Here is a 57,046-nt window from a genome sequence, read left to right as displayed (position 1 = left end):
GGACAAGCTGGACGAGGCGCTTGCCCCGCAGCTCTATCCTCCGCGTGAGGATGGGTCTGATCCGCGCATCTGCCCGAAATGCGGCACTGGGCAGCTGCATCTGAAAACCTCGCGCACCGGCGGGTTTGTCGGTTGCGGCAACTATCCCGAGTGCACATATACCCGCCCCATCGCCGGTGAAGGCGCTGAGGGGGATGAACGTCTGCTGGGTGAGGATGCAGGCGATGAGATCTGGCTGAAATCCGGCCGCTTTGGGCCTTACGTGCAGCGAGGCGAGCCCACGCCCGAAAACAAGAAACCTCCGCGTGCCTCCCTGCCCCGAGGTTGGAGCAAGGACGATATGGATCTGGACAAGGCGCTGACCCTGCTGTCCCTGCCCCGCCAGATCGGCGAACACCCCGAAGGTGGCATGATCAGCTCAAACTTCGGGCGGTTCGGGCCGTATATCATGCACCAGCGGCCGGAAGAGGCGAAACCCGTCTACGTCAATGTCAAAGACCCCAATGACGTGTTCGAAATCGGCATGAACCGGGCCGTCGAGATGCTGGCCGAAAAGCGCGCCAATCCGGGGCGCGGGCGGAGCGCCGCCGCGAAACCGTTGAAAGAGCTTGGCGAACACCCCAATGGCGGAGCGATGCAGGTTCTGGACGGACGGTACGGGCCGTATGTGAAATGGGAAAAGGTCAACGCCACCATTCCCAAGGACATCAAGCCCGAGGACGTGACCCAGGAAATGGCCATCGAACTGGTGAACGAGCGGGCGGCCAAGAAAGGCACCAAGAAAAAGGCCGCACCGAAGAAAAAGGCTGCCGCCAAGAAGGCGGCGACCTAGGTAGAAATACCACCACCCCTTTGGATTCGTTGACTTCCCAGTGACGTGGCGGCACAACCTGCCCATCACCATGTCATTGGGGGAGTTTTCCATGAAGAAAATCTATGCCAATGCCACCGAAGCACTCGACGGGGTGTTGACGGATGGCATGATGATCGCAGCGGGCGGTTTCGGCCTGTGCGGCATCCCTGAATTGCTGCTGGAGGCAATCAAAGAATCCGGTACACAGGACCTGACCTTTGCCTCGAACAACGCGGGCGTTGATGATTTCGGCATCGGTATCCTGCTGCAGACCAAGCAGGTCAAGAAAATGATCAGCTCTTATGTCGGTGAAAACGCCGAGTTCATGCGCCAGTACCTGGCCGGAGAGCTTGAGCTGGAATTCAACCCGCAAGGCACTCTGGCCGAGCGTATGCGCGCTGGTGGTGCCGGTATCCCCGGTTTTTACACCAAGACCGGCGTGGGCACCGTGATCGCCGAAGGCAAAGAGCACAAGGACTTCAACGGCGAAACATACATCATGGAAGAAGGCATCTTTGCCGATCTCGCGATCGTGAAGGCGTGGAAAGCCGATGACACCGGCAACCTGATCTTCCGCAAGACCGCCCGCAACTTCAACGTGCCTGCCGCAACCTGCGGCAAGATCTGCATTGCCGAGGTTGAAGAGATCGTACCCCGTGGCTCGCTGGACCCTGACGCGATCCACCTGCCCGGCATTTATGTGCATCGCATCATTCAAGGCGATCACGAAAAGCGCATCGAACAGCGCACCACCCGCAAGAAGGAGGACGCATAATGCCCTGGGACCGCAATCAGATGGCCGCCCGTGCGGCGCAAGAGCTGGAAGACGGCATGTATGTGAACCTCGGCATCGGTATCCCGACGCTGGTGGCGAACTATGTGGGTGACAAGGACATCACCCTGCAATCCGAGAACGGAATGCTGGGCATGGGCCCCTTCCCGTTCGAGGGCGAGGAAGACCCCGACCTGATCAACGCCGGCAAGCAGACGATCACCGAACTGTCGCGCACCTCGTATTTCGACAGCGCCACGTCCTTTGCCATGATCCGGGGTGGCAAGATCGCCGCTGCCGTTCTGGGCGCGATGGAAGTGGACGAGGAAGGCGATCTGGCCAACTGGATGATTCCCGGCGTACTGGTCAAAGGCATGGGCGGCGCGATGGACCTTGTGGCCGGTGTGGGCCGCGTGATCGTCGTGATGGATCACACCAACAAACACGGCAAATCCAAGCTGCTGCAGAAATGCACCCTGCCGCTGACCGGTAAAAAGGTGGTGGATCGCATCATCACCAACTTGGGCGTTTTGGATGTGGTCGAAGGCGGCCTGAAAATCGTTGAAATTGCCGAAGGCGTGACCGAGGACGAAATCCGCGCGGCCACCGAGGCCAAGATCGTCAACTGATCCCTTCACCGAAAAGGCCCGCCGATTTTGGCGGGCCTTTTTCAGTTCAGGGTTTGAAACACACACCCGTCCGAAATCAGTTCGGGTGGTGTGGAGCACAGAGCCTTGGCAATCTGAAAGGCCGCAAGCACCTTGGGCACATAGTCCCGCGTCTCGGCATAGGGCGGCACGCCGCCATGTTTGCGGACGGCCCCTTCACCCGCGTTATATCCGGCCAGCACCAGAATCGGATCATTGCCGAATTCTTCCATCAGCCAGTTCAGGTATTTCACACCGCCCGAGATGTTCTGAGAAGGCTGGAAACTGTCCTGCACACCGAATCGCCTGGCGGTAGCAGGCATCAGTTGCATCAACCCCTGCGCACCGGCCGAGCTGACCGCATCCGCACGGCCCGCCGATTCTACCGAGATCACCGCCAGCACCAGAGCGGGCGAAACTTCCGTCCCAACCGTCGACCGCAAAATCTCGATCCCCTGCTTTTGCGCGATGTTCTGAAGCGTCTGCAGGCGTGGTGATGCAACATTGGTTGCGGCCAGCGCGTTTATGGCATCGTTCAGCCGTCCCGCACCCGAAGCTGAGAGTGCGGGCGAGATTTTGTCCCAAAAGGCCTTGTAAGAACCGACTGGCTTGTCCTGTGAACCCGAGCCCGGAGCGCTCGGGGGAACAGCTGTTGTACGCGTCACAACTTCGGGTATGGAAATCTCAACCCCGGTGCTGGGCGCATACGGAGCCGCCGCATGTTCTTCGGGCGATATCTGAACAGTCACCTTGGGCCGCGTACCGGGCTTTGGTGCCTTCACTCTTTTGTATACGCCCCTGGGTTCAACCTCGGTTGCGACGGCTGGCATTGGCGCTGACACAATCAACGCCAAGATGCCGGCGCAGGTCATTGCGTCCCGGAGTTTCATTTTGCCTGCCTCGTGCTTTTTGTTTTCAACAGTTTGAACCGCGAATCCCTTTGAAAAGCCAGAAAAACACGTCGAATTGGGGCAATTTCGCCTCATTTGCCGCAATTTTGCATCGGCGACGACAACGAGTGTCTTCCATTGCAAATTTTATTTCCTTTATTTTCAATAGGTTACCGAAAAAACTACCAAAAAGTTAAGCCCGAAAGAAAAAAAACGGTGTTTGGCCCAATTCCTGCCACGCCTAACAGGCAAACATAATGCCATACCGAGACGGTCGGGAGCGAACTGAGAGAGAAAGCTCTGTTAGACACCGAGGTTTAAGTGACTTTTTTGATCCTTTAGGAGGGACGTAACATGATCAAGTTCATCAAGAACTTCCGCAAAGACGAAGACGGCGCCGTAACTGTTGACTGGGTTGTTCTGACCGCTGCTGTCGTTGGCCTGGCCGCCGTTGCCTACACCCAGGTTGGTGAAGGCACCAAAGCGATCGCAGACGCCGTTGGCTCGACCCTGGATGCCGCAGCAAGCAGCGTCGCAAGCGACATCCCGGTCAACCCCAAGTAATAAGACCGGCAGCTTAGTCTGAGAAATTCTATTGTGGGGCCTTGCCTGTTCAGGCGTGGCCCCATTTTTTTTGCAACATCTCCAAACCCGGCGCTTTCATGATGAACAGAATCCGAAAATTCATAGAGCACGAAGACGGGGCAGTAACCGTTGATTGGGTCGTGTTGACTGCCGCCATCGTAGGCATCGGTGCTGGCGTATACGCTTACTTTGGCGAGCCCGTTAAAGAACTGGATGCCAAAGCTGGCGCGGCCCTGAGCAATGTCGATGTCGCCGAAGAGATCAGCGTCAAATTCGATGCGCCCGATTCCTGATCAACGCGGTTTTTGATTGTCCCGAAAACAACGGAGGCAAAATAATTCAAATATTGTCCCCTTTTTCGACACAATCTACCTTTATCCAAAACTGATCTTTGTCGTAGTTTCTGCGGCGACTAAAACAGAAAAGAAAAAAACGAGGGGACGCGAATGCGTTTGGTATTTGGACTTGTTCTGATTGCCGGTGTGGCTTTGGCCGGGGGTGCGGTCTATATGGCCCGCGACTACATCGCTCAGTATCAGGACCAGCTCGCCCGTGAGCGTCAAGCCACGAAGGACGCGCTGGCAAACGTCAAATCGGTGCCAACCGTCGAAGTCATCGTTTCCAAACGGGCCATGAAATACGGCGAGCCGCTGGCCAAGGACGATGTTCGGATTGTGAATTGGCCCGAGGATGCAATTCCCGAAGGCAGCTTTGTGGACATGGCAGTTTTGTTCCCGGAAGACGCCAAAGGGGATCGGTTTGTCCTGAGAGCAATGGAAAAGGACGAGGCGCTTATGAAGGCCAAGGTCACCAAACCTGGCCAGCCGGCAGGCCTCATTTCCCGCATTGAAAAAGGTAAGCGCGCGTTTGCCATTAGCGTCGATGTTGCAACGGGCGTTTCCGGCTTTCTTCGACCAGGCGACAACGTGGATGTGTATTGGACCGGTGCGGTCAGCCGAGAATTCGAGGGCGGCGGCGGCGAAATTACCCGCTTGATTCAACCCAGCATCGAACTGATTGCAGTGGACCAGATCGCCGGGTCCGATCTGGCGGGCGCAACGATTGCTCGTACCGTGACCGTTGCAGCGACACCGGAACAGGTCGCAGCATTGGCGCAGGCGCAAACGACTGGCCGGTTATCTCTGGCTCTGGTTGGTGTTCAGGATGACGACACAGTCGCAACCGCAGTTGAAGTGGACCAGAGAAAATTGCTGGACCTCAAGGAGGCGGCCCCTGCTCCGGTCGCAGCCGAGGAGCGCAAGTGCTACACCAACATCCGGCGCGGCGCAGAAACTGTCCAGAGCGAGATTCCCTGTACAAACTGATGTTAAATCAGAGATTTACGACCTCAAGCCGCGCCACGTGCGCGGCTTGTTTCGTTTGAGATGTTGCGCATTGTCCACATAAGGAAAATTCCGGAAACCATTGATTATTGCAATAAATTCTCAATTCGCGCAGTGTTAACTCGCATAGGGCATTAGACCCAAAAAACGAGGCGTGATCGGAGAGGCAGGTCACATGAAAATACGTTCTTGGATCAGCGCGACCCTTTTTGGGTTGGCGCTAATAGTTGGTCCGGCCGACCAAACGGCCTGGGCTGAAACTTTGCGCGTGGTGAAGAATGGCACAGCGGAAACGCTGAACGTTCCGATGAACCGCGCTATTGTCGTGGAAAGCGAAGAACCGTTCACTGAGCTCAGCATCGCCAATGCCGGCATCGCTGATATCTCGTCGCTTTCGGATCGCACGATTTATGTGTTGGGCAAGACACCGGGCTTGACCACGCTGACCCTGTTTGACGGCGCGGGCAACCTGTTGGCGAATGTTCGGGTCCGTGTATCTCCGGATGTGTCCGAGTTTAAAGAGCGGCTGCGGCAGATTCTGCCGGCTGAACCGATCGAAGTGCGAACCGCCAATGACGGCATCGTGCTTTCGGGCGTGGTATCAAGCAGCGCGAAACTGGAGCGCGCATTGGAACTGGCCGAACGGTACGCGCCTGATCGCGTTTCGAATCTGATGTCGGTCGGCGGCGTACAGCAAGTGATGCTGAAAGTACGCTTTGCCGAAATGAACCGCTCGGTGGCCAAAAGCCTGACCGCTTCGCTTGGTTTCGGCGGCGGCGACGTGACTGGCGGTATCAACAGCTTGAACACATCACCAGCTCTGGCCAACGCCCTGAACAACAACATCCCTCCCCTTCAGACCAACACGGGTGCCATCCTGTTCGGGTTTGGAGCCGGGTCGACGCAAGTACGTCTGTTGCTTGAGGCTCTGGAAAACAAGGGCCTTGCCCGCAGCCTTGCAGAACCCAATCTGTCCGCTTTGTCGGGTCAGGAAGCAACCTTCCTCGCCGGTGGTGAAGTTCCCATTCCGGTGCCTCAGGAATTTGGCGTGATCGCTATTGAATACAAGACGTTCGGTGTCGAAATCGACTTTATCCCACGTGTTGTTGACGGCGACTTGATTAATCTTGAATTGGCCACCTCGGTTTCGAGCATCGACAACAACTCGAACTTCACAATTCAGGGCGACACAGTTCCCAGCTTTGTCACTCGTCAAACCAGCACAACGATCGAGCTGCGCGACGGTGAGAGCTTTGCGATTGCCGGCCTGATTCAGGATGACTTTACAGACCTGAGCAGCCAGCTTCCGTGGATCGGCGACGTTCCGGTTCTGGGTGCATTGTTCCGCAGCGCGGAGTACCAACGGCAGCAAAGTGAACTGGTCATCATCATCACCGCTCATCTGGTGTCGCCGACTCGTGGCGAAGCACTGGCTTTGCCGACTGACCGGGTCAAGCCACCCAGCGAATTTGATCTGTTCGTGAACGGTAGAACCGGTCGTACAACGCGCCCTGGTGCCGGCGCAGCCTCGGAAGTGGCCAAGCAGGACTTTGGCAGCTCCTACGGCTACGTTCTGGATTGATAGGAGGATAGGACCAATGCAGAAGTGGATCATCACACTGGGTCTTTCGGTCGCTGTCACCGCATGTACGCGTGAGGCCGGGTACGAAGTCGACCAAGGCGCGTTTGGGAATGCGACCCTGAACAACATCCAGGTCATGAACGGCGAACTGACCTACGCTCAGATTCTGGGTCAGCGATTCGCGGCCGAGGTTCCGACGCAGATCAACTTTGCCTTCGACAGTGCGCAATTGGATGCAACGGCTCAGCGGGTTCTGCTGCGCCAGGCCTCGTGGATCAAACAGTTCCCCGAAGCTCGGTTCCGCGTGTACGGCCATACCGATGCGGTTGGTTCGACGGCGTACAACAAAGCGCTGGGTCAGCGGCGTGCCGATGCAGCTGTTGCGTTCCTGACGCGACAGGGCATCTCGCGTTCCCGCCTAGAGGCCGTCGTGTCCTTTGGCAAATCGCGGCCTCTCATCGACACACCGGACAGGGATCGCCGCAACCGTCGCACCGTGACCGAAGTGTCCGGCTTTGTGGATCGCAATCCGCTCATCCTGGATGGGAAATACGCGGAAGTGATCTATCGCGAGTACATTGAAGGCGCGAGCTACGTAGGCCAACTGAGCAAAACCACCGCTGTGGGCGAGACCAACGAGTAACAATAAACCGGAACTGGGCGGCATCGTCGCCCATTTCCCTACAATTGGTTCTTTTGCGCCCAAATCTTGCCTAAGTTCCAAGCCAAATTTTCAACAATTAGGTGACTTGCGGCCGATCTTGGCCGCACTGGGGCAAGAGCGAACCAGGCGGGTATTCAAGCCCACTGTGTTTGCCTGCTCCCACGACGAGGATTGTGTTAATGACGAGCGCATCGCCACAAGACGATAAAAATGGCATTCTGGCCTGTACAATCAGCCGTGACGTCCAGAACTTCGATCTTTTGATCGAAGACATGGAGGCAGCACTAGGGGAACGCTGGGGCGACCTGGGCTTTGCCGAAGCTCTGGCCTTTTTCAGTCAGCCCGATGCTGATTCTCTGGAATTTGTCGCTTTGGCAATTGATGGCGAAGATGAAGACAACCTGTCACTGATGGGCGAAATCATCACCCGCGCCAAAGAAAAGAAGATCAAGGTTGTTCTGATCGCCGAAGATGTCACACCGGCGTCCCTGCATCAGCTGCTGCGCAAGGGCGCGGATGAATTCGTCCCCTACCCCTTGCCCGAGGGCGAGCTGCAGGAAGCGATCAGCCGGATGAATCAGCCCGACCCGGTTGTCGTTCACGAGACCGCCTCGCCGCTGACCCAGGGCGAGTCAAAGGAAGGTGCTCTGTTCGTCGTGCACGGCCTCGCAGGAGGCGTAGGGTCCACCACAATGGCTGTTAATCTGGCGTGGGAACTGGCCACCGTATCCGACAAAGAGGAACCGTCGGTCTGTCTGCTTGATCTGGATCTGCAGTTCGGCACAGTATCCACCTATCTGGACCTGCCCCGCCGCGAAACCGTCTTTGAAATGCTGTCCGACACAGACTCGATGGACGAGGAAGTGTTCGCGCAGGCGCTGCAAACCTACGAGGAAAAGCTTCAGGTCCTCACCGCGCCGTCAGACATGGTGCCGCTGGACCTGATCACCCCGGAAGATATCCAGCGGGTGATCGACACAGCCCGCCGCCACTTTGACTACGTGATCGTGGACATGCCATCGACGCTTGTTCACTGGTCGGAAACCGTTCTTCAGGCCGCACACGTGTATTTCGCGATGATCGAGCTGGACATGCGCTCGGCCCAAAACGCACTGCGCCTGAAACGTGCCTTGCAGGCCGAGGAACTGCCGTTCGAGAAACTGCGTTTTGCCCTGAACCGGGCACCGAAATTTACCGATCTGAACGGCAAGAGCCGGGTAAAGCGGATGGGCGAAAGCCTGGGTATCTCTATCGATCTGCAACTGCCTGATGGTGGCAAGCCTGTCATGCAAAGCGGTGACCACGGACAACCACTGGCCAATGCCGCGGCCAAGAACCCGCTGCGCCGCGAAATCGCGAAACTCGCGAAATCGCTTCACAGCTTGGGCAGCAACAACGCTGAAGCTGCATAACTCAGTCTGAAAGGGAACGAGCCGCCGTGTTTTCAAGATACAAGAAACAGCCCGAAGCGCAGCCGGTTCAGACCCCGGCCACAACACCGGAACCTACAGTTCAAAAAACGCCCACGGCCAATGCGGTCGCCCGGCGCCCCGTGCAGAAGAAAGCGGCCGAGCCAGTCGTGGCCGATCGCGATCGCAAACGCAAAGAGCGTCTTGGCGAGATCAAGATCGAACTGCACCGTGAACTGCTGGAAAACCTGAACCTCGCCGCGCTTGAGAACGCAGGTGAAGCGGATCTGCGGGCAGAAATCAGCGCAATTGCCAGCGAAGTTCTGGAAACGCGCAATATTGTCCTGAACCGCGAGGATCGTACGCAGCTGAACAAAGAGCTGTATGACGAGGTAACGGGTCTGGGCCCGCTTGAAACCCTGCTGCAGGACGACACAGTCAACGATATTCTGGTCAACGGTCCGCAGCAGATCTTCGTGGAACGCAACGGCAAGCTGGAAATCAGCGACATCACCTTCAAGGATGAAAAGCACCTGATGCGGATCATCGACAAGATCGTGTCCGCTGTGGGTCGTCGCGTTGATGAATCAAACCCCTATGTTGACGCCCGTCTGGCCGATGGTTCGCGTTTCAACGCGATGGTTCCGCCGATCGCGGTGGATGGGTCGCTGGTGTCGATTCGTAAATTCAAGAAAGACAAGCTGGGCATTGATGATCTGGTCAACTTCGGCGCCTTTACCGAAGAGATGGCCGCCTATCTTCAAGCAGCTGTGTCGACCCGACTGAACATCATCGTTTCAGGTGGTACGGGTTCCGGTAAAACGACGACTCTGAACGCCCTGTCCAGTTTCATCGACGATGCCGAGCGCATCCTGACTATCGAGGATACGGCGGAACTTCAGCTGCAGCAGACCCATGTGGGCCGGATGGAAAGCCGCCCGCCCAACGTCGAAGGCAAGGGCGAAGTCAGCCCCCGCGACTGTCTTAAAAACGCCCTGCGTATGCGTCCTGACCGCATCATCGTGGGTGAGACGCGTGGCGCCGAGGTGATCGACATGCTGCAGGCCATGAACACCGGTCACGACGGCTCGATGACCACGATCCACGCCAACTCGGCGCGCGATGGTATCTCGCGTCTGGAAAACATGATCGCAATGGCCGGGATCGAGATGCCGATCAAGGCCGTCCGCAGCCAGATCTCATCAGCTGTGAACCTGATCGTACAGGCAAGTCGTCTGCAGGACGGTTCGCGCCGGATGATCTCGATCACTGAGATCACCGGTATGGAAGGTGACGTAATCTCGATGCAGGAAATCTTTAAGTTTCAACGGGTTGGCCTGACGCCGGACAACAAGATCATTGGTCATTTCACGGCAACCGGCGTGCGCAGCCACTATTCCGAGCGCTTCCGCCTGTGGGGCTTTGATCTGCCCACTTCGATCTATGAACCGACGACTATGTAGGAGATCTGGATATGCAACTGCCTGTTGAGGCGCTCATATATGTCGTGATCTTCATCGCGGTGTTCTTTCTGGTCGAGGGCATCTACCTGGTGGCCTTCGGGAAATCCATCAGCCTGAACAGCAAGGTCAACCGCCGTCTCGACATGCTCGACAAAGGTGTCGGGCGGGAACAGGTTCTGGAACAGCTGCGCAAGGAAATGCAGCAGCATATGAAGACGCAGAGCATCCCGCTCTATTCGCTGCTGGCCGACAAGGCGCAAAAGGCCGCGATCGCCTTCACCCCGCGACAACTGATCATGGTCATGGTGCTGTTATCCGGCTTTGCTTTCGTGGGCCTCAGCATTGGCACCGCGACGGATATGGCTCTTCGTGTTGCTCTGTCGGTCTTTATCGGTGTTGGCGGCGTTTACGCCTGGGTAAACCGCAAAGCCAAAAAACGCATGGCCCTGATGGAAGAGCAACTGCCGGATGCGGTTGAACTGATGGTCCGTTCGCTGCGTGTGGGTAACCCGTTCGTGTCATCCGTCCAGATCGTTGCAAACGAAGTACAGGATCCGCTGGGCACCGAGTTTGGCATCATCGCTGATGAATGTGCCTATGGCCGCGACGTGGGTGAGGCCTTGAAGGACATGGCAGAGCGTCTGGGTATGCAGGATCTCCGCTTTTTGTCGGTGGCCGTCGGGATTCAGCAACAGTCGGGTGGTAACCTGGCCGAAATCCTGGCCGGTCTGGCCAAGGTGATCCGCGCCCGTTTCCGCCTGTTCAGGCGCGTCAAGGCAATCACCGCCGAGGCACAATGGTCTGGCAAATTCCTGTCCGGTTTCCCGGTCTTTTGCCTGTTGTTCATTCTTGTGACCGACCCCAATTACTATGACGACGTGATCGACCACCCCCTGTTCATCCCTCTCTGTTTCTTTGTTGGCTTCATGCTGACACTGAACCTGATTGTGATGCGCGTTCTTACCAACATTAAGGTCTGAGGGCATAGCAATGGAATTCCTGACCCCAATCAATGACCTGATCAAACAATATCTTGGCGAGTTCGGACCGCTGATCATTATCGGCGCTCTAGGGCTTGTCATGATCGTGATCGCTGTTTCTCTGATGCTGAACCAGCAAGAGGACCCGCTGAAAAAACTGCAGAAATCGACCGCTGCCCCCAAGGCGGAAAAAAAGTCCAAGAAGGACAGGCTCCGCAATACCAGCCGCAACGAGCAGCTGCAGAAATTCGCCACCTTCCTTGAACCGCAGAACGAAGACGAACTGTCGGCGATGCAGCTCAAGTTGCGTCAGGCCGGGTATCACTCGAAAGATGCGGTGCGGTTTTTCCATTTTGCGCAGTTTGCTTTGGGTATTGTCGGCATCCTGGTCGGTGTGATGTTGGTGACGGTGCTGTCAGGTGGGCAGGAATTCACCGGAAGCCAAATGGCAATTCGTGTTCTGATTCCGTCGGCCGCAGGATATTTCCTGCCGCGCTACTGGATCACCCGGCGCGTCGAAGAGCGGAAAGAAGCGATCACCGCCGGGTTCCCCGACACGCTTGACCTTATGCTGGTCTGCGTCGAAGCCGGTCAATCACTGGACCAGGCCATCGTGCGCGTCGCCCGCGAGATGGCCACCTCGTACCCGGATATCGCGCAGGAATTCGAAGTTGTCGCTCATGAAATGAAAGCCGGTAAGGACAAGGACACGGTATTGCGCGATTTCGGAACCCGTTGCGGTGTTCAGGATGTCAGCTCGTTCGTGACCGTCATGATCCAATCGGCAACTTTCGGTACATCCATTGCCGAAGCTCTGCGGGTTTATGCCAGCGAGATGCGTGACAAACGCGTGATGCGGGCCGAAGAGGCCGCGAACAAGTTGCCAACCAAGATGACACTTGCCACAATGATGCTGACGGTGCCGCCTTTGCTGGTCATTCTGGTCGGACCTTCGGCAAAAGGGATCGCAGATTTTGGAAACAGTGCCGGCGGATAAGCCCGCGACGTTCAGCTTCAGGCGTATCCGCTCTGGGATACGCCACACACTAAGGGCCGCCATGGTGATCGCCATGGTGGCCTCTTGTACTGATATGGGTACAACGGATGATTTGGATGCCCCCGGGATTGACCCGAAAGGCAAAGGCGCAGACGAAATCATAGTTGGAAATCGGTTGATGGCCGCCGGAGAATACGAGTTGGCGTTGGATTCCTTCACCCGCGCCGCACTGGATCAGGGAATGACGGCTGAGATATTGACCTCGATGGGCACGGCAAACCTGGGGCTCAAGCGCTTGGGGCAAGCCGAAACCCTCTTGCGGCGCGCTGTAAAAAATGACCCCGAATGGTCCGTTGCGTGGAACAATCTCGGTGTTCTGCTGATCGAAACAGGCGAGTACCCAGAGGCCGCGCAGGTCTTTAAACGCGCCTACGCGTTGGACAATGGCGAAAGTGACGCAATCCGCGACAATCTACGCTTAGCACTCGCAAAAATGGAAAATCCTGTTAATAATACGACCGAAGAACAAGAATATACGCTGGAGCGGCAAGGCGACGGGCAATACACGCTGCGCAAGCTCCCATAAAACAGGCAAGAGCAGTAAGGGACGCAAAAATGCGCCAACAATTCTTGATTGCGCCAATGGTCATGTGCGGGTTGATCTTGTCTGCCTGCGAAAGGGAAACCGAGGAAGAAAAAGTCGAGCGCACCTATCAGGAGGTCAACGTCATCGACGAGACCAACCTGAGCGATGTGCTTCTGACCGCCGCGGACCCGAATGAGGCAGTCACCTACTTCCGGGGCGCAGCAGCCAAAAACCCCGACAGGATCGACCTGCAGCGCGGATTGGCGATTTCTCTTTCCCGTGCAAAGCGCACGACCGAGGCCGCCGCCGCGTGGAAAAAAGTGACGACCATGAAGGGCGCCGCAAATGTCGACAAGGTCGAATATGCCGACGCCCTTGTGCGTGCCGGTAACTGGAGCCAGGCCAAAACCGTTCTGGATTCCGTGCCGCCCACATATGAAACCTTCAAACGCTATCGCCTCGAGGCGGTGGTGGCGGACTCCAAGCAGGATTGGAAACGCGCCGATCATTTCTATGAAACCGCAGTTGGCCTGACCACACGCCCCGGCGGGGTAATGAACAACTGGGGCTACTCCAAGCTGACACGCGGTCAGTATGCCGAAGCCGAACGCCTGTTCACCGAGGCGATCCAGCAGGACAAGAGCCTGTTCACCGCCAAGAACAATCTGGTTTTGGCCCGGGCCGCACAGGGCAACTACAGTTTGCCGGTTGTCCCGATGACTCAGGTTGAGCGCGCCATGCTGTTGAACACGATGGGGATTTCCGCAACCAAACAAGGGGATGTGGCCACCGCCAAGAACCTTTTCCGCGAAGCCATCGCCACGCATCCTCAGCATTATGACGAGGCCGTCCGCTCGCTGCGTGCGCTTGAGGATGCCTGATAGATGAACATTCCCGCGAATGCGGCGCTGTTATTTCTGCCCTTCGTTCTGCCGATCTGCCTGTACGTGACGTTCACGGACTTGCGCGCCATGAAGATCAAGAATCAGGCAGTCTACGCACTGTTTGCGGTGTTCGTTGTCGTTGGTCTGTTCGTTCTGCCACCTTGGTCGACCACGTGGTCAAGTGCGACCGTAGGCCCCTGGTCGATCTCGCTGCCCCCTTATATCTGGCATTTGCTGCATGTCGTACCGGCCCTGGCCATTGGTATCCTGTTCAACCTGATGCGCCAAATGGGGGCTGGGGACGCCAAGTTTCTGGCCGCAGCCTCACCCTTTATCTGGCCCGGCGACTATTTTCTGGTGGTTTTAATTCTGGCGACGATGAATGTGGCGGCTTTGGTAACTCACCGGCTGGCAAGCATCACAGGGCTGCGGAGTTTTGCACCGGATTGGAAAAGCTGGACCAGGGCAAGACACATACCGATGGGTCTTTCTCTGGGCGGCAGCCTCGCCCTCTACCTGATTCTCGGCACTGTTTACGGCTCGTAAACTATCATTAAGCCGCCTTGTCCGTGCCTTGGTGCTGACACAAAGCCGGGCCAGATTTTCCGCTAGCGGCCCTTTTCAGGGCCTTTGGCGCGAAAACTGGATAGACGGGCAACGCTCATGAATATGCAGACGACCTCGGTAATGGCCCCCCCTGCCCCCAAGGGTTTGGGCGAAATGAAACTGCCCATCGTCATGATGCGCGACATCCTGTTGAAAACGGTCTTCCGCAAGAATGTGGACACCGTTTCCGAGATCGCCGCTGCAGTTTGTCTGCCAGGTTCCGTCACGCAGGAACTGATCGACATGGCCCGCGAGCAAAAGCTGATCGAGGCCACCGGCACGCTGAACGCCAACAGCGGTAACGAGATGGGCTATCAGCTGACCGATGCCGGCAAAGCCCGTGCGCTGGACGCGCTGAGCCAGTCGGAATACTTCGGCGCCATGCCCGTGCCGCTGGATGTTTATCGCGAACAGGTCAAGCGCCAGTCGATCCGCAACATTCAAGTGACCCGCGACCAGTTGGTTGGTGCGATGGGCCATCTGGTTCTGCCCGACAGCCTGCTGGACCACCTGGGGCCCGCCGTCAGCGCCGGTCGGTCAATCCTGATGTACGGACCGCCGGGCAATGGTAAATCCTCGATCTCGAACGGCATCAAGGATGCGCTGGGGGACAATGTCTATGTGCCACGCGCCATCGAGTATTCCGGTCAGGTGATCACCGTCTACGACCCGATCGTACACACCGCAATCGAACAAGAGGCCGACGACCCCAACAGCCTGCGTCGCCGCAAACGGTTCGACTCGCGCTATGTGCAATGTGAACGCCCGACCGTTGTGACCGGCGGTGAACTGTCGCTGAGCATGCTGGACCTGGTCTACAACCCCACCGCCCGGACCTATCAGGCGCCGCTGCAGCTGAAATCGACCGGTGGCATCTTCATCGTGGACGACCTTGGCCGTCAGCAAGAACCGCCGCAGGCCCTGATCAACCGTTGGATTGTTCCGCTTGAAGAAAACAAGGATATCCTCGGCCTGCAATCGGGTGAAAAGTTCGAGGTGCCCTTCGACACGCTTGTCATCTTCTCGACCAACTTCCACCCCAACGAGATCTTCGACCAAGCGGCCCTGCGCCGGATCTTCTTCAAGATCAAGATCGACGGTCCGAACCAGGAAAACTTCCTGAAAATCTTCGCCATGGTGGCCCGCAAACGCGGTATGCCGCTGGATGAGGCTGCGCTGGTGCATCTGCTGAAGGTCAAATACCCGACCATCAACAATATCTACGCAAACTATCAACCGATCTTCCTGATCGACCAGATGATATCGATCTGCGAGTTCGAGGGCATCCCCTATCAGATGAGCCCCGATCTGATCGACCGCGCCTGGGCCAACATGTTCGTCAGGGAAGAAAAGATCGTTCACTGACCCCCTGCAATTCTGATCGCGGGCAGGTAATCATGCGACCATGACGCAGATTCCCGCCCGGATCACCGATTGGTTTGCCGCCAAAGGCTGGTCGATCCACCCCCATCAACAGGACATGTTCAACCGGGCCTCGGATCCGGCGACATTGCTGATCGCCCCCACCGGCGGCGGAAAGACTATGGCGGGGTTCCTGCCAACTCTGGCCGAGTTGTCCGATCGGGATCACGCGGGGCTGCATACGATCTATGTGTCCCCTCTAAAGGCGCTGGCCGCTGATATCCGCCGCAACCTGCGCGGCCCCGCGGATGAGATCGGCTTGCCGATCCGGATCGAGGACCGCACCGGAGATACCTCGGCCACACAGAAGAAACGCCAGCGGGCTGACCCGCCGCATATCCTGCTGACCACACCGGAAAGTCTTGCTCTGCTGACCTCGTATGAGGACGCGCCCCGGATGTTTGCGGGCGTGCAAAGGGTGATCGTCGACGAAATCCACGCCTTGGCCGAAAGCAAACGCGGCGATCAGCTGATGCTGGCTTTGGCACGGCTGCAGTCCCTCTGTCCCGATCTGCGCCGGGTCGGGCTGTCAGCTACGGTCGAAGACCCCGATACCATCGCACGCTTTCTGGCCCGGCACCCCGATCCCTGCCGGATCGTGCAGGCTGATCCCGGCCCCGATCCTGATATTCGGATGCTGGAGACACAGGAAATGCCCCCCTGGTCGGGCGGGGGCGCGGCCTATTCGATCCCGGCCGTGCTGGAACAGATCAAGCAACACAAAACCACACTGATCTTTCACAACACCCGAGCTCAGGCCGAGATCTTTTTTCATAACCTGTGGCTTGCCAACGAAGACGGCCTGCCCATTGGCATCCACCACGGCAGTCTGGACCGGCAACAGCGTGAAAGGGTCGAGGCCGCCATGGTCCGCGGCGACCTGCGCGCCATCGTCTGCACCGGTTCTCTGGATCTGGGCATCGACTGGGGGGATGTAGACCTCGTGATCCAGATCGGTGCCCCCAAGAACGTCAAACGACTGGTGCAGCGGATCGGGCGGGCGAACCACCGATACAACGCGCCTTCCAAGGCTCTGCTGGTGCCTGCAAACCGGTTTGAGGTGGTGGAATGCGTCGCCGCGCTCGAGGCTGCCAAGGCGCATGAGTTGGACGGAGAGCCGCGCGGCACGGGCCCGCGCGACGTGTTGTGTCAGCATATCCTGATCGCAGCGGCAGCCGGGCCGTTCGATGCAGAAACCCTGTTCACTGAAATGACCGCCGCTGGTCCTTATGCGGACCTCACCCGCGCCGAGTTTGACGCCTGTCTGGATTTCTGCGCCACCGGGGGCTACGCCCTACGGGCCTATGACCGCTGGCAACGGCTGCAACAGCGCGCCGATGGCCGCTGGCAATTGCGCGACCCCCGCGCAGCGCAGCGTATCCGCATGAACCTCGGCACCATTCAGGACACCGACACGCTGAAAGTGCGGTTGAAGCGCAATCGCGGGGGCAAACCCTTGGGCGAGGTGGAAGAAGCGTTCGCCGCCTCGCTAATCCAAGGTGACACGTTTCTGATCGGGGGGCAGATCGTTCGCTATGAAGGGCTGCGCGAAATGGTGGTCGAGGTCAGCCGCCGCGCAGACCGAAAACCAAAGGTCGCAGTCTTCTCGGGCACGAAATTCGCAACTTCAACACAGTTGAGCGACCGCATCCTGCGCATGTTCGCGCAACCCGACTGGCCGCAGCTGCCCGGGCACACGGCCGACTGGCTGGCCCTGCAACGGGATATCTCCCGCCTGCCCCAACGCGACCGTCTGTTGATCGAAAGCTTTCCCAATGACGGTCGCGAAAACCTGTGCGTCTATGGCTTTGCCGGGCGCAACGCGCAACAGACGCTGGGCCTGCTGCTGACCAAACGCATGGAGGAAACCGGGCTTGCCCCGCTGGGTTTTGTAGCCACTGACTATGCCACCCTGATCTGGGGGCTGGACGCAGTGACCGATCCGCGCCCCCTGTTTCAGCTGGATGCTCTGCGCGACGGGCTTGAGACCTGGCTGGCCTCCAACGCAGTGATGAAACGGACCTTTCGGGCTTCGGCCACGATTGCCGGTCTGATCGAGCGCAATACCGGCGGACAACGAAAAAGCGGGCGTCAGGCGACGTTTTCCTCGGACATCCTTTACGACACGTTGCTGAAATACGATCCCAATCATCTGCTGATGCAGATCACCCGCGAAGAGGCCATGCGCGGGCTGGTGGATTTTGGGCGGATCGAGGCGATGATAGACCGCATCGGTGACCGGATTGATCTGCTGCGGCTGGACCGCGTCTCACCGCTTGCAGCGCCGCTGTTTCTGGAGGTCGGTAAGGTTCCGGTAAAAGGCGCCGCCGAAGAACGCCTTTTGGCCGAAGAGAGCGCCCGTCTATTGCAGGCTGCAGGGCTGGAACCCGGCTGATACCGCTTGCGCCCCGGATCGAAACGCGCAAAGAACGGATCATGAACAGCATTACGTTTTCTTTTGCGGGGCAGGCCCTCAGCGCTCTGGGGTCCGGGGCGCTCTGGTGGCCCGAGCAGAAGCTGCTCTGTGTCTCTGACCTGCACTTTGGAAAATCCGAGCGCATCGCCCGGCGTGGAGGCCCCGCCTTGCCGCCTTATGACAGTCAAGACACGTTGACCCGTCTGACTGCTGACATTACCCGAACCAACCCAGGCACCGTGGTCTGTTTGGGCGACAGCTTTGACGATCTGGATGCCTCGATGGCCATGGGAATGGCTGAGAAACGGGATATCACTGCCCTACAAGCCGGGCGGAGGTGGATCTGGATCGAAGGCAACCACGACCCCGGCCCGATTGATCTGGGCGGGACACACTTGTCTGAATGCAATATCGGCCCACTGACCTTCCGACATATCACCCAGGCAGAGGCCAGGGCTGAAGTGTCCGGCCACTATCACCCGAAAGCCCGATTGCGGGCACGCGGGCGCGCGATCACCCGCCCGGCCTTTCTGGTAGACCAGACGCGGCTGATCCTGCCCGCCTATGGCACCTATACCGGCGGGCTGCGCAGTTCGGATCACGCGTTGAACGCATTGATGGGCGACCGGGCCATGGCCATCCTGACCGGCCACCAGCCGCAAATCATTCCGATGCCAAGGTGAGCTGGCTCAGATGAGGCCATCCTGTTCCAACATCGGTTTGTATTTTCGGCTGACCGAAACCAAGTCACCGTTCTTCAGCCGCAAAAAGGTCTTGCCACTCTGCCGTTCGACCCCGGCGATGGCCTCATCCACCACCCAATGCGAACGGTGCGTACAATGGCCCGGCACTGGCTCCATCTCGGCGATCGCATCGCTAAAGCGGGACCGGATGGTGAAGGTTCCCTCGGATGTCACAACATCAACAGCGTGATCCCGGACAGTCAGACGATAAATCTGACCTTGGAACGTTTCCGGCAGTCGCTTTGCCAGCCGCGGCCGCACGGGCTCAGCCTCTTCCGTCGGAAAGTCTGCCTGTCTGTGCCCCTGTACCAGCACCAGCCCAGTGACGAACAGCGCCCCGTACGGAGCTACCGACAGGAAACCGGGGGCCTGTTGCCCATTGAAGGTGATCAACAAGTAAGACAACACCCACAGGGCCGGAACGAATAGCGCCAGGTTGACCAGAACCAACGCGGTATCGCGCCAGGAAAAATGGACACCTGAAAAACAGGTCCGTGTCACTTGTCTGGCGAGCCGTGTCACACACAAAGCCAGCACCACGACCCCGACCCAAAACACCAGGCGTTGAGAATAGGTCAGGTCAATGGCTGAGAACGGTTGAAAAGCAGAGGCCAACAAAGGTGGAAAAACAAGGACGGCGATCACTTTGCGCAACGTGGCCCCGGCCAGAATTGGGCTCAGTATTTTGTTCATACCTACTCAACAATAAGCCTAGGGGCCCAGCACAAACCCCGGAGACTCGCAAACACACAACGTAACCGGCTGGATTCACTTGTTTATCATTGAACCCGACACATTCAAACCCCGAGATTTAAAACTTTACGCGAGGATATTGAAACAATTGAGCCGAGGGATGTATCCATCTCTCGGCCCAATAAAGCTTACCATGCTCTGAGGATCAGGCAGTCAGGCCCTCGGGCTCTGGCAGGCCGTTTACGCGGCAGCAGGCGGTCAGGGTGTTGGCCAGCAGGCAGGCAATGGTCATCGGACCAACGCCACCCGGAACCGGGGTGATTGCGCCTGCACGCTCGGCCGCGCTGGCGTAGTCGACGTCACCGACCAGTTTGTTCTTGCCGTCACGCTCGATACGGTTGATGCCCACGTCGATCACGGTGGCGCCTTCCTTGATCCAGTCGCCCGGAACCATCTCGGGGCGGCCAACAGCGGCGACAACGATGTCAGCGCGGCGCACAACGTCCGGCAGGTCTTTGGTGCGCGAATGCGCGATAGTCACGGTGCAGCTGTCACCCAGCAGCAGTTGCGCCATCGGCTTGCCCACGATGTTCGAGCGACCGATAACAACCGCGTCCATGCCCGACAGCGAGCCGTGATGGTCGCGAAGCATCATCAGGCAGCCCAGCGGGGTGCAGGGAACCATCGATTTCTGACCGGTGCCCAGCAGGCCCACGTTCGAGATGTGGAAGCCGTCCACGTCCTTGGCCGGGTCGATCGAGTTGATCACCAGATCCTCGTTCAGGTGCTTGGGGAGCGGAAGCTGTACCAGAATACCGTGAACCGCCGGGTCGTTGTTCAGCTTATCGACCAGCGCCAGCAGGTCTTCCTCAGAGGTGTCGACATCCAGCTTGTGCTCATACGAGTTCATGCCGACTTCGACGGTCATCTTGCCCTTGGAGCGCACATAGACCTGGCTGGCCGGGTCTTCGCCGACCAGAACCACGGCCAGGCCAGGGGTAATGCCGTTTTCTTCTTTCAGCTTTGCGACCTGATCGGCCACTTGCGCACGCACCTTGGCCGCAAAGGCCTTGCCGTCGATAACCTGGGCTACCATCCTTTGATCCCTTCTTTCAAAAAACGGATCGGGCGCATGAAGCGCCCGGTCATTCAGTCCGGGCCGAGAACACGTTCCTCACGTGCAATCGACCAGTCGATCAATATGCGCCACATTCTCTCGGCCAAATCCGGATCCATTCCCAACTCGGCAGAGCTTGCGCGCACACGTTGTACCACTTCTTCGACGCGATCCGGGATGCGGGCGGGCAAGCCCTCGCCCGGTTTCAGCTCGGACGCGCGGTCAATGTAACTTGCGCGCGTCACCAACATTTGGATCAGTTGGCGGTCCAGCTTATCGATCTGAGCCCGCAGGTCCTGCATCGTTGTGCAGTCTTGCGGAGGTGTCAGAGTGGGCATCGCGATCTCCTCATGGCCCGGGGATTCCCCGGACCACGAGATGTCCTATTCGGCGGCTTAGAACAAGCCCTCGATCTCACCTGCGTCATTGAGGCAGATGGTTTCCGCAGCCGGTTTGCGCGGCAGACCGGGCATGGTCATGATCTCACCGCAAACAACCACGATGAAGCCAGCACCTGCGGACAGGCGAACTTCACGTACCGGAACCGAGTGGCCGGTGGGCGCGCCGCGCAGCGTCGGGTCGGTCGAGAAGCTGTACTGGGTTTTCGCCATGCAGACCGGCAGGTTACCATAGCCGGCATCTTCCCACTCGCGCAGCTGATTGCGGATTTTGTTGTCGGCCAGCACCTCGTCAGCGCGGTAGATGCGCTTGGCGATGGTTTCGATCTTCTCGAACAGCGGCATGTCGTCCGGGTAGATTGGCGAGAAGTTGGCGCTGCCACCTTCGACGATTTCGACAACTTTTTCTGCCAGCGGGGCGGAGCCTTCCGAGCCCAGTTCCCAGTGACGCGACAGAACCGCCTCGACGCCGTGCTCACCACAATAGTCGCTGACCGCCTGCACTTCGGCGTCGGTGTCGGTGACGAAGTGGTTGATGGCGACAACAACCGGAACACCGAAGGACTTCACGTTCTCGATGTGGCGGCCCAGGTTGGCACAGCCCGACTGAACTGCTTCAACGTTTTCTGCACCCAGATCGGCCTTGGCAACGCCGCCGTTCATTTTCATCGCGCGCACGGTGGCAACCAGAACAACTGCCGACGGCGCGATGCCTGCTTTGCGGCACTTGATGTTCATGAACTTCTCGGCACCCAGGTCGGCACCGAAACCGGCTTCGGTCACGACATAGTCAGCGACTTTAAGAGCGGTCTTGGTCGCGATGACAGAGTTACAGCCGTGTGCGATGTTCGCGAAAGGGCCGCCGTGGACGAAGGCCGGGTTGTTTTCCAGCGTCTGCACCAGGTTAGGCTGCATTGCGTCTTTCAGCAGAACGGTCATTGCGCCTTCGGCCTTGATGTCGCGGCAGTAAACCGGAGTTTTGTCGCGGCGATACGCAACAATGATGTCGCCCAGACGCTTTTCCAGGTCTTTCAGGTCGTTTGCCAGACACAGGATCGCCATGACTTCGGACGCCACGGTGATGTCAAAGCCTGCTTCACGCGGGAAGCCGTTCGACACGCCACCCAGCGAGGCGGTGATGGTGCGCAGTGCGCGGTCGTTCATGTCGACCACACGGCGCCATGCAACACGGCGCACGTCGATTTCGCACTCGTTGCCCCAGTAGATGTGGTTGTCGATCATCGCCGACAGCAGCGAGTGGGCCGAGGTGATGGCGTGGAAGTCACCTGTGAAGTGCAGGTTCATTTCTTCCATCGGAACAACCTGTGCGTAACCGCCACCTGCAGCGCCGCCCTTCATGCCGAAGTTCGGGCCAAGCGAGGCTTCGCGGATACAGATCATCGCGTTCTTGCCGATGCGGTTCAGGCCGTCGCCCAGACCAACGGTGGTGGTGGTTTTACCTTCACCCGCTGGGGTCGGGTTGATCGCGGTGACCAGGATCAGCTTGCCGTCTTCACGGTCCTGAACCGAGTTGATGAAGTCCTGGCTGACTTTCGCTTTGTCGTGGCCATAGGGCAGCAGATCGGCGGAATCGATGCCGATCTTGGCACCGATTTCCTGGATCGGCTTCTTGTTCGCTTCGCGGGCGATTTCGATGTCGGATTTGTAGCTCATTGGGCAGGGTCCCTGATTGAATGCCGTGCAAAACCGACGCGATGCGTCGGCGCTGCGCAACCCATACCGTTGTGTACCGATCGGATGGTTGTGGATTCCGACATAATTGTGCTGCGAAACGGCGTAGCGTCATTTCATCAGTTTCAGATCGGAAACAATCTCCGTTTATGGTGCCCACGCCCTCTGATCCGGCACAAAAAGGGTCATCCGGTCGCCCAGTTTCAACTCACCCGGCCGTTCGACCCATGCTGTGACACCGCGCCGCCCCTGTGCGGCTGGTTTAAATGCGGCGCCATGCCCGGGAAGATCCGCTTCGATTTCACGACCGGGGATCACACAGGGGCGGTTTTCCATATCAACGGTGATGGTGATACCGCCCGCAACCTGCAGCCGTGAAGAGGGTGGGATGTGGGTAAAATCGGGAATACCCCGCAACACGATACTGGCACCCAGAAAGGACGGGTCCAGTTGACCCAGCGCCATCTCTTGCGCCGTCGCCTCGATCTCTTCTGCGGACAGCACCGACAGCTGCCGGACATTGCGGATTTCCGTGCCCTGGGGGTAGAGGTTCTTCATCCGCACGCAGGAGGCCCGGTTCACCCCTTCATGCCGCGCGCCGCGATCCCCGGCAAAGCCAAGGTCCAGCGCACTGACCGCGTTGGCCCTGATCGAACCGCCGACGGGAACATGGCCCAGCCAGACCACCTCGCCGCGATATTCAGTCTCGCGCATCACCGGCATTTTCGCCCCTTTCGCTGACGTTCCTTCGCCTGGCACTAGAGGGCAGCCGATCCGGATTGGAAAGAAAAAAAGACCCGGGACTTTGCCCGGGTCTGATGTCGTTATGCCGAAGGTTCCGGCTCCATCCCGCCATCAGGCGGAGACTTCTTGACCTTGGTCTTCGGAATCGCGGTCACGCTGGGGGCGTTGCCTTCATCCGGCTTGTCACCTTCGTCATCACCCTCGCTGGGCGATTCCCCGTTCATGACGCGCTTGATCTCGTCTCCGGTCAGGGTCTCATATTCCAGCAGGCCTTGGGCCAGACGCTCCCATTCTTCGTTCTTTTCGGTCAGGATCTGGTGGGCACGCTCGTATCCCTGCTGGATCAGGCGTTTCACCTCTTCCTCGATCAACTCTTTAGTATGAGCGGAGACCGAGAAACCGGCAGTGTTGCCCTGATATCCCTCGTGCGCCTCGGCATAGTCGATGTTGCCGACCTTGTCCGACATACCCCAGCGCATCACCATGGCCCGCGCCAACTGGCTGGCCTGCATGATGTCACCGGCCGGGCCGTTCGAGACGTGATCTTCACCGTATTTGATCACCTCGGCGGCTTTACCAGCCATGGTCATGGCCAGCTTCTGCTCACACTCGTCACGGTGATAGTTCAACTGATCCATCTCAGGCAGGCTGACAACCATGCCCAACGCGCCACCGCGCGGAATGATTGTTGCTTTGTAAACCGGATCGCAGAGCGGCAGCGTCATACCGACCACCGCATGGCCGGATTCGTGATAAGCCGTTTTTTCCTTCTGATCCTGGGTCAGCACCATCGAACGGCGCTCGGCCCCCATCATCACCTTGTCCTTGGCGTTCTCAAAGTCTTCCATGGTGACAAAACGACGACCCACACGCGCGGCCATCAGCGCGGCCTCGTTCACGAGGTTGGCCAGATCGGCGCCCGAGAAGCCTGGCGTACCACGCGCAATGATGCGCAAATCGACATCGGGGCCCAGAGGCGTCTTGCGCGCGTGCACACCCAAAATCTTCTCGCGGCCTTTGATGTCCGGGTTGCCGACGGTGACCTGACGGTCAAACCGGCCGGGACGCAGCAGCGCGGGGTCCAGGACATCCTTACGGTTGGTTGCGGCCAGAATGATCACGCCTTCATTGGCTTCGAACCCGTCCATCTCGACCAACAACTGATTGAGGGTCTGTTCGCGTTCGTCGTTCCCACCGCCGTAACCGGCGCCACGATGGCGACCCACGGCGTCGATCTCGTCGATAAAGACGATACAAGGCGCGTTCTTCTTGGCCTGTTCGAACATGTCGCGCACACGGGATGCACCCACACCCACGAACATCTCAACAAAATCCGAGCCCGAGATGGTGAAGAACGGCACGCCCGCCTCACCCGCAATCGCACGGGCCAGCAGCGTCTTACCGGTGCCCGGAGGACCCACCAGCAGCGCGCCTTTCGGGATTTTGCCGCCGAGACGCGAGAATTTCTGCGGATTGCGCAGGAACTCAACAATCTCTTCCAACTCTTCCTTGGCCTCGTCGATGCCTGCAACGTCGTCAAAGGTCACACGGCCATGCTTTTCAGTCAGCATCTTCGCCTTGGACTTGCCAAAGCCCATCGCGCCACCTTTGCCGCCACCCTGCATCCGATTCATGAAATAAATCCAGACACCGATCAGCAGCAGGAAGGGCAGCAACGTGATCAGGAAGGACTGGAATCCGGATTGCTGCTGTTTCACCGCCTGAACAGGGATATTTTCCCTGATCAGCAACTGGGTGACCTCGGCATCGCCGGGCTTGATGGTGACATAGTTTGCGCCGCTTTGGGTGGTATAGCGAATCTGCTCACCATCCAGCGTCACATTCTTGACTTCGCCGCCTTCAACAGCGGTGACAAAATCGGAATAGGTTTTTTCATTGCTCTGAAGTGTTCCGCCCTGACCGCTGAAGAAATTGAATAGTGCGAGGATCAGCAGAAACAGAACGACCCAGAAGGCGATGTTACGAGCGTTGCCCAAGGAAAATCTCCCAAAAGATTTCGGCAGGTGGGGGTCTGCCGTGTTGTCCTATAAAATAGAGATGATTCAAGCATGTTCAATGCGATAAAAGAGAAGAGTAAAACTCGGCTCTATGCGGGGCGAAATCAACCGACCAACCATTTGAATAATCGGCCAGAGGTGCTGCCAGCAGGTTTTGCCCGCTCCAAACCGCAGGCGAGGACAACAGCGCCTGACGCGGTTTGCCCAAGGCACGCCACTCGGGCACCTGCGGCAAACCGGCCTGTCCCAGTGCGCGGATCTCGGCGCCTGCGGCCCGCGGTCCGGTCAAAACCCAGCGGTCATCCCAGACTTCTTGCGGCGCGGCGGTTTCCGTCGCCACAGCGTTTAGCTCTCTGCAAAACCACATTTTATCCTTATGCGGGATCAGCAGACAGCCCGCTAGGGTCAGCGTCTGCCCTTCCCGAACAGCGGTAGCGGCCTGATCGACGGCCGTCCCGCGCGGCGGATAGCCCTGCCCCGCAATCCAGGCAATGATGCCGACGACCAGCCGCCTTTGGATTTCCATTGGAAGCAGTCCGAAACTGTTACGGTCAATATAGACATCCCCGCCATCGACTGTGGCGCACTTGCGTGCGGATTCCTGCGTATAGCGGGCCAGCGCCTCACGCGCTTGTGCAAGATTTTCAGCAACCCGGGCCAAAGATTGTGCAGAAATCCCAAGCGCCCCAAGCCCCGTCAGCGCCTCACGCGCCTTGATCCGGTCGAATTTCTGGTCGTGATTCGAAGGGTCTTCGATCCAGCCCTCACCAAGCCCTGACAAGTAGTCTCGCAAGTCTTGCCGGGTGATCCCCAGCATCGGACGCAGCAGCGTGACCCCGTTTTGATCCCGCGCGTCAGGCATACCCGAAAGGCCACTGACACCTGCCGCCCGGCCCAACCGCATCAGCACCGTTTCGGCCTGATCATCCGCAGTATGGCCCAGAGCGATCGCCGGGATGTCATTGCGCCGCGCCCAGTCGGTCAACAACCGGTATCGCGCCTGCCGCGCCTGATCCTGCAGGTTTCCCGCGCCATCCCAACCCTGCCACAACAGCGTTTCATGGGCGATACCCAGACGTGTGGCCAGTTCGGCCACCTGATCGGCCTCGGCGGCCGCTTCGGGGCGCAATCCGTGATTTACCGTGGCGGCAAACAGCCGGGTCTGTTCGGTCTGCGTGATGTCATGCAGCAAGTGCAGCAGAGCGACCGAATCTCCTCCGCCCGAGACGGCGACACCCAGACGCGGCGGCAACCGGTCAGGCAGCCGCGCGCGGAGTTCGGATCGAAGCGTATCGGCCTGGTCGGTCAAGAACAGCCCAGCGACGCCATTTCCTGCGTGGCGGCGGAAACTGTGGCCGAGGCCGGAAAGCGCACCCCAACCTCGGACAGGGTAATGCAGGCCTGATCGGTCTGACCCAAGCGCCCCAATGCAGCACCCAGTTCAAAAAGGGCCTCGGGCGCGAATGCGCCTTCGGAATCACCGGTAAAGCTGGCAAGAAACGCCCGCGCAGCTTCGCGCGTGTCGCCCAGACCCTCCAGTGCTTGCCCGCGCTTCAGATTGGCTTCGGGGGCAAGAGGGCTGCCGGGATACGATGTGTCGAACTGCGCAAACTGATCGGCTGCGGCCTGAAAGTTACCCTCGGCCAAGGCCTGAGCAGCGGCGTCGAAGTCCGCTTGCTCGCCGACAGCCAACTCTCCCTGTGCGGTGACAGCAGGTGCGACCGGGGCAACAGGCGCCGCTGCGGTAATTTGGGTATCTCCACCAAGGGTCGAAGTCTCACCCAGCGTGCTCAGATCGCCGCCCTCAAGTTCAACCAGGCGGAATTCCAGGTCACCAATCCGATTGGTGCCATCAGTCACAATATTCTGCACCCGCTGGTTCAACTGTTCGGTCTGGCGTGTCAGACGTTGCAGCTCGGCCTCAATGGCGTCTACCCGTTCCAAAACGGAACTGCCGGACAGGTTCGGAGCCGGAGAACCGGTGGTCGAAAACTCACGCTTAAGGCGCTGAACTTCCACATGCAGCACCGTCAGCTCCTGCCGGATATCCGCCAAGGTTTGCTGATCCTGTGCTTGTGCCACACCAGCGGTCGCAACAACTGCGGCCAAAACCCATCCTGCAACTTTCATCGTCTTACCCCAAGGTTGAACCGGTCAGCACCGTCACCGCGCGGCGGTTTTTGGAATAGCAATCCTCGGTGCTGCAAATCTCGATCGGGCGTTCCTTGCCATAGCTGACGGTGGTCAGACGGTTACCCGCCACCCCGCGCGAAATCAGAAACTCACGCGCCGCGTTGGCCCGGCGTGCGCCCAGGGCCAGGTTGTATTCGCGTGTGCCCTGCTCATCCGCATGACCTTCGATGGTCGCCACATAGTCCGGATTCGCCATCAACCAGTCGGCCTGTCCCTGAAGGACTTGCTGCGCCTGCGGTGTCAGAGTCGATTGGTCCACCGAGAACAACACCCGGTCGCCGATGGTTTGCTGGAAATAGGCCGGCGAGCGCGGATCACTGGGTGAACCCGGTGCTATTGCGCCATTCGCGCCACTGCCAAACCCACCGCCCAATGCGGACGGGTCGTTGTTTGTACATGCGGCCATCACGCTCAGCGTGCCCAAGGCCAGAATTTTGCCCAATACGTTCATTTCAAGTGCCTCGTTGTTTTATCGGTTTATTGCCGTCTCTGTAGCATAGTGCAGGTTTTTTGTGAACTTTTCCAAGCCCCTGCCCCGATCAATTCTGCAATGGCCCCCATGACGGATCGCTGCCGCCATCCGGGGTGCGCACCGGGCGCAGGTTCCGGCCCGAGATATCCACCGAATACAAGCTGGCCCGGCCGCTGGCCCCCTGCGTTTCGCGCGTGAACATGATGACCCGGCCATTGGGCGACCATGTGGGACCTTCATCAAGGAAAGACGAGGTCAGCAGACGCTCTTCACTGCCATCAGTGCGCATGACACCGATATGGAACCGGCCCTTGTTCTGCTTGGTGAATGCAATCAGGTCGCCACGCGGAGACCAGACCGGCGTGCCATAGCGGCCTTGCCCGAAACTGATCCGGGTCGCCTCGCCACCGTTTGCGGGCATGATATACAGCTGCGGCGTACCGGACCGGTCGCTTTCAAACACGATCTGAGAGCCGTCCGGCGAATAGCTGGGGGCGGTTTCGATCGCGGGTGTGTTGGTCAGGCGCAGGCTTTGCCCCGATGCGATATCCATCTTCCACAGATCGGTATTGCCGCCCTGAATCAACGAATAGACGATCGAGCGCCCGTCCGGAGAAAAGCGGGGCGAGAAGCTCATCGTGCCGTCCTGTGTTTTCAACTCGGTCCGGCGGACACGGTCCACGTCCAGAACATAAATACGCGGCTGGCCGGTTTCATAGCTGGTATAGAGCAACCGGTCCCCGGTCGGCGAAAAGCGCGGGGCAAGAACGATGGCAGCGCTGTCGGTCAGGTACTGCACATTCGCACCGTCGTAATCCATGATCGCCAACCGTTTCAGGCGCTGATCCTTGGGGCCGCTTTCTGACACAAACGCGACGCGGCTGTCGAAATAGCTGCCCTCACCGGTGATCCGGCTATAGACCTGATCGGCGACCTTATGCGCCATGCGCCGCCAGCCATCGGTGGTGCCTGCAAATTGCAGACCATTGCCCAGCTCCTGACCCGAAAACACATCCCAAACCCGGAACCGCACCGTAAGACGGTTGCCCGAGACATTCACGGCGCCGGTCACCAGCGCCTCGGCATTGATGGCTTTCCAGTCGGCAAACTGAACCGGGGCCTCGAAACTGCTGACCCGGCTGATGAAAGCCTCGGGCGAGATTTCGCGGAACAGCCCGGTGCCGGTCAGATCAGCCGCAACAACCCGAGAGATGTCGTTGGCATATTGCGTCGCCGCAGGTCCGTCGGGCACGAAATTTGGTACTGCAAAGGGCAAGGGTTCGATGATCCCCTGATCCAGTTCCAGACGCAGCGGTCCGCTCTGGGCATGTACCGGTGCCGCCAAAATCGTCAGGCCAAGCAACAGGCTGGTCAGAATTCTCATCATTTGATCCGCATCCTCTCGGGATTGAATGTAATCTCAATATCCCGCCATTGCTCATATTTGTCAGCAGGCAGGGTGTATCCTTTGGCGCCACAGCGCAAAATTGCTCGTCTGGCGGCTTCATAAGCTTGTTTCGCGGCACCGTCGGACCCGCCAGAGCTGTCGATCATGCGCAGGCTGCCCCCAACGATCTTCCCGTCCGGGGTCAGCGAAAAGCCAACAACCACAACGGTTTGCAACGCGTCCGTGGACAAGGACCCCACGTTCCAGCACTTGGACACGGCAAGGCGCATGGCGTCTTTCTCTCCGCTGGTCAGCGGCGGACCCGAGGGCTCGCTGCCCTGTCCCAATGCCTCGGCCAGCGCGTCGTTGATGGCGGTGTCGCTCTGCTCAGGTTCGGGCGGGGTCGGGTCCTGTTCTTCCGCCACTTCGGGCTGCGCTGGGGGTGCGGGCCGGTTCGGCCGCACCCGAGGCCGCGGAGAGGTGCGCGGGGCATTGTCCTTGGTCTCTTCGGCCTCGGTCACGATCTCATCGGTCGCCTCTTCCGGAGCGGTCTGATCCTGCTGCTCTTCCTGGGTTTCGGCACCTTCATCCAACGACACGGCGGGCGTCTCCACCTCATCCGGCTGCGCTTCGGGCGGCGGCGGAGCGATGGGTTCCGGCGCCACTTTGTCGGCGGGGCGCGGCTGCGCCTCGGGGCCCGGAGGCACGGGCAGCACTTCGGTCACGGGCTCAGGCTGTTCCAGCGTCGGGGGTTCCTCGACGATTTCGGGTTCGGGCGGCGCCTCCACCGGATCGGGTATTGGGTCGGGCTCCGGTTCCGGGGGTGCCACGACCTCGGGAGGGGTCAGTTCCTCTTCCACCGGCGCGGGCGGGACCACCTCTTCCTCGGGCGTTTCGGGTTGTTGCAAGGCGGTGGGGGTCGACACCTCGGGGGCGTCGCGCTGTGCGGTCATCGCGGCGAATTGTTCACCCGTGACCACCGACACCTCCTGCACAGCCATTGGCAGGGGTTCGGACCGGAACGTACCGCCGAAGAAGGCCCATCCAATCAAAACGACGTGGGCAATTGCCGAGATCTTGGTGCCGGTATCCACCGTGCGGCCTCACTCTCCACCTTCTTCCAGCGTCGGACCGCCGGTGTCTGTCACCAGGCCCACATTGGAAAAACCACCTGCGTTCAGCGCGCCCATGATCTGCATCACCTGTGCGTAGGGGATTGCCCCATCTGCCCGCAGGAACACGCGGTCACTGCTGCGTTCTGACGCAATTGCGCGCAGCTTGCCAATCAATTCTTCACGCACAACATCCGTGGTCTGAATCTGCACCCGGCCATCCGCGGTCAGCGTTACGGTCAGGGGTTCTTCGTTGTCGCCGGGCAAGGCGCTGGCCGCCGTTTTCGGCAGATCGACCGGCACACCGACGGTCAGCAATGGAGCCGCCACCATGAAGATGATCAGCAGCACCAGCATCACGTCCACAAAGGGCGTCACGTTGATCTCGGCCATCGGCTGCGCGCGGCCGCGACGCCGTCCGCGTCTGCGCCCATTCGCGCCGCCGTTTTGCTGAACCGCCGCGCCCATGTCAGCTGTCCAACTGGCGCGACAGGATGGTGGCGAACTCGTCAGCAAACGCCTCGTAGCCGTTTACGATCCGGTCACTATCCGCGCTGAGCTTGTTATAGAAAATCACCGCCGGGATCGCCGCCAGCAAGCCCAGGCCGGTGGCCAGCAGCGCCTCGGCAATGCCGGGGGCCACCACGGCGAGGTTGGTATTCTGTTGCTCGGCAATCTCGATAAAGGCGTTCATGATGCCCCAAACGGTGCCGAACAGGCCGATAAACGGTGCCGTCGAACCAACCGTCGCCAGAATGGGCAGGCCCTTTTGCAGCGTCTCGGCCTCTTTCGCGATGGCCACATCCATCGAACGGTCAATCCGCGCCGTAGCCCCTGCGATCAGCCCGCCATCGGTGCGATGCGACCGTCGCCATTCGATCATCCCGGCCGCGAAGATCTTTTCCGAACTGCCATCAGGCTGCGTGCCAATCTGTTCGAACAACTCATCCAGAGGGTTTCCGGACCAGAAGCTTTCATCAAACCCCTGCGCCTCACGCCGCGCCGCTCGGTAGTTGATCAGTTTCTGAATGATGATCGCCCAGGACCAGATCGATGCGCCAACCAGCATCAGCATCACCAGTTTGACGATAAATGTCGCGCGGGCATACAGCCCCCACATGGAGAAATCGATCTCCTGCGCCAGCGCCAGCGTTTCAGCTTCCATGAACCTGCTCTTTTTTGCCTGTTGGCCGTTGGTTTGGCCTTGTTTTGTCAAACGCTAACCCAGATGGTCCTGAAAAGCCAACAGAACCACCCCAGTGCCGCAATTTGTTACAACAATGCGCGAATCTCTGCCGGAAGCCGCACCGGCTTGCCCTGCGCGTTCATGCAAACTGCGGTGACCGTGGCGCGAAAAATCTCGGTCTCGCCTCGCTTTATCAACTGCCCCATGGTCAGCCGCACGCCCGAGCGGGACAGGAATTGGGTTTCGATGGTCAGTTCATCGTCGAACTTGGCGGTAGCCAGATAATCCGCCTCGATCCGCCGAATGACCCAGACGACCCCATCGTCGCGCATCGCGTTCTGGTCGTTGCCCAGACGGCGCACATAGTCCGACCGGGCACGTTCGATATATTTCAGGTAATTCGCGTGATAGACCACACCGCCCATGTCGGTGTCTTCATAGTAAACCCGGACCCGGTAGATATGCTTGTCTTGCGCTGTCGTGCTTTCGGCCATGGCTACAAATCCGGTCATTCAATCAGCAATAATCGTCGGGCTCGGAGGCGAACCACACCCTCAACAGATGCACCCGCGTCAGCGGCCGTGCAATCCCTGCGAGACTACAAATTTCAGTTTACACGGCCCTCGGTATCGAAATCCCGTCCTTTGCCCACTAACCTGCCAAATTGAGATGTGAACGTAACAGGTGTTTGAATGGCAGGACCCCACGGAAAAGAGGGCAGAATTCCGCTTCCCATCCTGCAGGGCATCCTGCCGATCCACCGCTCGGCGCTGCCGGCCGAGGTTCTGGCCGGGCTGACCTTCGCCTGCCTCGCGATCCCCGAGGTCATGGGTTACACCAAGATCGCCGGCACCCCGGTGGTCACGGGGCTGTACACGATCCTGATCCCGATGGCGCTGTTTGCCCTGTTCGGGTCGTCGCGCCACCTGGTGGTGGGGGCGGATTCAGCCACTGCGGCGATCACGGCATCGGCGTTGGCGGGCATGGCGGTGTCTGGATCCTCCGAGTATCTGGCGCTGGCTTCGCTGTTGGCACTGATGGCGGCCGTGCTGTTGATCTCCGCGCGCCTTATTGGCCTGGGATTTCTGGCGGACTTCCTGTCGCGCACGGTATTGGTCGGGTTCCTGACCGGTGTAGGCATACAGGTGGCTACCGGCGAAATTCCCGGGATGCTGGGGATCAAAGGTGCGGGCCACGACACCCTCGCCAAGCTCAGGGATGTCGCACAGCACTATGACCAGACTCATTGGCCTACGGTTGCGGTGTCCATAGCGGTGCTGGCAGTTGTCATCGGGTGCAAACGGTTGTCGCCCAAACTACCCGGCCCTCTGTTCGCCATATTATGCGTCATTCTATGCAGCTGGGCCTTTCAGTTCAGCACGTCCGGCATTGGTGTTCTGGGCACGGTCCCCGGAGGCCTTCCCGCCCTGTCGATCCCGGACGTGGATTGGAGCTGGTCGCTGTTCAAGCAATTGCTGCCCACGGCGCTGTCCATCTTTGTGGTGATCCTGGCGCAAAGCGCGGCGACCTCGCGCGCCTACGCTGCCCGATATGACGACAAGTTCAGTGAAAACACCGATCTTGTCGGGCTGGGGCTGGCCAATCTGGGCGCAGCCTTTACCGGGACCTTCGTGGTCAATGGCAGCCCCACCAAGACCGAGATGGTGGCCAGCGCCGGAGGCCGCAGCCAGATCGCGCAACTCACGACGGTTGCGATTGTCCTTGTGGTGATCTTGTTTCTGACCGGCCCGCTCGCGTTCCTGCCCAATGCAGCCCTGTCAGCTGTGGTATTCCTGATTGGCGTCAAGCTGATCGACCTCAAGGGCCTCGCCGCCATATACCGGCAGGCCCGGTCCGAGTTCTGGATCGCGCTTGCGACTGCTGCCGTTGTGGTTTTCGTTGGCGTCGAGCAAGGGATTATCTTTGCGATGGTCCTTTCACTGATCGACCACACGCGCCACGGCTACCGCCCCAAGAATGCAGTGATCGTCCAAAGCGACGATGGTGGCTGGCGGTCCAAACCCATCACCGCACCAAACCAGTTTGAACCCGGTCTTGTGATCTATCGCTTTTCGCACAGCCTTTACTACGCCAACACTCAGCGCCTGTCGGACGAGGTGGCGGCGATCGTGGGTCAATCCAACCCGCCACTGCGCTGGTTCTGCATCGAAGCCTCTGCCGTGGATGATATCGACTTTACCGCAGGCTATACCCTGCGCGGCGTCCACGATCAGCTGAAGTCCAGAAACATCAAACTGGTCTTTCTGCTGGTCGAGCCCAATGTCCGCAAAGAACTCGACCGCTACGGGATCACCGATCTTGTCGGAACGGACGCCTATTTCGAGACAGGGAACGCCCTGATCGAGGCGTTTCATCCGACGAACAAACCACCTGCCTGAGGCCTATTGCAGCGGTTTCATCCGTGCGAACAACCGCAAGGCATGGGATCCGTCCTGCACCGCCCCGGGCAGAACCGGGTCATAGGCAGCCCGGATCAACTCGGCGATGTCCGGCCGCAGGACGGTTGTGCCCCCGGCCACCGCCAGAGGCGACTGAGACCGAAACGCAGTATCCGACCACAGCAAAATCGTCTGCACCACCTGGCTCAGCGCCAAAGTCTCGGCCGGTACCTTCGACAATTCCTTGTCCATTCTCAGGAAAACAAAAGCTGCGCGGATTGCGCCGTCTTCCTCGAAACGAAAGATGCGATATTGGTTGGCATCCGCCGCGACCAAGCGATCTACCAGAGGCGCCAGATCGGGGATCAGCCGGTCCAGATCGGGGACCTCTAGCAATTCCTGCCAGTCACGAAAGAAAAAGACCATGCAATTGGCGCCAAGTTCCGGGTCGGTTTCGGCCATCTTGTGCCCGGCCAGCGCCACCACGGCCTCGAACGCGCCCTTGACAGTGGCCAGAGTATCATCCTCAACGCCAAAAACGATCGGAACAATGGGGCGCCCCCAGCGAGCGAACAGAAACTCACCACTTTCGCGGGTGAACAAAGCCTGGATGTCTTCGGGGGTCACGCCCAATCCTTCATCTTATCGATAGTACTCTCGTCGAAGGCATAAAATCTCTGGCGTCCGGCTTCAACCAAACAGATCGCTTTGCCCCCTCGGGGCGGCCATACCCAGATGTGTCCACGCCTTTTGCGCCAGCATCCGGCCGCGCGGCGTGCGCTGGATCAGACCCTGCTGCAACAGATAGGGCTCGATCACCTCTTCCAGCGAGTCCCGGCTTTCCGACAGGGCCGCGGACAAGGTCTCAATCCCCACCGGTCCACCCGCATAATTCTCGGCGATCAGTTTCAGATACCGCCGATCCGCGCCATCCAAACCCAGATTGTCGACCCCCAGCCGGGTCAAAGCGCCATCAGCCAGATCGCGGGTGATGCGCCCATCACCTTCGACGATGGCGAAATCCACCACCCGCCGCAGCAACCGCCCGGCGATCCTCGGTGTCCCGCGCGAGCGGCGCGCAATCTCGCGCGCGCCCTCATCATCCGCAGGTGCCCCCAGTTTTCGGGCGTTGCGGGTGACGATCTCGTGCAACTCATCGACCGTGTAGAATTGCAGCCGCGTCGGAATACCGAACCGATCACGCAATGGCGTGGTCAACAGGCCCATCCGCGTAGTGGCACCGACCAGCGTAAAGGGCTGCAGTTCGATCCGAACCGTACGTGCCGCGGGGCCTTCACCGATCACCAGATCCAGCTCAAAGTCCTCCATCGCCGGGTACAATACCTCTTCGACCGCCGGGTTCAGACGGTGAATCTCGTCGATGAACAGCACATCCCGCGATTCCAGATTGGTCAAAATCGCCGCCAGATCACCCGCCTTGGCCAGAACGGGGCCCGAGGTCATGCGGAAATTCACCCCCAGTTCGCGCGCCATGATCTGCGCCAGCGTGGTCTTCCCCAATCCCGGAGGGCCATGGAACAGCGTGTGGTCCATCGCCTCGCCCCGCTGACGGGCGGATTGGATGAACACGCGCAGGTTGGCGCGCGCCTCGGCCTGACCAATGAATTCGTCCAACCCTTGCGGACGCAGGGCGCGGTCATTGTCCTCGGGCAGAGGGTCCGGGCGCAGGGTGGGATCGGCATCTACCATTCAATCACCCTTTCGGTGCAAGTAATTTCAGTGCCGCGCGGATCAAGTCGGCCTCACCGGCATCCGGCAGGCTGGCCGCGGCTTCGGCCACGGCGGACGCGGCATCGGAAGGCCCATAGCCCAGATTGGACAGGGCCGACAATGCACCCGCCGAGGCTGCAGCCGACCCCGAGGCCGGTTTCGCTGCCCGTTTCGGGGCCGGTGCGGTTTCAACCGACTCGACGACCTCCAAGGCGGGTCCGTCCATCGCCTCGGTCACGGTTCCGCCCATTGCCATCACGCCGGGCGCCTTGTCCTTGAGATCCAGCACGATCCGTTGCGCCGTTTTCGGCCCCACGCCCTTAGCCGCCTTGACCGCACCCCAGTCGCCCAAGGCAATCGCCCGGCTGACCCCGTCCGGACCCAGCGCCGAAAGAATGGCAAGCGAGACCTTGGCCCCAACCCCCTGAACCGAGCACAACAGGCGATGCCATTCCTTCTCGACCAGCGACAGGAAACCATAGAGCTGCATCAGGTCCTCGCGCACCACCATGTCGGTGTAGATCGAGACCGCCTCACCCACCCCCGGCAAAGCCGCCATGGTCCGGTCCGAGCAATAGACGATGTAGCCAACCCCGCGCACGTCGATCAGCACGTGGTCCGCCGCACGATAATCCAGCCGCCCTGTCAGTTTTCCAATCATGCCCGCACCTCTTTCATCCGCGCCTGTGGCGCTGCGCCGTAATACGAGTGGCAAATGGCAATCGCCAGCGCATCTGCCGCGTCCGCCCCTTTGGGCTGACAGCCCGGCAATTGCAGTTTGACCATGTGCAGAACCTGCTCTTTCTCGGCGTGACCGACACCCACGACCGTCTTCTTGACCCGGTTGGGCGCGTATTCTCCCACCGGCAACCCGGCCTGCGCCAGTGTCAGCAGCGCCACGCCGCGGGCCTGGCCCAGCTTCAGCGTACCAGCGCCATCCTTGTTGACAAAGGTCTGTTCGATTGCGGCCTGATCGGGCTGATGTTCGGCAATAACCTCGACGATCTGGTTGTGCAGCGACAGTAACCGTTCCCCCAGATCGTCCCCGTCGGATTTGCACAACCCGTTTGCAACGTGGCTCAGGCGGCTGCCATGTGATTCGATGACGCCCCATCCCAGGGTCCTGAGCCCCGGATCAATGCCCAGAATTCGCATAATTCGCCTCAGCCTGCTCGGGTTTTTGTGAACTTTCTTTCGGATTAGCACGAAGCGTGAACATTTTCCAAGCGAATTGACCCTGCGCCTGAAAACGACACGCCTGTCCCGGGGGCGACAAAACGGCCTGTTTGCGACTGCGAAAAGTCTAAAATCGACACGTTTTCCGAACGCTTAATGGCCTATAAATTAAGGGTTTTTAATGATCTCACACCCTTGCAAAAAACGCATAGGACACATGCAATTTCCGCACTTGTACGGCCAGATCGACAGGACTAGATGCCGCTCAGATCGGATGATCAAAAATTAAACTCTAACCAGAAGGAAACAGGATATGGCTGCACTGGACACCACCCGCACCACCACTGGCTCGTTCGGCCTCGTCGGCCGTATCGGCGAAACTTTCGCATCGGTCGTGAACGCCGTTGTTGAATGGAACGACGCCCGCGTGACACGCAACGTGCTGAACGGTCTGACGGATCGCGAACTGGAAGATATCGGTTTGTGCCGCGGTGACATTGACCTCGTGACAGAAGGTCGTCGCTGAGAGACAACCATCACTCACTCGCCCCACTCTCCCCTGGGGCACATAAAGAACGCCGCGCATTTCACGATGCGCGGCGTTTCTTTTTTCGTCAAAGCTGATCTGGTCAGTGAAGGAAACCGCTGATCTGGGCTGCAAGATACTCGGACACCGGGTCGATCTGCATCACCCAGGCACCAGCTTTCTCAACGGATGTCCCTTCAGCCAGGCTGTCGACGCGATACTGATAGGCCGAAGCCCCCAAGCTTGTCAGCAAAAAGATCTTGAACGCGAACAAGCCCAGAAAGCACCCCATAAGCGCCTTTACCGGAACAGCGGATTTGACCCGCTGCGGTTTCATAACCACAAGGCCATCCTTGCGCATCGTCGCGCGATAGCCCCGGCTAAGCTTAGCGTGTTTCTTGTTCAGGCGTTGAACGCGCTGATCGAATTCAAGTTGTTTCACCGTCATGGCAGCCTCCACAAAACCGCCCCCGTAACCACGTTATGACGGTAGTTACAGATTGCGACAAAAAAGAGGCAAGAATCCACGAAACTCCTGCAAATGGCCTAATTTAGGCCGTTTTTTCTCAAAATTAGCGTCGTCCATTCACCAATTTCATCTCTTTTGACCAGATTGAGCGCGTTTTGTGAATAAACCGAGATCACATCATCGGCTTGCTCATTGAGGATTCCCGACAGGATCGCAAATCCTCCGTCCCGCAGATTCGCGGCGATTTCGGGGGACAATGCGATCAGCGGACCTTTGAGAATATTGGCAAAAATCAGGTCATACGGGGCGTGCGAATGTAGGTCGGGATGATCGAATCCGGCGGCCTCGACGCAATGCACCTGACCGGACATGCCGTTGGCCTTCAGGTTGGCCTCGGCCACATCCACCGCAACCTGATCGATATCACTGGCGATGATGTCGCCATCCCAGACCCGCGCGGCGGCCATCGCCAGAACTGCGGTACCGCAGCCGATATCGGCCACTCTGGACGCTGCAAACCCGTCATCCAGCAGGTGATCCAACGCCTTGAGGCAGCCCAGCGTGGTGCCGTGGTGGCCGGTGCCAAAGGCCATCGCGGCCTCGATCAACAGCGGAATACACCCTTCGGGCAGCTTATCGGCGTCGTGGCTGCCATAGACAAAGAACCGGCCTGCCTCGACAGGGGCCAGTTCGCGGCGCACATGGGCGACCCAGTCGGTTTCGGGCAGTTCCGAGACCACAAAAGGCTTGGCCTCGAACGCAACGGCCAGAACTGCCAGCGCAGTTTCGTCCGGTGCTTCGGTAAAATAGCCGCCGACCTCCCACAGGCCCGAACCGTCCTCGACCTCGAACACGCCGACGCCGGTGGGCTCCGGGTCCAGACGCTCCATCGCTTCGCCCAGACCTTCGGCAGCTTTCTTGCCGGTCAGAGTGGTTAGCGCGGTGAATGTGGGCATGGGGGCCTCCTGTCTCAGTTGGGACAGCGCCTAGGGCCACACGTAGGCAAGGTCAAGCATTTGCACCTATTCCGCAGGTGCCGGAGCGTATTTCGACAAGATGGTCTCGTTACCCGGTTCAGGGTGGCGCGGGATAAGCAGCGACAAGGCCAGCGACACCAGCGCCATTGCGGTCGCCAGTCCAAAGACCGCACCGGGTGACACCACCCAGAGCAAACCCAGCAGCGCAGGCAGGAAGACAGCCGCGATGTGGTTGATCGTGAAAGCCACTGCTGCGGTTGGCGCGATATCTGCCGGGTCGGCGATCTTCTGAAAATAAGTTTTCAACGCCAGCGCCAAAGCAAACAGCACGTGGTCGATCACATAAAGGATCGCCGCCAGCAGAACGCCCCAGCCAAACCAATAGATGCCACCATAGGCCGCAAAGACGATGGCCAGACCCGTGTATTCGAAAATCAACGTGCGGCGTTCCCCAAACATCGACACTGCTTTGCCCAGCATCGGAGCCGCTGCCATGTTGATCACAAGGTTGATCAGGTAGAGACTGGTCAGCTCATGCACTTCGAACCCGAACTTCTCGACCATCATGAAGCCTGCGAAGACGACGAAAATCTGCCGCCGTGCGCCGGCCATGAATTGCAGCGCGTAATACAGCCAATACCGTTTGCGTAGTATCAGCTTTTTAGTCTGCGGCGTGGGTGCGTCGAATTGCGGATAGGCCAACAGACAGAACAGCGCCAGCAACGCCGTCACACCTCCTGCGGCCATGAACACGAAATTGTAGGACAGATCAAACCTATCCCAGGTCAGCACGATCAAGCCGTAGACGACCGCCGTGGCCGCCGATCCCATGGCCACCAGCCAGCCCAGCACCTGTGGCGCGCGGTCCTTAGGCAGCCATTGCAGCTGCAGCGACTGGTTCACCGTTTCGTAATAGTGAAAGCCGATCGAGCTGAACAAGGTCACGAAAAGCAACCCGCCCAGACTGGGAAACCACGCGGTCACCGCCGTCGCCACGCCCAGCATCATCAGCGAAATCATCGCCAGCACCTGCTCGCGGACGAAAATGATCACCGCGATCACGCCAACGGCCAAGAAGCCCGGAATCTCGCGTACCGTGTGCAGCAGGCCGATATCCGCGCCGTCGAAATTGGCAACCTCGATGACGAAGTTGTTGAGCAGCGCGCTCCACGCATTGAAGGCGATGGGCATGGTCAGCGCCATCACGAACAAGAGCGTGATGGGGCGGCGCCAGAACGGCAGGCTCTGCGCCTCGGTAAGCGGCATGGGTTTCAGCATGGGACTCCCTCTACGCCTATTTTCGCGGTTTGGCGAGGGCCAAGGACGCGGCGCACATTGGCTCTGCGCAGGCGCAGAGTCAGTAAAAGTTCTGTGGGTCGATATCGACGGTCAGGCGGATGTCACCCTTCAGACGCAGGGGGGCGATCCAGCGGGCGATGGCGTCCTGAATGGGCGCGCCCTTGGGGGCCTTGACCAACAGGCGCACACGGTGACGCCCCCGGATACGCGCAATCGGCGCAGGGGCCGGGCCAAAGACCTGCGCGCCGATATCGCGCAGCGGTCCATCATTGCGGGCCATAGCGTTGCCAATATCGAAAACCGGCCCAACCTCTGGCCCCGACAATACTATCCCTGCCATACGCCCATAGGGCGGGACACCGGCGGCCTGCCGTCCGGCGGCCTCGGCCTTCCAGAACCCCTCTTCATCGCCCGACAGGATCGCCCGGATCACCGGGTGCTCTGGCTGAAAAGTCTGCAACAGCGCCTGCCCCGGCTTATCCGCCCGGCCAGCGCGCCCTGCGACCTGCCGCATCAGTTGGAATGTCCGTTCGGCAGCCCGCAGGTCAGCGCCGTGTAAGCTTAGATCGGCGTCAATCACCCCGACTAACGTCAGTTTGGGAAAGTTGTGTCCTTTGGCCACCAGTTGCGTACCGATGACGATATCCGCGTCGCCTTCGGCGATTTCTTCGATCTTGGCCTTCAACGCTCGGGCCGAACTAAACAGATCGGAGCTGAGCATCGCGATCTTGGCCTCGGGAAAGGTCGCCTCAGCTTCTTCCGCCAACCGTTCAATCCCCGGCCCGACCGGAGCCAGCTTGCCTTCGACCCCGCAAGACGGGCAGGCGTCGGGCATCGGTTTGGTCTCACCGCATTGGTGGCACATCAAACGTTTCAGGAACCGGTGTTCGACCATTCGCGCATCGCAGTGGTCGCAGGCGATCTGCTCGCCACAGGCTCGGCACAGCGTCACCGGCGCATAGCCCCGACGGTTGATGAACAGCAGCGATTGCTCGCCCCGTTCGATCCGCTGCCGCACCGCCTGGCGCAGAGACGGGGAAATCCAGGTTCCCGGCTGCATCTGCTCGGCCCGCATGTCGATAGGCTTCATCTCGGGCAGGACCGCCGCGCCAAAGCGTGATGTCAGGTCGAGCCGCTCATACTTGCCGGCTTCGGCATTGGCCCAGCTTTCCAGCGAGGGCGTCGCGCTGGCCAGAACCACCCGAGCGCCACAAATAGCCGCGCGCAGCACCGCCATGTCGCGGGCGCTGTAATGCACGCCGTCTTCCTGTTTGTACGAGGTGTCGTGTTCCTCATCGACCACCACAAGACCGAGATCGCGGAACGGCAGAAACAAAGCCGACCGCGCGCCCACGACCAATTGCGCATCGCCCTGTCCGACCATCCGCCAGACCCGACGGCGTTCGGTCATGGTTGCACCGGAATGCCACTCGGCCGGGCGCGCACCGAACCGTGCTTCAACCCGCGTGAGAAATTCAGCCGTGAGGGCAATCTCGGGCAGCAACACCAAAGCCTGACGCCCCATCCGCACTGCCTCGGCCACCGCTTCCAGATAAACCTCGGTCTTCCCGGAACCCGTCACACCCTTCAATAGCGTGGTGCCATAGTCACCAGTGCGCTGTCCGGCCTGCAACTTGGCAACCGCAGCCGCCTGATCCTCGGTCAGTTCTTTGCCCGGCAGGTCCGGGTCCAGATGTGGATAGGGTAGGTCACGGGGACTATCTTCTTCGCGCACAGCGCCCTGTTTCACCAGCCCCTTCACAACAGACGAGGTCACACCCGCCTGCTCGGCCAGTTCCTTCAACGTAAAGGCCAGCCCGCCATAGTCCCGCAGCACCTCAAGCACGCGGGTGCGCGCATCGGTCATCCGGTCCGGCTCGCCGCTCCCAAGACGGTAGATCTTGCGCATCGACGGCGGATCACCCAGGCCGGGCGCACGGGTCGCCAGCCGTAGCATCGCGGGCATCGGCGTCAACGTGTAATCGGCCACACGACCCAAGAACACACGCATCTCCTCGCGCATCGGCGCGACCTCAAGCACCCGGATCACCGACCGCGCCTTGCTGATGTCAAAACCGCCCTGCCCCGGCCCCCAGACAACACCCAGCACCTTGCGCGGCCCCAAAGGGACCTCAACGAATGCACCCAGAAAACACCCGCCCTCGGGCGCTTTGTAATCCAGCGTCCGGTCCAGCGGCTGCGTGGTCAGCACCGCCATCAACTCACCGTGGTCGAAATACTCCTTGGTGCTCACCGCATATCCTTGGTCCGGGGGGTTTCAGCATGGGTCTCTTTGAGGTAAAGGCATCCGCGACCAAGGCCAACCCATCAAAGGACTGCCCTCATGAAATTCTTCGTAGACACCGCCGAGATCGACGCCATCGCCGAACTAAACGATCTGGGCATGGTGGACGGCGTAACCACCAACCCTTCGCTGATCCTGAAATCGGGCCGCGACATTCTGGAAGTGACCAAAGAGATCTGCGATCTGGTCGATGGCCCTGTGTCCGCCGAAGTGGTCGCCACCGAGGCCGACGACATGATCGCCGAAGGCCGCAAACTGGCCAAGATCGCGCCCAACATCGCGGTGAAAGTGCCGCTGACATGGGCCGGTCTGAAAACGTGTAAAACGCTCAGCGACGAAGGCCAGATGGTCAACGTAACGCTTTGTTTTTCGACCAATCAGGCGATTCTGGCCGCCAAAGCAGGTGCAACCTTCATCTCACCCTTCATCGGCCGTCTGGACGACATCAACCTGGATGGCATGGACCTGATCGCCGATATCCGTCAGGTCTATGACAATTACGGGTTCGAAACCGAAATCCTCGCCGCCTCGATCCGCTCGGTGAACCACGTGACCGACAGCGCCCGCATTGGTGCCGACGTGATCACCGCCCCGCCCGCCGTGATCAAGAAACTGGCCGATCATCCGCTGACCGATAAGGGCCTGGAAACCTTCCTGGCCGACTGGGCCAAGACCGGTCAAAAAATTCTCTGATACCAAGCGCACCCGCGCGGCGCCGTCAGGCGCCGCGCCCGGCCCAACTGCAAAACCTGATCTTTTGATCAGGGCATTGCAGGCGGGAGCCTTTCCAACACATCCCCACATGAAATCCACTTTTGCCTGCATTTTTCCCAAGGCAAATGTCGCATTCCGTGTTATAAGCCGGCCAACAAAAAAAGACCGGACGGGACATGAGCAGCAACACCAAACTCAAGGACAATCTCCGCGCCGCGATTCTGGCCGAGCCGGACGCCGTGCTGGACGACAAGGATCTGATGCAGGCGCTGGTGGCCGCCAATGAACAGGCGCGCGGGGACAACGTCATCGACCTGCGCGGCATCGCCATGCAGCGGCTCGAGGCGCGGCTGGATCGGCTCGAGGACACGCACCGCTCGGTCATCGCAGCGGCGTACGAAAACCTCGCAGGCACCAATCAGGTGCACCGTGCCATCCTCCGCCTGCTGGAGCCCGTCGATTTCGAGGATTTCCTGCGCACACTCGGCAGTGAAATTGCCGACATCCTGCGGGTGGACCACATCACGCTGGTTCTGGAAACCACAGTCCGGCAGGAAGACCCCGCGATCGAAAAGTTGGGCGGTGTTCTGACCGTGGTCGAACCCGGCGCCGTCGATGCCTATCTCAGTCAGGACCGTGGCGGTCCCGCACGGCAAGTTGTCCTGCGCCCGATTGCCCATGCCAACCCCCGGGTGTTCGGCACCATGGCCGGTCAACTTCGGTCCGAGGCCTGCCTGAGGTTGAACCTGGGCGAAGGCCGCCTGCCCGGCATGATCGTCATGGGGGCCAAGGACGCCAACCACTTCACCCCGCAACTGGGCACCGATCTTCTGTCTTTCTTTGCTGGCGTGTTCGAACGCTCGATGCGCCACTGGCTGTCGTGAGCCTGATCTCCCCAGCTTGCCGCGATGCGCTACAGCATTGGCTGGCCAGTCTGGGGGCACTGGCCGGTCGATCCGAGAACACACAGACCGCCTATCGCGGGGATGTCACCGATTTCCTGTCCTTCATGACCCTGCATCACAGCGAACGTCAGGGACTGGCTGCGTTGGCTCGGATCACCGTGTCCGACATGCGCGCATGGATGGCGGATCAGCGCGCTTCAGGTGTAGGCGCGCGGTCACTGGCGCGCAAACTCTCGGCCGTCAAAAGCTTCTACCGCTGGCTGTCCGAGCGGGAGGGGTTCGAGCCCACCGCCGTCCTGTCGATCCGCGCGCCCAAGTTCACCAAGAAACTGCCCCGCCCGCTGACCGAAGACGCCGCACGCGCCATGATCGAAACGGTCGAGCTGCAATCGGCCAACGATTGGGTCGCAGCCCGCGACGTGGCGGTGGTCACACTGCTTTACGGCTGCGGCTTGCGTATTTCCGAGGCCCTGTCCCTGACCTGTGCCGACGCTCCCCTGCCCGAGACCCTGCGAATCGTCGGCAAAGGCAACAAAGAGCGGATCGTACCCGTCCTGCCTGCCGCCCGCGCGGCGGTGGATCATTACCTTCGGCTGTGTCCGCATCCCCAGGCCAAGGATATGGCTCTGTTCCGCGGTGTGCGTGGTGGCCCGCTGAACCCAAGGGCCATTCAGGGCGTGATGGCCAAGGCGCGGATGCAACTCGGTCTGCCCGCAACGGCCACGCCCCACGCTCTGCGGCACAGCTTTGCCACCCATCTGCTGTCCGCCGGGGGCGACCTGCGTGCCATTCAGGAGCTGCTGGGGCACGCGTCGCTCTCGACCACTCAGACCTACACGGCCGTCGACACGGCTCGGTTGATGGAGGTCTATAACCGCGCCCACCCCAAAGCGTGACGTCTTCGCATCGCGACGTCGGGCAATCCCTCTAACCCGGCTTTTGGTTTGCATCTGACGAACGCATCGGTCATGACACCTGCATGACCGTCAGATTCAAAGCGCTTTTCGTCCATCTGTTCACCGCCACCGGCGCTGTGTTCGCAATGCTGGCCATGTTGGCCGCTGTCGAAGAAAAATGGAGCCTGATGTATCTGTGGCTGGTGGTCTCGTTCATCGTGGACGGCATCGACGGCCCCCTGGCCCGCCACTACCACGTCAAGAAGAACGCGCCCGAGTTTGATGGTGTGCTGCTGGATCTGATCATCGACTATCTGACCTATGTGTTTATCCCGGCCTATGCGCTGTTCAAATCCGGATTGATGGACGGCTGGACCGGCTGGTTCGCCATCATTGTCATCACCTTTGCCAGCGCCATGTATTTTGCCGATACGCGCATGAAAACAAAGGACAACTCCTTTTCCGGCTTTCCCGGCTGCTGGAACATGTTCGTGATCGTGATTTTCGCGCTAGAGCCTAATTTCTGGATCATCCTGCTGCTGGTGTCGCTGCTGTCGCTGGCGATGTTCCTGCCGTTGAAGTTCATTCACCCCGTCCGCACCGAGCGTTGGCGCGCCGTGTCGCTGCCCATGGCCTTTGCCTGGACTTTCTTTGCAGGCTGGGCTGCATGGGTCGATTTCCATCCCGAAAGCTGGGCGCATTGGGGTCTGGTGATCACCAGCCTCTATCTGGTGTCAGCGGGAATTGCGCAGCAGATCATACCGCAGCGCAAAAGCGCAGATTACAGGACTTCCTGAACCTCGAACTCAGTCCCGTTATGGGTGAAGACATCACCCTCTTGCAGGCCCACCATCGACAGGTAGATCGGGCTTTGGGTTGAGATCCCCATATAGGTCTTGCCGTCAACATCGAACCGCGTAGTCGAGACGCAGACCACAAAGCGGCGATTGTTGAACTTGACCACCGCACCGGGCTGCACCGTGTCGGTCAGGCTGAAATCGGTGTTTTCGATCACGTCGATCTTGGCGTGATGGGCGTGCACAGGGGCATCAAAAGCCGCCGCCAGATCCGCATTCTCGCGCGAGGCCGCGATATCGTCCTTGTCATGCCCTTCCCGGTCATCCAGTTGAGAATCCTTCAAAAACGCGTCGTAATGGGCTTGCGCGGTGGCAAGTTCCTGCTCTTCCAGCGACATCAGGCGGTCAATAATGACCTTTTTACGGGCGGCCAGGTCTGATTGGGCGGTCATTCAATGCGGTCCTTTGAATACTCTATCTGATACAAATTGGGCCTCAAGCAACCGGATTGCAATAGAATTCCGCTTGTCAGATCAGCAGGCCTGCCGCCCGTTCATGGCGCAGCAGAGCAACCTTGGTCTCGACCCCGCCATCGCCGGAAAACCCGCCCAGACCATTGGCCGCCAACACCCGGTGACAGGGGATGATGACCGGGATCGGATTGGCACCGCAAGCCTGCCCCACGGGCTGAGGGGGCTGCCCAAGCTCTTTGGCGATATCGCCATAGGTGCGGGTTTCGCCCAGCGGGATGGCGTACATCAGATCACAGACCTGCTGCTGAAACTTTGACCCGGCGACGTGGTAAGGCAGATCAAATCGCTCAAGCCGACCCTGATCATAGGCCGTCAGCTGCGCGGCAGCTTCCTGCAACAAAGGCGTCTCAGGACCTTCGTTCCGACCATCCCACACAAGGCGCGTGATGGCGCCATCAGTCTCTTCGACTCCAAGGCAACCAAACTGAGTTTCTACGGCAATCATCGGCATGGGTGCAGGGTTTCAGATCGCCTCGCCCTACGCAACGAAAAACCCCCGGCGGTTGGGCCGGGGGTTGGATCTTAGCTCAGCGCCTCGTCGCAGCGTCCGCAGACGCCTTCGTGGGCGTGGCGGCCCACATCGGGCAGGATTTTCCAGCAACGCTGGCACTTTTCCCCCTCGGCCTTTTCGAACACCACCGCGACACCTTCGATTTCCGGCACACGGAACGCCTCGGCCGGGGCTGGGTCGCCAGTGACAGTCAGGCCAGAGGTGATGCACATGTCGTCCACGTCAAAGGTCGCCAGCAGGTCGCGGGTTTCCTGATCCTCGACATGCACGATCGGCGCAGCCTCGAGGCTGGAACCGATCACCTTGTCCTGACGCTGGATTTCCAGCGCGGCGGTTACGGCACGGCGGACGCGGCGCACCTTGGCCATGTAGGCTTCCATCACTTCGTTGCGCCAGTCGGCGGGCGTTTCCGGGAAATCCACCAGATGAACCGAGCTGTCGTCGCCCGGGAACCGCTCCAGCCAGACCTCCTCCATGGTAAAGACCAGAACCGGGGCCAACCAAGTGGTCAGGCGGTGGAAGAGGATATCCAGCACGGTACGGGCCGCACGGCGGCGCAGGCTGTCGCCGTCGCAATACAGCGCGTCCTTGCGGACGTCGAAATAGAACGACGACAGATCGACCGTGGCAAAGGTAAAGACGGCGCTGAACACGCCCTGGAAATCGAACGCGGCATAGCCCTTGCGGACCTGTTCATCCAGATCGGCCAGACGGCTAAGGACCCAACGTTCCAGACGCGGCATTTCCTCGGGCGCGACGCGGTCGGCCTCGGTGAAATCGGCCAGCGAACCCAGCATGAATCGCATGGTGTTGCGCAGGCGGCGATAGCTGTCGGCGGTGCCTTTCAGGATCTCCGGCCCGATCCGCTGGTCGGCGGTGTAGTCGGTCTGAGCCACCCACAGGCGCAGGATATCGGCGCCGTATTGCTTGACGACCTCTTCCGGCACGATGGTGTTGCCCAGCGACTTGGACATCTTGTTGCCCTTGGCATCCAGCGTAAAGCCGTGGGTCACCACGTTGCGGTAAGGCGCACGGCCCTTGGTGCCACAGGCCTGCAGCATCGACGAATGGAACCAACCGCGGTGCTGGTCGGTGCCTTCCATGTAGACGTCGGCGATGCCGTCTTCGGTGCCATCCTCACGATCACGCAGAACAAAGGCATGGGTCGAGCCGGAGTCGAACCACACATCCAGCACGTCGAACACCTGATCGTAGTCGTCCGGGTTGGCGATGCCGTCGAGGATCTTTTCTTTGAAGCCGTCGGTGTACCAGATATCCGCGCCTTTTTCCTCGAACGCTGCCTTGATGCGGGCGTTCAGGTCTTCGTTGCGCAGCAGGTAATCCGCGTCGGTGGGCAAAGCCCCTTTCTTGGTGAAGCAGGTCAGCGGCACGCCCCAGGCGCGCTGGCGCGACAGAACCCAGTCCGGGCGGGCTTCGATCATGGAATACAGGCGGTTCCGGCCCGTCTGCGGGGTCCATTTCACCAGCTCGTCGATGGACCGCAGGGCGCGTTCGCGGATGGTATCCCCCATCTCGCCCATACCGTCGTTCAGCTTGCGGTCCACGGAGGCAAACCACTGCGGCGTGTTGCGGTAGATGATCGGAGCCTTCGAGCGCCACGAATGCGGATAGCTGTGCTTGATCTTGCCACGCGCCAGCAGACCGCCGACCTCGACCAGCTTGTCGATGACGGCCTTGTTTGCGTCACCCTCACCGCCCTTGCGGGACAGGATGTACTTGCCGCCGAAGAACGGCAGATCGGCGCGGAAGCCGCCATCATCCATCACGTTGTAGGTGATGACCTGTTCCAGCATGCCCAGGTCACGATACAGTTCGAATTCTTCCATACCATGCGACGGGGCACAGTGGACAAATCCGGTGCCTTCGGTGTCGGTCACGAAATCAGCGGCACGGAAATCACGGATGTCATCCCATTCGCCATTGCCGCCCTCGGCGCCAGCCAGCGGGTGGGTCAGTTGCACGCCCGCCAGCTCATCGGTGGTCACATCACGAACGCGGGTCCACTGGTCATCGTTCAGACGCGCGCGGCCCAGAACATCAGCAGCCAGATTATCGGCCAGCAGGAACTTGTCGCCCACATTGGCCCAGCATTCGTCCGGCGCACCAGTGACTTCGTACAGGCCGTAAGAGATATCCTTGCCAAAAACGACAGCCTTGTTCGACGGCATCGTCCATGGGGTCGTCGTCCAGATCACAACAAACGCGTCGTCCAGATCGCCCGAGTTCACGACCTTGAACTTCACCCAGATGGTGAAGCTTTCCTTGTCGTGATACTCGACCTCGGCCTCGGCCAGAGCGGTCTTTTCGATGGGCGACCACATCACGGGCTTCGAGCCCTGATAAAGCGTGCCGTTCATCAGGAACTTCATGAACTCGTCGGCGATCACGGCTTCGGCGTGATAGTCCATGGTGATATAGGGATCGGCCCAGTTGCCGGTGATGCCAAGACGCTTGAACTCTTCGCGCTGGATGTCGATCCAGCCCTCGGCGAACTTGCGGCATTCCTGACGGAAGTCGACGACGTTCACCTCGTCCTTGTTCTTGCCCTTCTTGCGGTACTGCTCTTCGATCTTCCATTCGATGGGCAGACCGTGGCAGTCCCAACCGGGCACATAGCGCGCGTCGAATCCCATCATCTGATGGCTGCGCACGATCATGTCCTTGATGGTCTTGTTCAGCGCGTGGCCGATATGCAGGTGGCCGTTCGCGTAGGGGGGGCCATCGTGCAGGGTAAAGGGCGTGCGGCCCTCTTTTTCTCGCAGGCGGTCATAGACGCCGATGGTCTCCCAACGTTCCAGCCATGCGGGTTCGCGCTTGGGCAGGCCGGCGCGCATGGGGAATTCGGTTTTGGGCAGGTTCAGCGTGTCTTTGTAATCAGGTGTTTGGATCGTGTCGGCGCACATTGGGGGCGTCCTTTGGATGATCTGGTCGTACTAGGATCGAAGCGGTCGGTGCGAAGTCTCAAACACCTTTGCCCGGCGTCTCAGAGGGTCAGAGCGCCGGGGATATAATTCGAATAATGATGGCCGTCCGGTCATACATGGCCGCGCTTATAGGACGCCCGCGCCTAATGGTCCAGAGGTTCCGCCCCTTGCGGCGAATGGCGCAGCTTGGCCCAGCGGTTGAGCCACGCCAGACCCGCCAGTGCAAGCCCCAGAGCCAGCAGCGAGAACACCCGGATCAGGCCACCCAGCCCGGCAATGTCGATCAGGAACACCTTGGCCACGGCCAGCCCGATCACCCCCAGACCTGCCTTGCGCATCAGGTCGGATCGGCGCGCAAGCGACTGGTAGAACAGTGCTGCCCCGATCACCAGCAGGGCCATGGTATATGTGTAAAGCTCGGGCTGGGTCACGCCGTTGCCCTCATACATCCCCGCGGCACCCTGCCAGATGTGACGGATCGTCAATCCCAGCCAGACCGCCGCCAGCACACTGCTCAGCCCCCAGCTGGCGCGCTTCAGCCAGAGCGGCGTCGCGTGGATACGCCAGACCGAGAACCCGATGGCCAGTGCAGGCAACAGGTACGCCACCGCCAGTGTGTTCAACACCGGCGGCCCCAGAACTGGTGGCGCAACCGTGCTGAGCAGCGGGTTCGCCTCGGCCAGCGCCTGTGCCAGCCGGAATAGGCCATGCCCGGCAAAGAACGCGGCCAAAAGATAGCGGGCATAGTTCAGCTTGCCGCCCAGTTCGAACCGCTGCACCTGTGCAAAGGCCAGCAGCAGCCAAATGAGCGCAAGCAGACCCAGCCCCCAGTGGCTGTTGGTGGCGTTGCCCTCGCCAAAACTCTGCAGCCAGCGCTCCAACAGCAGCGACAACAAGATGCCCCCGGTCGCCCAAGCGGCACTTTCCAACAGCAGCGTCGCCACGGGGCGGTCCAATGGCCGGATCAGCAGCCACCCGATCAGGAACCCGACAGTGGCCGTGCTATAAACCAACGCCATCTCAACCACCGGAGCCGTGCTCGCCCAGTCGAGACCCGGGTTCAGCACCAGCCGCACCGTGACCGTGAACACTCCGGCCCAAATGAACCAGCTCAACGGAGGCAGGGTGAACTTGCGATCCAGCGCGGCGGCCACGACAATCATCGCAACCAACGCAACAGTCAGCGCCGCTGAACTGAGGACGATGACACAGGCAAAGGTCAAACAGGACAGCGCCGAAAGCGTCGCCAGAGACGCGCGCATCCGTTTGTCGCCATCAACGCGCGCAAAGCGCTCGGCAAAGATGACCATCAGCACGCCCAAGGCGATGCCATGCAGCGCCCACGGGTAGGCTCCGATGACCGTCGCGGGGTGCCAGCCAACCTCAAGCGCGATGGCCAAGGCGGGTGCAAAGACAGCAGCTGCACCGGCCCAGACCGCCGGGAATGTGCGCGCCTGCATCGAGCGCCACGCTGCGGTGACTGAAATCACCGCGCCCAGCATGATCAGGATCGTGACCACCCACGGGTAATCTGCTTCGGCGGTTTCGGCATAGGTTTCGGCGAACAGGCGCAGCACGATGCCGTTTTCCCAGCCATGCACCAGAACGAACCAGACCAGGCCAAGCGCAGGCAGCGCGGTTGCGTCCTTCAGGGCCTCTGCCCGGCTGCCCCACAGCATCAATCCAAGTGTCAGCCCCGCCAGCAAGGTAACGCCCAGCCAGAACTCCGCCGGGCTGTCGGCCCAGTGCACCGACAGAATGGCGGAGCTCACGGCAACTGCACCAAAACCCAGCCGTGTCGGGAACTCAGGCCATGCATCTCCCTTTTTGCGCCCTATGATCTGGCTGATCATCGCACCGCCATGATCCGGCCAGATCCGCCGGACCGGAATGGCAATGGCTACCACCGCCAGCGCCGTGACGCAGATCAGGTAATCCGGTTCAGTCAAGGGCGAGGACAGCACCAGCAACAGGCAAGCGGTATACGCGCCAAACAGGGTCAGAACCGAGATCCACGCCCAGCGCCGCACCGTGTCGATCCCAAGCCCCAAAACAGCGATCACGAAGAAATAGGCGTATAGCCAGCTTGGGTCCTCTGAGGTTCCGCCAACGACGAAGGGGGCCGAAAAGGCTCCGATCAAACCAACGGCGGCCAACAAGGGGCCGTGAAACCACCCCAAAACCAACCCCAACAGCGCGACAACAACCATCGCAGCCAGCGCGGTCTCGGGGCCGATCAGGTCATAGAGCTGCCTTGCGGCCAGAATGCCTCCGAACAGGGTGACCAGACCGGCTCCGGAGAAGACCGAGGGCAAATAGGCGGTGGCCGAGGACTCGTCATCGCCATACCTGCGGCGGATCACTTCGCCAGCCACGATCAGCGCCGCACCGAATAGCAACGCGGCAATCACGCGCGCAGACGGTGGCAGCAACCCGTTTTCGACGCCGTATTGAACCAGAAATATCCCCGCCAGCGCCAGCGACAGGGCCGACACCGCGTAAAACCAGTTCTCCCGCAACCAGGTCGAGAGGGCAGCAAACCGATCCTCGCGAAACACAACGGCGGCAGGCGGGGACTGCTCGGCAGCGGGCCGAGGTGTTTGAGCCTTGGACCACGGCGCGGGCTTCGGCGGCTTGTCCGGTTTCTCGGTCGGTTTGCGCGGCTCGGGCCGGGCTGGCACAGCGCGCGCCTCGGGTACATCTCCGCCCAGCGCGCGGAGTTGCAGTTCAAGCTGTTCGACCCGGCGGCGCAGACGCGTGTGACCGACAAGCAGAACAACGATGGCCACCGGTATGGCCAACACGATCAATCCGACAAGAACAAGCAGGGATTCCAATGGGCTCTCCGGGTGGTTTCAACGCCAAGCTACCCGAGGCACGCAGCGGGCAACAGTCAGAAATCCCGGAGGTTTGATTGAAAAGCTCAGAGCTAAATCCACCCGATCGTCGGGCGCGCGATCATCAACCAAAGGATGGCCAGCACCGCCGCAAAAGCCGGAAACCCGCAGGCGAACCAGATGCGGAACAGACGGTGATAGACCTGCGGCAAGGGTACGCCGCTGTCAGCCGCCGCCTGCGCCAGCCCGCGCATTCGCACTTGTATCCAAACGACCGGCAGCCAGAACACCCCGGCCACCGCGTAAAGCATCAGCGAAGCCAGTACCCACCCCTCGGTCAGGGGCCAGCCCAGCCGCCATGCCAGCAGACCCCCGGTTATGGGCTGGGCAATAACGGCCGTTGTCGTGAACAGCAGATCGGCCAGAACCACCACTCCGGCGGTCTGCGCTATAAATCGGGCATCTCCCGAGCGGTGCGCGATCAGCATGAAAAACGCGATCCCTGCGCCGGTGCCCAACAGGACGCAGGCTCCGATGATGTGCAGCCAACGCAGAATCAGGTCCGGGTCCATCAGCGGCTCTGCAACAGGGGCCAGGCGACAAGCGAGAGCGTCATCGCCGGCAGGATCTTCATCAACGGGCCGAGCGGGTCGAGCCAAAGGCCCGGCGCCGTGAAACTGGCGGCCAGCAGGTAAATCAGGGCAACGGTAATCTGGGCAAGGCAAGCCCTAGCCGCCCAGGGCCGCCAGAGGATCGCAAGGCCCAATGCGATATCAACGAAGGACCAGAACAGGACGCTGGCAACGGCCATAGCCATGCCCCACCCGGCATCGCTCAAAACAGACGCGGCATCGGAGATGCTGATCAATCCGATCAGGCCAGACAGCAGCCAGAACAGGCTGAGCATCGCGACAACCGCAGGCATCAGCAGCGACATCCGCGCGGTCAGCCGATGCTCGCGCGAACAGGTCAGACCCGCATAGACCTGTGGTAAGCTGGCCAGCGACTGTCCTGTTGCCGAACGGTAGGGTTCCGGGTCGCCCACCACTCCGTCTGCCATCACTGTCATCGCATTACTGCGCAGGGGCGAGCGCCACCCTAAATGCCCCAGCCCATCCGCGCAGGTCGAGATCAAGCCGGTCATCACCTCTGGCACTACCGCCGTGACCCGCGCAGTCGGGAACCCCATCCATTTACGGGTCTCTGCCAGCACTTGGGACAACGAGGCCGGAGTGTCCTCGACCAGATCATAGGTCCCCTGCGGCAAGTCCTGCGCCACAGCCAATGAAACGGCGCGGCACAGGTCCGGCATCCCGACGCATTGAACGGGCGTGTCGGGATATGCGATGGGCTGCACCAAAGGTACCGCCGTCAGCATCCGCAACAGCGCGGTGCCGCCATAATCCGATTGCCCGATCACCAGCCCGGGCTTGAGTATCCACAACCGAGCGCCGCTTGCCCGCAACGCCGCATCCCCGGCGGCCTTGGTGCGCATGAAATCGGTATCGGCATCGGTTTCGGCCCCGATGGCCGAAATCTGGACCACGGCGATGTCTTTTTCGGCACATGCCTGGCCCAAGGCAGCAATGGCGACGTGATGCACGGCCTCAAGATCATCGGCCGGACCATCCTGCAACGCGCCCGCGCAGTTTACGACGCAATCAATACCCTGCAGGTGGCTATCCCAATCTTCGGGCCGTAAACAGGCCCGCAAATCGCCCTGTATCTGCGGAATATCACCAAGAACCCACATCCCCGCCTTCCCGCTGCGCACAAAGGCTGAAACACGCGCGCCCTCAGCCCGCAGCGACCGCGTGACAGCGGCGCCTATAAAGCCATAAGCCCCTAAAACAAGAACGTTTTTACCTGCAATCTGCAATGGTCACTCAATCACCTGAACCTGTTTACGGCAGCCTAACTGCTGGCCGCGGATTGACCAGCCATATGCGCCCCACTGCGACAATCTTGGCCGTCAGGGGTGGAACAGAGACCCAACAAGATAGGCGATCAACGCCGCAGCCCCGCCGATCAAAAAAGTCTCGAGCCCGGATCGCCACCACGGGGCCAGAGACCAGCGGCTTTTGAATGCTCCGATGGCGAAGAAAACGCCCATGGTCATGCAGGCCGAGATGACAAAGGCCTGATCGAGCGACAGAAGGAACGGCAGCAGCGGCACCATACCGGCAACGAGGAACGCTATGAAGGTGGCCATCGCGGCCTTGAACGGATGGGGGTCGACGCTGCCCAGCCCGTATTCGCCCTCGACCATCAGGTTGATCCAGTTTTCGTGGTTGGCGGTGATCGCATCTGTCGCCTCGTCTAACACGCGGCCCGACAGGCCTTTCTGCGCCAGAATCTCACGCACCTCGCGGCGCTCTCCGTCGGGGTAAAGATCGATATGACGTTCTTCGATAGCCCTGATACGGCGGATGTTATCCAGCTCGGCCTTGGTGCCCGAGTAATTTCCGGCGGCCATGGAGAACCCGTCCGCCAGCACGTTGGCCAACCCCAAGGCGACAATGATAAAGGGCGACAGCCCCGCACCCGCAACTCCGGCCACGATGGCAAAGGTGGTCACAGATCCATCAATGCCGCCATAGACCACATCGCGCAGCACACCCCGACCGGGCGGCGCATTGATCCGCGCGGCGATTTCCTGCTGGCTGTGTCCGTGGTCGGTCATGGCTGGCTCCGGCTTTGTTATGCACGCCAGCGGGCTGGTGGACTTTGCGTCAGGTCAAGTTTTGGAAAACAACCCGCTGAGCGCCCGCTTAATCATCCCGCGCGTCGACGGTTGATGCCGGTCGGAAAACGGCAATGGACGGCAGACCTCCATCGCGGCCACGCCAACCCGCGCGCTGAGTGCGCCGTTTACCAGCCCCTCACCAAATCTGCGTGACAGTTTGCTGAGGACCGATCCGCCAAGAATCGGCTCCAGCAGGTCGTCGCCTACGGCTACGGCCCCGGTTGCCACCAGATGCACGAATACCGCCCGTGTCAGGCGCCAACTGCCAAGAAACCCGGCGCGTCCGCCATATATCTCGGCCACACGGCGGATCATCCGCAACGAGGCCGCAAGCGCCGTCACAACATCGGCCAGCGCCAACGGCACCAGCGCGGTCACCGTCGCGACCTGCCGGGCGGCGGCCTCAACCTCGCGGCTGGCAGCGGCGTCCAGAGGGGCCAGCAATTCGTCTTCGGCCAGAGTCAGCAGGGTTGAGGCGTCGAACTGTTCGCCCATCCGCTCGGCCAGCCGGTCGCGGCCCCATTGGGTTTCGTCGCGCCCTTTGTAGAACGCGATCAGGCGGTTGGTCACCGCGCGGGCCTGCGCCAGATCACCCTCGGCCAGTGCGACATCGGCAGCATGGCGCATTCCATCCACACGGGACAGCCGCCCAATAGCTGCCAGTTCCCGCACGGCGATGATCAGAGCAACCAGAACAAGCGCCCCAATCAACCCCGTCACGACCCAACCCAAGATCGGCGCGCGCAGCAGCAGTGAATTGACGAAATCCCAGGCGGCAACCGAGACCACGGCGCCGATCACCGCCAGCGCCAGCCCCCAGAACCACCGCGACAAGGCCGAGGGTTTCCGCGCTGCCAGCCGTGCCGCCGTCTGCATCGCCTGCCCTTGTGGCGGGGCAATGTCGGGCACCGGCGGGGCCTGCGCCACGTCGGCTGCGGGTTCTTCCGCGTCCAGATCGATCAGTACCGGACCTTTAGCCATCAGCCGTCCTTTCCCTGTGCCAGACATATTTGATGTCCGGCAGGTTTTCATCATTACCGGACCCGTCGCTGCGGGCGACCTCGGCGAAACCGTTGCGTTCGTAGAACCGACATGCCCCCCGATTGGCCTGAAACGCATACAACGATAGCTCGGCTTGATCAGACTTTGCCTGTTCCAGCAAGCATTGACCAATCCCCCGGCCACATACTGCGGGTGTAAGATAGAGAGAGTGAATTTCCGTTCCCTTGAGCGCCAGAAACCCCACAACGCCCGCGTCGGTTTCAGCGACAGTGACCCAGTTCTGGTCGATCATCCAACCGCAAAAGGCGATGGTTTCGGCACGGGAATGCAGTTCAGGCATCCAGTCGTTTTCGCGCGCAAAGCCGTGCAGGATCTCTCCGATACTACCGGCATCCGTGCTGCGGGCGGGGCGGAGGGTGACGGT

The 57,046-nt window shown here is 60.0% G+C and carries 57 protein-coding genes (3 of these 57 running past the window's edge); 24 read left to right on the top strand and 33 right to left on the bottom strand.

The features are described 5' to 3' along the window. From topA to GOX88_RS16565, 3 genes are all read left to right on the top strand, one after another. Positions 1 to 832 carry the end of a type I DNA topoisomerase gene (topA, locus tag GOX88_RS16575; RefSeq protein WP_170404191.1) on the top strand. The gene continues 1,775 nt to the left of window position 1, outside the view, so 832 of the gene's 2,607 nt are visible here — the last part of the coding sequence; its start codon lies beyond the left edge, outside the window; the stop codon is at positions 830 to 832. A gap of 91 nt (positions 833 to 923) precedes the next feature. Further along, positions 924 to 1,628, top strand: coding sequence for a CoA transferase subunit A (locus tag GOX88_RS16570; protein WP_170404189.1), 705 nt, complete (start codon positions 924 to 926; stop codon positions 1,626 to 1,628). After that, the gene (locus tag GOX88_RS16565; RefSeq protein ID WP_170404186.1) at positions 1,628 to 2,254 is read left to right on the top strand and encodes a CoA transferase subunit B; all 627 of its coding nucleotides are present in this window, start codon (positions 1,628 to 1,630) and stop codon (positions 2,252 to 2,254) included. Before GOX88_RS16570 ends, GOX88_RS16565 begins: the two co-directional genes overlap by 1 nt. A gap of 41 nt (positions 2,255 to 2,295) precedes the next feature. Here GOX88_RS16565 and GOX88_RS16560 read toward each other — a convergent pair whose 3' ends face one another. Further along, positions 2,296 to 3,162, bottom strand: a complete 867-nt coding sequence (locus GOX88_RS16560; protein ID WP_170404183.1) for a lytic transglycosylase domain-containing protein — start codon at positions 3,160 to 3,162, stop codon at positions 2,296 to 2,298. Between the two features lie 354 nt (positions 3,163 to 3,516). Here GOX88_RS16560 and GOX88_RS16555 point away from each other — a divergent pair, with 354 nt between their 5' ends. From GOX88_RS16555 to pdeM, 15 genes are all read left to right on the top strand, one after another. Then, complete coding sequence (locus GOX88_RS16555; RefSeq protein WP_170404180.1) at positions 3,517 to 3,726, top strand: Flp family type IVb pilin; 210 nt, start codon at positions 3,517 to 3,519, stop codon at positions 3,724 to 3,726. Between the two features lie 98 nt (positions 3,727 to 3,824). Continuing rightward, positions 3,825 to 4,040 carry a Flp family type IVb pilin gene (locus tag GOX88_RS16550; protein WP_170404177.1) on the top strand — a complete coding sequence of 72 codons (216 nt, stop codon included), beginning with the start codon at positions 3,825 to 3,827 and terminating at the stop codon, positions 4,038 to 4,040. 153 nt (positions 4,041 to 4,193) lie between these two features. Then, the gene (gene cpaB, locus GOX88_RS16545) at positions 4,194 to 5,072 is read left to right on the top strand and encodes a Flp pilus assembly protein CpaB (protein ID WP_170404174.1); all 879 of its coding nucleotides are present in this window, start codon (positions 4,194 to 4,196) and stop codon (positions 5,070 to 5,072) included. A gap of 193 nt (positions 5,073 to 5,265) precedes the next feature. After that, positions 5,266 to 6,672 carry a type II and III secretion system protein family protein gene (locus GOX88_RS16540; RefSeq protein WP_170404171.1) on the top strand — a complete coding sequence of 469 codons (1,407 nt, stop codon included), beginning with the start codon at positions 5,266 to 5,268 and terminating at the stop codon, positions 6,670 to 6,672. 16 nt (positions 6,673 to 6,688) lie between these two features. Then, positions 6,689 to 7,315, top strand: a complete 627-nt coding sequence (locus GOX88_RS16535) for an OmpA family protein (RefSeq protein WP_170404168.1) — start codon at positions 6,689 to 6,691, stop codon at positions 7,313 to 7,315. A gap of 200 nt (positions 7,316 to 7,515) precedes the next feature. Next, positions 7,516 to 8,748: an AAA family ATPase gene (locus GOX88_RS16530; RefSeq protein WP_170404166.1), complete on the top strand. Its 1,233-nt coding sequence runs from the start codon at positions 7,516 to 7,518 to the stop codon at positions 8,746 to 8,748. Between the two features lie 26 nt (positions 8,749 to 8,774). Beyond that, positions 8,775 to 10,208, top strand: coding sequence for a CpaF family protein (locus GOX88_RS16525; RefSeq protein WP_170404163.1), 1,434 nt, complete (start codon positions 8,775 to 8,777; stop codon positions 10,206 to 10,208). An 11-nt stretch (positions 10,209 to 10,219) separates the two neighbouring features. Beyond that, complete coding sequence (locus GOX88_RS16520; RefSeq protein WP_170404160.1) at positions 10,220 to 11,188, top strand: type II secretion system F family protein; 969 nt, start codon at positions 10,220 to 10,222, stop codon at positions 11,186 to 11,188. Positions 11,189 to 11,198: 10 nt separating this feature from the next. Next, the gene (locus GOX88_RS16515) at positions 11,199 to 12,185 is read left to right on the top strand and encodes a type II secretion system F family protein (RefSeq protein ID WP_170404157.1); all 987 of its coding nucleotides are present in this window, start codon (positions 11,199 to 11,201) and stop codon (positions 12,183 to 12,185) included. A gap of 61 nt (positions 12,186 to 12,246) precedes the next feature. Further along, complete coding sequence (locus GOX88_RS16510) at positions 12,247 to 12,771, top strand: tetratricopeptide repeat protein (RefSeq protein WP_170404154.1); 525 nt, start codon at positions 12,247 to 12,249, stop codon at positions 12,769 to 12,771. Positions 12,772 to 12,800: 29 nt separating this feature from the next. Continuing rightward, on the top strand, positions 12,801 to 13,652 hold the full coding sequence (locus GOX88_RS16505; RefSeq protein ID WP_170404151.1) for a tetratricopeptide repeat protein: 852 nt from the start codon (positions 12,801 to 12,803) through the stop codon (positions 13,650 to 13,652). 3 nt (positions 13,653 to 13,655) lie between these two features. Beyond that, positions 13,656 to 14,201, top strand: coding sequence for a prepilin peptidase (locus GOX88_RS16500; RefSeq protein ID WP_170404148.1), 546 nt, complete (start codon positions 13,656 to 13,658; stop codon positions 14,199 to 14,201). 117 nt (positions 14,202 to 14,318) lie between these two features. Then, on the top strand, positions 14,319 to 15,626 hold the full coding sequence (locus tag GOX88_RS16495; RefSeq protein ID WP_170404145.1) for an ATPase: 1,308 nt from the start codon (positions 14,319 to 14,321) through the stop codon (positions 15,624 to 15,626). A 40-nt stretch (positions 15,627 to 15,666) separates the two neighbouring features. Then, a complete protein-coding gene (locus GOX88_RS16490; RefSeq protein ID WP_170404142.1) occupies positions 15,667 to 18,078 on the top strand; it encodes a ligase-associated DNA damage response DEXH box helicase in 2,412 nt (803 codons plus the stop codon). Between the two features lie 41 nt (positions 18,079 to 18,119). After that, entirely contained in the window at positions 18,120 to 18,782 is a 663-nt protein-coding gene (gene pdeM, locus GOX88_RS16485; protein ID WP_170404139.1) for a ligase-associated DNA damage response endonuclease PdeM, read from the top strand. 6 nt (positions 18,783 to 18,788) lie between these two features. On the opposite strand, the gene GOX88_RS16480 is transcribed toward pdeM, so the two are convergent. The 14 genes from GOX88_RS16480 to ybgC form a co-directional block, all read right to left on the bottom strand. Continuing rightward, positions 18,789 to 19,535: a LytTR family DNA-binding domain-containing protein gene (locus GOX88_RS16480; RefSeq protein ID WP_170404136.1), complete on the bottom strand. Its 747-nt coding sequence runs from the start codon at positions 19,533 to 19,535 to the stop codon at positions 18,789 to 18,791. A gap of 205 nt (positions 19,536 to 19,740) precedes the next feature. Continuing rightward, the gene (gene folD, locus GOX88_RS16475; protein ID WP_170404133.1) at positions 19,741 to 20,631 is read right to left on the bottom strand and encodes a bifunctional methylenetetrahydrofolate dehydrogenase/methenyltetrahydrofolate cyclohydrolase FolD; all 891 of its coding nucleotides are present in this window, start codon (positions 20,629 to 20,631) and stop codon (positions 19,741 to 19,743) included. 53 nt (positions 20,632 to 20,684) lie between these two features. Next, a complete protein-coding gene (locus GOX88_RS16470) occupies positions 20,685 to 20,990 on the bottom strand; it encodes a chorismate mutase (protein WP_170404129.1) in 306 nt (101 codons plus the stop codon). A 57-nt stretch (positions 20,991 to 21,047) separates the two neighbouring features. Further along, positions 21,048 to 22,724 (bottom strand): formate--tetrahydrofolate ligase, encoded by a 1,677-nt coding sequence (locus GOX88_RS16465; RefSeq protein WP_170404126.1) that lies wholly within the window; start codon positions 22,722 to 22,724, stop codon positions 21,048 to 21,050. A gap of 165 nt (positions 22,725 to 22,889) precedes the next feature. After that, complete coding sequence (locus tag GOX88_RS16460; protein WP_170404123.1) at positions 22,890 to 23,465, bottom strand: MOSC domain-containing protein; 576 nt, start codon at positions 23,463 to 23,465, stop codon at positions 22,890 to 22,892. A 101-nt stretch (positions 23,466 to 23,566) separates the two neighbouring features. Beyond that, the gene (ftsH, locus tag GOX88_RS16455; protein WP_170404121.1) at positions 23,567 to 25,483 is read right to left on the bottom strand and encodes an ATP-dependent zinc metalloprotease FtsH; all 1,917 of its coding nucleotides are present in this window, start codon (positions 25,481 to 25,483) and stop codon (positions 23,567 to 23,569) included. A 76-nt stretch (positions 25,484 to 25,559) separates the two neighbouring features. Continuing rightward, the gene (tilS, locus tag GOX88_RS16450) at positions 25,560 to 26,813 is read right to left on the bottom strand and encodes a tRNA lysidine(34) synthetase TilS (RefSeq protein ID WP_170404118.1); all 1,254 of its coding nucleotides are present in this window, start codon (positions 26,811 to 26,813) and stop codon (positions 25,560 to 25,562) included. Further along, positions 26,810 to 27,634, bottom strand: coding sequence for a tol-pal system protein YbgF (gene ybgF, locus GOX88_RS16445; protein ID WP_170404115.1), 825 nt, complete (start codon positions 27,632 to 27,634; stop codon positions 26,810 to 26,812). Before ybgF ends, tilS begins: the two co-directional genes overlap by 4 nt. Positions 27,635 to 27,638: 4 nt before the next feature. Continuing rightward, a complete protein-coding gene (gene pal / locus GOX88_RS16440) occupies positions 27,639 to 28,148 on the bottom strand; it encodes a peptidoglycan-associated lipoprotein Pal (protein WP_170404112.1) in 510 nt (169 codons plus the stop codon). 88 nt (positions 28,149 to 28,236) lie between these two features. Further along, a complete protein-coding gene (gene tolB / locus GOX88_RS16435; RefSeq protein ID WP_170404109.1) occupies positions 28,237 to 29,556 on the bottom strand; it encodes a Tol-Pal system beta propeller repeat protein TolB in 1,320 nt (439 codons plus the stop codon). Next, positions 29,553 to 30,650: an energy transducer TonB gene (locus GOX88_RS16430; protein WP_170404107.1), complete on the bottom strand. Its 1,098-nt coding sequence runs from the start codon at positions 30,648 to 30,650 to the stop codon at positions 29,553 to 29,555. The genes tolB and GOX88_RS16430 overlap by 4 nt, the downstream gene beginning before the upstream one ends. A gap of 9 nt (positions 30,651 to 30,659) precedes the next feature. Beyond that, positions 30,660 to 31,136 (bottom strand): protein TolR, encoded by a 477-nt coding sequence (gene tolR, locus GOX88_RS16425; RefSeq protein WP_170404104.1) that lies wholly within the window; start codon positions 31,134 to 31,136, stop codon positions 30,660 to 30,662. A 1-nt stretch (position 31,137) separates the two neighbouring features. Continuing rightward, the gene (tolQ, locus tag GOX88_RS16420) at positions 31,138 to 31,833 is read right to left on the bottom strand and encodes a protein TolQ (protein ID WP_170326915.1); all 696 of its coding nucleotides are present in this window, start codon (positions 31,831 to 31,833) and stop codon (positions 31,138 to 31,140) included. Positions 31,834 to 31,940: 107 nt separating this feature from the next. Continuing rightward, positions 31,941 to 32,366: a tol-pal system-associated acyl-CoA thioesterase gene (gene ybgC, locus GOX88_RS16415; RefSeq protein ID WP_302478200.1), complete on the bottom strand. Its 426-nt coding sequence runs from the start codon at positions 32,364 to 32,366 to the stop codon at positions 31,941 to 31,943. 180 nt (positions 32,367 to 32,546) lie between these two features. On the opposite strand from ybgC, the gene GOX88_RS16410 reads away from it, so the two are divergent. Further along, positions 32,547 to 34,253 carry a SulP family inorganic anion transporter gene (locus GOX88_RS16410; protein WP_170404101.1) on the top strand — a complete coding sequence of 569 codons (1,707 nt, stop codon included), beginning with the start codon at positions 32,547 to 32,549 and terminating at the stop codon, positions 34,251 to 34,253. Between the two features lie 3 nt (positions 34,254 to 34,256). Here the strand turns inward: GOX88_RS16410 and GOX88_RS16405 are convergent, their stop codons facing one another. From GOX88_RS16405 to ruvC, 4 genes are all read right to left on the bottom strand, one after another. After that, positions 34,257 to 34,880, bottom strand: a complete 624-nt coding sequence (locus GOX88_RS16405; RefSeq protein WP_170404098.1) for a hypothetical protein — start codon at positions 34,878 to 34,880, stop codon at positions 34,257 to 34,259. A gap of 63 nt (positions 34,881 to 34,943) precedes the next feature. Next, positions 34,944 to 35,963: a Holliday junction branch migration DNA helicase RuvB gene (ruvB, locus tag GOX88_RS16400; protein WP_170404095.1), complete on the bottom strand. Its 1,020-nt coding sequence runs from the start codon at positions 35,961 to 35,963 to the stop codon at positions 34,944 to 34,946. A gap of 4 nt (positions 35,964 to 35,967) precedes the next feature. Then, a complete protein-coding gene (gene ruvA / locus GOX88_RS16395) occupies positions 35,968 to 36,645 on the bottom strand; it encodes a Holliday junction branch migration protein RuvA (RefSeq protein ID WP_170404092.1) in 678 nt (225 codons plus the stop codon). After that, positions 36,642 to 37,139, bottom strand: coding sequence for a crossover junction endodeoxyribonuclease RuvC (gene ruvC / locus GOX88_RS16390; protein WP_170326920.1), 498 nt, complete (start codon positions 37,137 to 37,139; stop codon positions 36,642 to 36,644). The genes ruvA and ruvC overlap by 4 nt, the downstream gene beginning before the upstream one ends. Before the next feature lie 334 nt (positions 37,140 to 37,473). On the opposite strand from ruvC, the gene GOX88_RS16385 reads away from it, so the two are divergent. After that, positions 37,474 to 37,686, top strand: coding sequence for a DUF1127 domain-containing protein (locus GOX88_RS16385; protein ID WP_170404090.1), 213 nt, complete (start codon positions 37,474 to 37,476; stop codon positions 37,684 to 37,686). Positions 37,687 to 37,789: 103 nt separating this feature from the next. Here the strand turns inward: GOX88_RS16385 and GOX88_RS16380 are convergent, their stop codons facing one another. The 4 genes from GOX88_RS16380 to GOX88_RS16365 form a co-directional block, all read right to left on the bottom strand. Further along, complete coding sequence (locus GOX88_RS16380) at positions 37,790 to 38,134, bottom strand: hypothetical protein (RefSeq protein WP_170404087.1); 345 nt, start codon at positions 38,132 to 38,134, stop codon at positions 37,790 to 37,792. A gap of 98 nt (positions 38,135 to 38,232) precedes the next feature. After that, positions 38,233 to 39,111: a 50S ribosomal protein L11 methyltransferase gene (locus tag GOX88_RS16375; protein ID WP_170404085.1), complete on the bottom strand. Its 879-nt coding sequence runs from the start codon at positions 39,109 to 39,111 to the stop codon at positions 38,233 to 38,235. A 66-nt stretch (positions 39,112 to 39,177) separates the two neighbouring features. Continuing rightward, positions 39,178 to 40,410 carry an MFS transporter gene (locus GOX88_RS16370; RefSeq protein WP_170404082.1) on the bottom strand — a complete coding sequence of 411 codons (1,233 nt, stop codon included), beginning with the start codon at positions 40,408 to 40,410 and terminating at the stop codon, positions 39,178 to 39,180. 79 nt (positions 40,411 to 40,489) lie between these two features. Beyond that, positions 40,490 to 42,685, bottom strand: a complete 2,196-nt coding sequence (locus GOX88_RS16365) for a primosomal protein N' (protein ID WP_170404080.1) — start codon at positions 42,683 to 42,685, stop codon at positions 40,490 to 40,492. A gap of 90 nt (positions 42,686 to 42,775) precedes the next feature. Here GOX88_RS16365 and fsa point away from each other — a divergent pair, with 90 nt between their 5' ends. From fsa to GOX88_RS16345, 4 genes are all read left to right on the top strand, one after another. Further along, positions 42,776 to 43,429, top strand: coding sequence for a fructose-6-phosphate aldolase (fsa, locus tag GOX88_RS16360; protein WP_170404077.1), 654 nt, complete (start codon positions 42,776 to 42,778; stop codon positions 43,427 to 43,429). Between the two features lie 197 nt (positions 43,430 to 43,626). Further along, entirely contained in the window at positions 43,627 to 44,334 is a 708-nt protein-coding gene (locus GOX88_RS16355; protein ID WP_170404074.1) for a DUF484 family protein, read from the top strand. Then, positions 44,331 to 45,251 carry a tyrosine recombinase XerC gene (locus GOX88_RS16350; protein ID WP_170404071.1) on the top strand — a complete coding sequence of 307 codons (921 nt, stop codon included), beginning with the start codon at positions 44,331 to 44,333 and terminating at the stop codon, positions 45,249 to 45,251. Before GOX88_RS16355 ends, GOX88_RS16350 begins: the two co-directional genes overlap by 4 nt. An 83-nt stretch (positions 45,252 to 45,334) precedes the next feature. Beyond that, entirely contained in the window at positions 45,335 to 46,048 is a 714-nt protein-coding gene (locus GOX88_RS16345; protein WP_170404068.1) for a CDP-alcohol phosphatidyltransferase family protein, read from the top strand. Here GOX88_RS16345 and GOX88_RS16340 read toward each other — a convergent pair. Then, positions 46,033 to 46,500, bottom strand: a complete 468-nt coding sequence (locus GOX88_RS16340) for a hypothetical protein (protein ID WP_170404065.1) — start codon at positions 46,498 to 46,500, stop codon at positions 46,033 to 46,035. The two genes, GOX88_RS16345 and GOX88_RS16340, sit on opposite strands and share 16 nt — an antisense overlap. 76 nt (positions 46,501 to 46,576) lie before the next feature. Further along, the gene (locus GOX88_RS16335; RefSeq protein WP_170404062.1) at positions 46,577 to 47,032 is read right to left on the bottom strand and encodes a methylated-DNA--[protein]-cysteine S-methyltransferase; all 456 of its coding nucleotides are present in this window, start codon (positions 47,030 to 47,032) and stop codon (positions 46,577 to 46,579) included. 71 nt (positions 47,033 to 47,103) lie between these two features. After that, positions 47,104 to 50,016: an isoleucine--tRNA ligase gene (gene ileS, locus GOX88_RS16330; protein WP_170404059.1), complete on the bottom strand. Its 2,913-nt coding sequence runs from the start codon at positions 50,014 to 50,016 to the stop codon at positions 47,104 to 47,106. Positions 50,017 to 50,180: 164 nt separating this feature from the next. Beyond that, positions 50,181 to 52,874 carry a DUF2339 domain-containing protein gene (locus GOX88_RS16325; RefSeq protein WP_170404056.1) on the bottom strand — a complete coding sequence of 898 codons (2,694 nt, stop codon included), beginning with the start codon at positions 52,872 to 52,874 and terminating at the stop codon, positions 50,181 to 50,183. Positions 52,875 to 52,966: 92 nt separating this feature from the next. Then, positions 52,967 to 53,446: a DUF2269 family protein gene (locus GOX88_RS16320; protein WP_170404052.1), complete on the bottom strand. Its 480-nt coding sequence runs from the start codon at positions 53,444 to 53,446 to the stop codon at positions 52,967 to 52,969. Further along, entirely contained in the window at positions 53,446 to 54,753 is a 1,308-nt protein-coding gene (locus tag GOX88_RS16315) for an SDR family oxidoreductase (protein ID WP_174826147.1), read from the bottom strand. Before GOX88_RS16315 ends, GOX88_RS16320 begins: the two co-directional genes overlap by 1 nt. A gap of 93 nt (positions 54,754 to 54,846) precedes the next feature. Continuing rightward, on the bottom strand, positions 54,847 to 55,557 hold the full coding sequence (locus GOX88_RS16310; protein ID WP_170404050.1) for a VIT1/CCC1 transporter family protein: 711 nt from the start codon (positions 55,555 to 55,557) through the stop codon (positions 54,847 to 54,849). A 54-nt stretch (positions 55,558 to 55,611) separates the two neighbouring features. After that, positions 55,612 to 56,601: a YcjF family protein gene (locus tag GOX88_RS16305; protein ID WP_170404047.1), complete on the bottom strand. Its 990-nt coding sequence runs from the start codon at positions 56,599 to 56,601 to the stop codon at positions 55,612 to 55,614. Next, positions 56,594 to 57,046, bottom strand: the 3' portion of a protein-coding gene (locus tag GOX88_RS16300; RefSeq protein ID WP_170404044.1) for a GNAT family N-acetyltransferase. The gene runs 3 nt beyond the window's last position; the window shows 453 of its 456 coding nt (coding positions 4-456); the start codon falls outside the window, past its right edge; its stop codon occupies positions 56,594 to 56,596. The genes GOX88_RS16305 and GOX88_RS16300 overlap by 8 nt, the downstream gene beginning before the upstream one ends. Further along, position 57,046 carries a 1-nt sliver of a YcjX family protein gene (locus tag GOX88_RS16295; RefSeq protein ID WP_170404041.1) on the bottom strand. Its footprint extends 1,412 nt past the window's final position, so only 1 of the gene's 1,413 nt is visible here; its start codon lies beyond the right edge, outside the window; only part of the stop codon is in view: it crosses the right edge, with 1 base visible at position 57,046. The genes GOX88_RS16300 and GOX88_RS16295 overlap by 4 nt, the downstream gene beginning before the upstream one ends.

The sequence above is a fragment of the Ruegeria arenilitoris genome (assembly GCF_013030985.1).
Classification (GTDB): Bacteria; Pseudomonadota; Alphaproteobacteria; order Rhodobacterales; family Rhodobacteraceae; genus Ruegeria; species Ruegeria arenilitoris_B.
Note: the sequence above shows the minus strand (reverse complement) of the source record. Positions and strands in the feature narration are given on the sequence as shown.

Excerpts from the sequence above, each read along its gene's own strand:
- GOX88_RS16490 (WP_170404142.1), top strand. The coding sequence starts at position 15,667 with ATGACGCAGATTCCCGCCCGGATCACCGATTGGTTTGCCGCCAAAGGC.
- GOX88_RS16495 (WP_170404145.1), top strand. The coding sequence starts at position 14,319 with ATGAATATGCAGACGACCTCGGTAATGGCCCCCCCTGCCCCCAAGGGT.
- GOX88_RS16375 (WP_170404085.1), bottom strand. The coding sequence starts at position 39,111 with ATGCCCACATTCACCGCGCTAACCACTCTGACCGGCAAGAAAGCTGCC.
- GOX88_RS16560 (WP_170404183.1), bottom strand. The coding sequence starts at position 3,162 with ATGAAACTCCGGGACGCAATGACCTGCGCCGGCATCTTGGCGTTGATT.
- GOX88_RS16530 (WP_170404166.1), top strand. The coding sequence starts at position 7,516 with ATGACGAGCGCATCGCCACAAGACGATAAAAATGGCATTCTGGCCTGT.
- GOX88_RS16335 (WP_170404062.1), bottom strand. The coding sequence starts at position 47,032 with ATGCCGATGATTGCCGTAGAAACTCAGTTTGGTTGCCTTGGAGTCGAA.
- GOX88_RS16565 (WP_170404186.1), top strand. The coding sequence starts at position 1,628 with ATGCCCTGGGACCGCAATCAGATGGCCGCCCGTGCGGCGCAAGAGCTG.
- GOX88_RS16500 (WP_170404148.1), top strand. The coding sequence starts at position 13,656 with ATGAACATTCCCGCGAATGCGGCGCTGTTATTTCTGCCCTTCGTTCTG.
- tolB (WP_170404109.1), bottom strand. The coding sequence starts at position 29,556 with ATGATGAGAATTCTGACCAGCCTGTTGCTTGGCCTGACGATTTTGGCG.
- GOX88_RS16345 (WP_170404068.1), top strand. The coding sequence starts at position 45,335 with ATGACCGTCAGATTCAAAGCGCTTTTCGTCCATCTGTTCACCGCCACC.
- GOX88_RS16555 (WP_170404180.1), top strand. The coding sequence starts at position 3,517 with ATGATCAAGTTCATCAAGAACTTCCGCAAAGACGAAGACGGCGCCGTA.
- GOX88_RS16370 (WP_170404082.1), bottom strand. The coding sequence starts at position 40,410 with ATGCTGAAACCCATGCCGCTTACCGAGGCGCAGAGCCTGCCGTTCTGG.
- tolQ (WP_170326915.1), bottom strand. The coding sequence starts at position 31,833 with ATGGAAGCTGAAACGCTGGCGCTGGCGCAGGAGATCGATTTCTCCATG.
- folD (WP_170404133.1), bottom strand. The coding sequence starts at position 20,631 with ATGGTAGCCCAGGTTATCGACGGCAAGGCCTTTGCGGCCAAGGTGCGT.
- GOX88_RS16305 (WP_170404047.1), bottom strand. The coding sequence starts at position 56,601 with ATGGCTAAAGGTCCGGTACTGATCGATCTGGACGCGGAAGAACCCGCA.
- GOX88_RS16385 (WP_170404090.1), top strand. The coding sequence starts at position 37,474 with ATGGCTGCACTGGACACCACCCGCACCACCACTGGCTCGTTCGGCCTC.
- GOX88_RS16540 (WP_170404171.1), top strand. The coding sequence starts at position 5,266 with ATGAAAATACGTTCTTGGATCAGCGCGACCCTTTTTGGGTTGGCGCTA.
- GOX88_RS16520 (WP_170404160.1), top strand. The coding sequence starts at position 10,220 with ATGCAACTGCCTGTTGAGGCGCTCATATATGTCGTGATCTTCATCGCG.
- ybgF (WP_170404115.1), bottom strand. The coding sequence starts at position 27,634 with ATGAAAGTTGCAGGATGGGTTTTGGCCGCAGTTGTTGCGACCGCTGGT.
- GOX88_RS16410 (WP_170404101.1), top strand. The coding sequence starts at position 32,547 with ATGGCAGGACCCCACGGAAAAGAGGGCAGAATTCCGCTTCCCATCCTG.
- GOX88_RS16380 (WP_170404087.1), bottom strand. The coding sequence starts at position 38,134 with ATGACGGTGAAACAACTTGAATTCGATCAGCGCGTTCAACGCCTGAAC.
- pal (WP_170404112.1), bottom strand. The coding sequence starts at position 28,148 with ATGAACGTATTGGGCAAAATTCTGGCCTTGGGCACGCTGAGCGTGATG.
- fsa (WP_170404077.1), top strand. The coding sequence starts at position 42,776 with ATGAAATTCTTCGTAGACACCGCCGAGATCGACGCCATCGCCGAACTA.
- GOX88_RS16505 (WP_170404151.1), top strand. The coding sequence starts at position 12,801 with ATGCGCCAACAATTCTTGATTGCGCCAATGGTCATGTGCGGGTTGATC.
- pdeM (WP_170404139.1), top strand. The coding sequence starts at position 18,120 with ATGAACAGCATTACGTTTTCTTTTGCGGGGCAGGCCCTCAGCGCTCTG.
- ruvC (WP_170326920.1), bottom strand. The coding sequence starts at position 37,139 with ATGCGAATTCTGGGCATTGATCCGGGGCTCAGGACCCTGGGATGGGGC.
- GOX88_RS16355 (WP_170404074.1), top strand. The coding sequence starts at position 43,627 with ATGAGCAGCAACACCAAACTCAAGGACAATCTCCGCGCCGCGATTCTG.
- GOX88_RS16340 (WP_170404065.1), bottom strand. The coding sequence starts at position 46,500 with ATGACCGCCCAATCAGACCTGGCCGCCCGTAAAAAGGTCATTATTGAC.
- ruvA (WP_170404092.1), bottom strand. The coding sequence starts at position 36,645 with ATGATTGGAAAACTGACAGGGCGGCTGGATTATCGTGCGGCGGACCAC.
- GOX88_RS16510 (WP_170404154.1), top strand. The coding sequence starts at position 12,247 with ATGGTGATCGCCATGGTGGCCTCTTGTACTGATATGGGTACAACGGAT.
- GOX88_RS16515 (WP_170404157.1), top strand. The coding sequence starts at position 11,199 with ATGGAATTCCTGACCCCAATCAATGACCTGATCAAACAATATCTTGGC.
- GOX88_RS16465 (WP_170404126.1), bottom strand. The coding sequence starts at position 22,724 with ATGAGCTACAAATCCGACATCGAAATCGCCCGCGAAGCGAACAAGAAG.
- GOX88_RS16535 (WP_170404168.1), top strand. The coding sequence starts at position 6,689 with ATGCAGAAGTGGATCATCACACTGGGTCTTTCGGTCGCTGTCACCGCA.
- tolR (WP_170404104.1), bottom strand. The coding sequence starts at position 31,136 with ATGGGCGCGGCGGTTCAGCAAAACGGCGGCGCGAATGGGCGCAGACGC.
- GOX88_RS16320 (WP_170404052.1), bottom strand. The coding sequence starts at position 53,446 with ATGGACCCGGACCTGATTCTGCGTTGGCTGCACATCATCGGAGCCTGC.
- GOX88_RS16470 (WP_170404129.1), bottom strand. The coding sequence starts at position 20,990 with ATGCCCACTCTGACACCTCCGCAAGACTGCACAACGATGCAGGACCTG.
- GOX88_RS16570 (WP_170404189.1), top strand. The coding sequence starts at position 924 with ATGAAGAAAATCTATGCCAATGCCACCGAAGCACTCGACGGGGTGTTG.
- cpaB (WP_170404174.1), top strand. The coding sequence starts at position 4,194 with ATGCGTTTGGTATTTGGACTTGTTCTGATTGCCGGTGTGGCTTTGGCC.
- ruvB (WP_170404095.1), bottom strand. The coding sequence starts at position 35,963 with ATGGTAGATGCCGATCCCACCCTGCGCCCGGACCCTCTGCCCGAGGAC.
- GOX88_RS16550 (WP_170404177.1), top strand. The coding sequence starts at position 3,825 with ATGATGAACAGAATCCGAAAATTCATAGAGCACGAAGACGGGGCAGTA.
- ybgC (WP_302478200.1), bottom strand. The coding sequence starts at position 32,366 with ATGACCGGATTTGTAGCCATGGCCGAAAGCACGACAGCGCAAGACAAG.
- GOX88_RS16480 (WP_170404136.1), bottom strand. The coding sequence starts at position 19,535 with ATGAACAAAATACTGAGCCCAATTCTGGCCGGGGCCACGTTGCGCAAA.
- ileS (WP_170404059.1), bottom strand. The coding sequence starts at position 50,016 with ATGTGCGCCGACACGATCCAAACACCTGATTACAAAGACACGCTGAAC.
- GOX88_RS16460 (WP_170404123.1), bottom strand. The coding sequence starts at position 23,465 with ATGCCGGTGATGCGCGAGACTGAATATCGCGGCGAGGTGGTCTGGCTG.
- GOX88_RS16310 (WP_170404050.1), bottom strand. The coding sequence starts at position 55,557 with ATGACCGACCACGGACACAGCCAGCAGGAAATCGCCGCGCGGATCAAT.